Origin of the sequence: Streptomyces sp. CC224B (assembly GCF_030010595.1) — a bacterium.
Lineage (GTDB): Bacteria > Actinomycetota > Actinomycetes > Streptomycetales > Streptomycetaceae > Streptomyces > Streptomyces longispororuber.
In genome coordinates, this window is record NZ_JASCXL010000058.1 from 1 (window position 1) to 56316 (window position 56316).

General features: G+C 70.4%; 53 protein-coding genes, 2 tRNA genes and 1 riboswitch (1 of these 56 only partly in view). Of the genes, 15 read left to right on the forward strand and 40 right to left on the reverse strand.

Going from position 1 to position 56316, the window contains the following annotated elements; translation table 11 throughout:
* Nucleotides 1-40: 40 nt before the first annotated feature.
* The 3 genes from QK440_RS22780 (at nt 41) to QK440_RS22790 (ending at nt 2784) form a co-directional block, all read left to right on the forward strand.
* A complete protein-coding gene (locus QK440_RS22780; protein WP_282795033.1) occupies nt 41-1468 on the forward strand; it encodes a cytosine permease in 1428 nt (475 codons plus the stop codon).
* Nucleotides 1469-1563: 95 nt separating this feature from the next.
* Entirely contained in the window at nt 1564-2259 is a 696-nt protein-coding gene (locus QK440_RS22785) for a carbonic anhydrase (protein WP_282795034.1), read from the forward strand.
* A gap of 90 nt (nt 2260-2349) precedes the next feature.
* Nucleotides 2350-2784, forward strand: a complete 435-nt coding sequence (locus tag QK440_RS22790) for a hypothetical protein (RefSeq protein ID WP_282795035.1) — start codon at nt 2350-2352, stop codon at nt 2782-2784.
* A gap of 456 nt (nt 2785-3240) precedes the next feature.
* Here the strand turns inward: QK440_RS22790 and QK440_RS22795 are convergent, their stop codons facing one another.
* Nucleotides 3241-4632, reverse strand: a complete 1392-nt coding sequence (locus QK440_RS22795) for a cystathionine beta-synthase (protein WP_282795036.1) — start codon at nt 4630-4632, stop codon at nt 3241-3243.
* Between the two features lie 253 nt (nt 4633-4885).
* Between QK440_RS22795 and QK440_RS22800 the strand changes: the two genes are divergently transcribed.
* The 3 genes from QK440_RS22800 (at nt 4886) to QK440_RS22810 (ending at nt 8458) form a co-directional block, all read left to right on the forward strand.
* Nucleotides 4886-5899 (forward strand): SGNH/GDSL hydrolase family protein, encoded by a 1014-nt coding sequence (locus QK440_RS22800; protein ID WP_282795037.1) that lies wholly within the window; start codon nt 4886-4888, stop codon nt 5897-5899.
* Nucleotides 5900-6205: 306 nt separating this feature from the next.
* Nucleotides 6206-7426, forward strand: a complete 1221-nt coding sequence (locus QK440_RS22805) for an acetyl-CoA C-acetyltransferase (protein WP_282795038.1) — start codon at nt 6206-6208, stop codon at nt 7424-7426.
* Between the two features lie 225 nt (nt 7427-7651).
* On the forward strand, nt 7652-8458 hold the full coding sequence (locus QK440_RS22810) for a hypothetical protein (protein WP_282795085.1): 807 nt from the start codon (nt 7652-7654) through the stop codon (nt 8456-8458).
* A gap of 100 nt (nt 8459-8558) precedes the next feature.
* On the opposite strand, the gene QK440_RS22815 is transcribed toward QK440_RS22810, so the two are convergent.
* Nucleotides 8559-8870, reverse strand: coding sequence for a hypothetical protein (locus tag QK440_RS22815; RefSeq protein ID WP_282795039.1), 312 nt, complete (start codon nt 8868-8870; stop codon nt 8559-8561).
* Between the two features lie 101 nt (nt 8871-8971).
* On the opposite strand from QK440_RS22815, the gene QK440_RS22820 reads away from it, so the two are divergent.
* Complete coding sequence (locus QK440_RS22820; RefSeq protein WP_190136754.1) at nt 8972-9202, forward strand: DUF4287 domain-containing protein; 231 nt, start codon at nt 8972-8974, stop codon at nt 9200-9202.
* 102 nt (nt 9203-9304) lie between these two features.
* Here QK440_RS22820 and QK440_RS22825 read toward each other — a convergent pair whose 3' ends face one another.
* The 9 genes from QK440_RS22825 to QK440_RS22865 all read right to left on the reverse strand — a co-directional run bounded on the left by QK440_RS22825 (nt 9305) and on the right by QK440_RS22865 (nt 16430).
* Nucleotides 9305-10222: a Bax inhibitor-1/YccA family protein gene (locus QK440_RS22825; protein WP_282795040.1), complete on the reverse strand. Its 918-nt coding sequence runs from the start codon at nt 10220-10222 to the stop codon at nt 9305-9307.
* Nucleotides 10223-10436: 214 nt separating this feature from the next.
* A complete protein-coding gene (locus tag QK440_RS22830) occupies nt 10437-11618 on the reverse strand; it encodes a 4-hydroxybenzoate 3-monooxygenase (protein WP_282795041.1) in 1182 nt (393 codons plus the stop codon).
* 227 nt (nt 11619-11845) lie between these two features.
* On the reverse strand, nt 11846-12442 hold the full coding sequence (locus QK440_RS22835; RefSeq protein WP_282795042.1) for a hypothetical protein: 597 nt from the start codon (nt 12440-12442) through the stop codon (nt 11846-11848).
* A gap of 4 nt (nt 12443-12446) precedes the next feature.
* Complete coding sequence (locus tag QK440_RS22840) at nt 12447-12677, reverse strand: MazG-like family protein (RefSeq protein ID WP_349239311.1); 231 nt, start codon at nt 12675-12677, stop codon at nt 12447-12449.
* 85 nt (nt 12678-12762) lie between these two features.
* Nucleotides 12763-12975 carry a hypothetical protein gene (locus QK440_RS22845; protein ID WP_282795044.1) on the reverse strand — a complete coding sequence of 71 codons (213 nt, stop codon included), beginning with the start codon at nt 12973-12975 and terminating at the stop codon, nt 12763-12765.
* Nucleotides 12976-13093: 118 nt separating this feature from the next.
* Nucleotides 13094-13459, reverse strand: coding sequence for a hypothetical protein (locus QK440_RS22850; RefSeq protein WP_282795045.1), 366 nt, complete (start codon nt 13457-13459; stop codon nt 13094-13096).
* Between the two features lie 243 nt (nt 13460-13702).
* Nucleotides 13703-14587, reverse strand: coding sequence for a dTMP kinase (tmk, locus tag QK440_RS22855; protein WP_282795046.1), 885 nt, complete (start codon nt 14585-14587; stop codon nt 13703-13705).
* On the reverse strand, nt 14578-15189 hold the full coding sequence (locus QK440_RS22860; RefSeq protein WP_349239313.1) for a radical SAM protein: 612 nt from the start codon (nt 15187-15189) through the stop codon (nt 14578-14580). Before QK440_RS22860 ends, tmk begins: the two co-directional genes overlap by 10 nt.
* 686 nt (nt 15190-15875) lie before the next feature.
* Complete coding sequence (locus tag QK440_RS22865; RefSeq protein ID WP_282795047.1) at nt 15876-16430, reverse strand: hypothetical protein; 555 nt, start codon at nt 16428-16430, stop codon at nt 15876-15878.
* A 1284-nt stretch (nt 16431-17714) separates the two neighbouring features.
* On the opposite strand from QK440_RS22865, the gene QK440_RS22870 reads away from it, so the two are divergent.
* Complete coding sequence (locus QK440_RS22870; protein ID WP_282795048.1) at nt 17715-20285, forward strand: hypothetical protein; 2571 nt, start codon at nt 17715-17717, stop codon at nt 20283-20285.
* Between the two features lie 81 nt (nt 20286-20366).
* Entirely contained in the window at nt 20367-20933 is a 567-nt protein-coding gene (locus QK440_RS22875) for an SMI1/KNR4 family protein (RefSeq protein WP_282795049.1), read from the forward strand.
* Between the two features lie 623 nt (nt 20934-21556).
* Here the strand turns inward: QK440_RS22875 and QK440_RS22880 are convergent.
* The 6 genes from QK440_RS22880 to QK440_RS22905 all read right to left on the reverse strand — a co-directional run bounded on the left by QK440_RS22880 (nt 21557) and on the right by QK440_RS22905 (nt 23973).
* Nucleotides 21557-21631: transfer RNA gene (locus QK440_RS22880), tRNA-Leu, on the reverse strand.
* A gap of 281 nt (nt 21632-21912) precedes the next feature.
* The gene (locus tag QK440_RS22885) at nt 21913-22344 is read right to left on the reverse strand and encodes a hypothetical protein (RefSeq protein WP_282795050.1); all 432 of its coding nucleotides are present in this window, start codon (nt 22342-22344) and stop codon (nt 21913-21915) included.
* A 4-nt stretch (nt 22345-22348) separates the two neighbouring features.
* A complete protein-coding gene (locus tag QK440_RS22890; protein ID WP_282795051.1) occupies nt 22349-22576 on the reverse strand; it encodes a holin in 228 nt (75 codons plus the stop codon).
* A 4-nt stretch (nt 22577-22580) separates the two neighbouring features.
* On the reverse strand, nt 22581-23081 hold the full coding sequence (locus QK440_RS22895; protein ID WP_282795052.1) for a hypothetical protein: 501 nt from the start codon (nt 23079-23081) through the stop codon (nt 22581-22583).
* The gene (locus QK440_RS22900) at nt 23078-23677 is read right to left on the reverse strand and encodes an N-acetylmuramoyl-L-alanine amidase (RefSeq protein WP_282795053.1); all 600 of its coding nucleotides are present in this window, start codon (nt 23675-23677) and stop codon (nt 23078-23080) included. The genes QK440_RS22895 and QK440_RS22900 overlap by 4 nt, the downstream gene beginning before the upstream one ends.
* Complete coding sequence (locus QK440_RS22905) at nt 23677-23973, reverse strand: hypothetical protein (protein ID WP_282795054.1); 297 nt, start codon at nt 23971-23973, stop codon at nt 23677-23679. The genes QK440_RS22900 and QK440_RS22905 overlap by 1 nt, the downstream gene beginning before the upstream one ends.
* A gap of 202 nt (nt 23974-24175) precedes the next feature.
* Between QK440_RS22905 and QK440_RS22910 the strand changes: the two genes are divergently transcribed.
* Both QK440_RS22910 and QK440_RS41450 read left to right on the forward strand, forming a co-directional pair.
* Nucleotides 24176-24472: a hypothetical protein gene (locus QK440_RS22910; protein ID WP_282795055.1), complete on the forward strand. Its 297-nt coding sequence runs from the start codon at nt 24176-24178 to the stop codon at nt 24470-24472.
* 66 nt (nt 24473-24538) lie between these two features.
* The gene (locus QK440_RS41450) at nt 24539-24886 is read left to right on the forward strand and encodes a DUF6233 domain-containing protein (RefSeq protein WP_349239312.1); all 348 of its coding nucleotides are present in this window, start codon (nt 24539-24541) and stop codon (nt 24884-24886) included.
* Here QK440_RS41450 and QK440_RS22920 read toward each other — a convergent pair.
* The 6 genes from QK440_RS22920 to QK440_RS22945 form a co-directional block, all read right to left on the reverse strand.
* The gene (locus QK440_RS22920) at nt 24801-25157 is read right to left on the reverse strand and encodes a hypothetical protein (protein ID WP_282795087.1); all 357 of its coding nucleotides are present in this window, start codon (nt 25155-25157) and stop codon (nt 24801-24803) included. The two genes, QK440_RS41450 and QK440_RS22920, sit on opposite strands and share 86 nt — an antisense overlap.
* A 418-nt stretch (nt 25158-25575) precedes the next feature.
* On the reverse strand, nt 25576-26130 hold the full coding sequence (locus QK440_RS22925; protein ID WP_282795056.1) for a hypothetical protein: 555 nt from the start codon (nt 26128-26130) through the stop codon (nt 25576-25578).
* A 215-nt stretch (nt 26131-26345) separates the two neighbouring features.
* On the reverse strand, nt 26346-26801 hold the full coding sequence (locus QK440_RS22930; protein ID WP_282795057.1) for a lactococcin 972 family bacteriocin: 456 nt from the start codon (nt 26799-26801) through the stop codon (nt 26346-26348).
* A 1829-nt stretch (nt 26802-28630) separates the two neighbouring features.
* Nucleotides 28631-29548 carry a hypothetical protein gene (locus tag QK440_RS22935; protein ID WP_282795058.1) on the reverse strand — a complete coding sequence of 306 codons (918 nt, stop codon included), beginning with the start codon at nt 29546-29548 and terminating at the stop codon, nt 28631-28633.
* On the reverse strand, nt 29502-29723 hold the full coding sequence (locus QK440_RS22940; RefSeq protein ID WP_282795059.1) for a hypothetical protein: 222 nt from the start codon (nt 29721-29723) through the stop codon (nt 29502-29504). Before QK440_RS22940 ends, QK440_RS22935 begins: the two co-directional genes overlap by 47 nt.
* Nucleotides 29724-29827: 104 nt before the next feature.
* Nucleotides 29828-29910 (reverse strand) — tRNA-Leu (locus tag QK440_RS22945).
* A gap of 473 nt (nt 29911-30383) precedes the next feature.
* On the opposite strand from QK440_RS22945, the gene QK440_RS22950 reads away from it, so the two are divergent.
* Together QK440_RS22950 and QK440_RS22955 are read left to right on the forward strand one after the other, a co-directional pair.
* Complete coding sequence (locus QK440_RS22950) at nt 30384-31154, forward strand: ABC transporter ATP-binding protein (protein ID WP_282795060.1); 771 nt, start codon at nt 30384-30386, stop codon at nt 31152-31154.
* A 56-nt stretch (nt 31155-31210) separates the two neighbouring features.
* Nucleotides 31211-33730 (forward strand): ABC transporter permease, encoded by a 2520-nt coding sequence (locus QK440_RS22955; RefSeq protein ID WP_282795061.1) that lies wholly within the window; start codon nt 31211-31213, stop codon nt 33728-33730.
* Between the two features lie 136 nt (nt 33731-33866).
* Here the strand turns inward: QK440_RS22955 and QK440_RS22960 are convergent, their stop codons facing one another.
* From QK440_RS22960 to QK440_RS23025, 14 genes are all read right to left on the reverse strand, one after another.
* On the reverse strand, nt 33867-35165 hold the full coding sequence (locus QK440_RS22960) for a cyclopropane-fatty-acyl-phospholipid synthase family protein (protein WP_282795062.1): 1299 nt from the start codon (nt 35163-35165) through the stop codon (nt 33867-33869).
* 201 nt (nt 35166-35366) lie between these two features.
* Nucleotides 35367-36752: an NAD(P)/FAD-dependent oxidoreductase gene (locus QK440_RS22965; protein WP_282795063.1), complete on the reverse strand. Its 1386-nt coding sequence runs from the start codon at nt 36750-36752 to the stop codon at nt 35367-35369.
* 397 nt (nt 36753-37149) lie between these two features.
* Complete coding sequence (locus tag QK440_RS22970) at nt 37150-38091, reverse strand: Ppx/GppA phosphatase family protein (RefSeq protein ID WP_282795064.1); 942 nt, start codon at nt 38089-38091, stop codon at nt 37150-37152.
* A 225-nt stretch (nt 38092-38316) separates the two neighbouring features.
* The gene (locus QK440_RS22975) at nt 38317-38838 is read right to left on the reverse strand and encodes a DUF501 domain-containing protein (protein ID WP_282795065.1); all 522 of its coding nucleotides are present in this window, start codon (nt 38836-38838) and stop codon (nt 38317-38319) included.
* A 191-nt stretch (nt 38839-39029) separates the two neighbouring features.
* On the reverse strand, nt 39030-39503 hold the full coding sequence (locus QK440_RS22980) for a septum formation initiator family protein (RefSeq protein ID WP_282795066.1): 474 nt from the start codon (nt 39501-39503) through the stop codon (nt 39030-39032).
* Between the two features lie 110 nt (nt 39504-39613).
* Nucleotides 39614-40894: a phosphopyruvate hydratase gene (eno, locus tag QK440_RS22985; protein ID WP_282795067.1), complete on the reverse strand. Its 1281-nt coding sequence runs from the start codon at nt 40892-40894 to the stop codon at nt 39614-39616.
* Nucleotides 40895-41173: 279 nt separating this feature from the next.
* Nucleotides 41174-41941: a transglycosylase family protein gene (locus QK440_RS22990; protein WP_282795068.1), complete on the reverse strand. Its 768-nt coding sequence runs from the start codon at nt 41939-41941 to the stop codon at nt 41174-41176.
* 3 nt (nt 41942-41944) lie between these two features.
* A riboswitch (cyclic di-AMP (ydaO/yuaA leader) is annotated at nt 41945-42141 on the reverse strand.
* A 183-nt stretch (nt 42142-42324) separates the two neighbouring features.
* Complete coding sequence (locus QK440_RS22995) at nt 42325-43473, reverse strand: transglycosylase family protein (protein ID WP_282795069.1); 1149 nt, start codon at nt 43471-43473, stop codon at nt 42325-42327.
* A gap of 129 nt (nt 43474-43602) precedes the next feature.
* Nucleotides 43603-44901 carry a cytochrome P450 gene (locus QK440_RS23000; RefSeq protein ID WP_282795070.1) on the reverse strand — a complete coding sequence of 433 codons (1299 nt, stop codon included), beginning with the start codon at nt 44899-44901 and terminating at the stop codon, nt 43603-43605.
* Between the two features lie 86 nt (nt 44902-44987).
* Nucleotides 44988-46004 carry a nucleoside triphosphate pyrophosphohydrolase gene (locus QK440_RS23005; protein ID WP_282795071.1) on the reverse strand — a complete coding sequence of 339 codons (1017 nt, stop codon included), beginning with the start codon at nt 46002-46004 and terminating at the stop codon, nt 44988-44990.
* A gap of 310 nt (nt 46005-46314) precedes the next feature.
* Entirely contained in the window at nt 46315-46947 is a 633-nt protein-coding gene (locus QK440_RS23010; protein ID WP_282795072.1) for a SurA N-terminal domain-containing protein, read from the reverse strand.
* A 170-nt stretch (nt 46948-47117) separates the two neighbouring features.
* Complete coding sequence (locus tag QK440_RS23015; RefSeq protein ID WP_282795073.1) at nt 47118-48647, reverse strand: serine/threonine-protein kinase; 1530 nt, start codon at nt 48645-48647, stop codon at nt 47118-47120.
* Nucleotides 48644-49318, reverse strand: a complete 675-nt coding sequence (locus QK440_RS23020) for a hypothetical protein (RefSeq protein WP_282795074.1) — start codon at nt 49316-49318, stop codon at nt 48644-48646. The genes QK440_RS23015 and QK440_RS23020 overlap by 4 nt, the downstream gene beginning before the upstream one ends.
* A gap of 136 nt (nt 49319-49454) precedes the next feature.
* Complete coding sequence (locus QK440_RS23025; RefSeq protein WP_282795075.1) at nt 49455-51929, reverse strand: N-6 DNA methylase; 2475 nt, start codon at nt 51927-51929, stop codon at nt 49455-49457.
* Nucleotides 51930-52263: 334 nt separating this feature from the next.
* On the opposite strand from QK440_RS23025, the gene QK440_RS23030 reads away from it, so the two are divergent.
* A complete protein-coding gene (locus tag QK440_RS23030; protein WP_282795076.1) occupies nt 52264-53052 on the forward strand; it encodes a hypothetical protein in 789 nt (262 codons plus the stop codon).
* Between the two features lie 63 nt (nt 53053-53115).
* Here QK440_RS23030 and QK440_RS23035 read toward each other — a convergent pair whose 3' ends face one another.
* On the reverse strand, nt 53116-53859 hold the full coding sequence (locus QK440_RS23035; protein WP_282795077.1) for a GNAT family N-acetyltransferase: 744 nt from the start codon (nt 53857-53859) through the stop codon (nt 53116-53118).
* Between the two features lie 141 nt (nt 53860-54000).
* The gene (locus tag QK440_RS23040; protein WP_282795078.1) at nt 54001-54762 is read right to left on the reverse strand and encodes an HNH endonuclease family protein; all 762 of its coding nucleotides are present in this window, start codon (nt 54760-54762) and stop codon (nt 54001-54003) included.
* Between the two features lie 247 nt (nt 54763-55009).
* On the opposite strand from QK440_RS23040, the gene QK440_RS23045 reads away from it, so the two are divergent.
* Complete coding sequence (locus tag QK440_RS23045) at nt 55010-55147, forward strand: hypothetical protein (protein WP_282795079.1); 138 nt, start codon at nt 55010-55012, stop codon at nt 55145-55147.
* 48 nt (nt 55148-55195) lie between these two features.
* Here QK440_RS23045 and mfd read toward each other — a convergent pair whose 3' ends face one another.
* A protein-coding gene (gene mfd, locus QK440_RS23050; RefSeq protein ID WP_282795080.1) for a transcription-repair coupling factor crosses the window boundary here: on the reverse strand, nt 55196-56316 show its 3' portion. Its footprint extends 2419 nt past the window's final position; 1121 of the gene's 3540 nt are visible here — the last part of the coding sequence; the start codon falls outside the window, past its right edge; the stop codon is at nt 55196-55198.

The window sequence follows — 56316 nt, forward strand, 5'->3', positions numbered from 1 at the left end:
CGCGACCGGGCACCCGCCCGTGAGGAGCGCAGCGCAGGCCATGGCAGAGTCTCTCGTGGAGCGCCGCTCCATCGACGTCGTACCGGACGCGGAGCGGCACGGCACCGCCTTCAGCCAGTTCACCCTCTGGCTCGGCGCGAACCTCCAGATCACGGCGGTCGTCACGGGCGCCCTCGCGGTCGTCTTCGGCGGCGACGTGGTGTGGTCGGTCGTCGGCCTGCTGCTCGGCAACGTCCTCGGCGGCGCCGTCATGGCCCTGCACTCGGCGCAGGGCCCGAAGCTGGGCCTGCCGCAGATGATCCAGTCCCGGGCGCAGTTCGGGGTGCGCGGCGCCGCCGTGCCGCTCCTCCTGGTGATCCTGATGTACGTCGGCTTCTTCGCCAGCGGCAGCGTGCTCGCCGGGCAGGCCACGGCCGAGCTGACGCACACGGGCGACACGACGGGCATCATCCTGTTCGCGGTGGTCACGGCGGTGACGGCGGCCGTCGGCTACCGCGTGATCCACGCCCTCGGCCGGGTGGCGAGCGTGATCTGCGCGCTCGCCTTCGTCTACCTCGGCGCCCGCCTCCTGGACCGCGTGGAGCTGTCCGCGCTGCTGTCCGACGCGCACTTCGACCTGCCCGTCTTCCTGCTCGCCGTCTCCCTGTCGGCGTCGTGGCAGCTCGCCTTCGGCCCGTACGTCGCGGACTACTCGCGCTACCTGCCGCGCGCCACCTCGGGCCGCGCCACCTTCTGGTGGACGCTGTCCGGCTCAGCCCTCGGCTCGCAGTGGTCGATGACGTTCGGCGTGCTGGTGGCGGCGAGCGCGGGCGACGCGTTCATGGACCGCCAGGTCGCGTACGTGGTCGAGCTGGGCGGCACCGGCCTGGTGGCGTCGTTCCTGTACTTCGTCATCGCGCTCGGCAAGCTGACCATCAACGTGCTCAACACCTACGGCGGCTTCATGTCGATGGTGACCGGTGTCGGCGGCTTCCGCACCCAGAAAGCGCTGTCACCGCGCGGCCGGGCCGCGTACATCGCTCTCATCATGGTCGCGGGCACGACGGTGGCCCTGCTCGGCAAGGACAGCTTCCTGACGTCCTTCAAGGACTTCCTGCTGTTCCTGCTGACGTTCTTCACCCCGTGGTCGGCGATCAACCTGGTCGACTACTACCTGATCTCCAAGGAGCGGTACGACATCCCGGCCCTGTTCGACCCGCACGGCCGGTACGGGGCGTGGCGCTGGGACGCGCTCACGGTGTACGGGATCGGGCTCGCGGCCCAACTGCCCTTTCTGGTCACCCACTTCTACACCGGGCCGTTGGTGGACCGGCTGGGCGGCGCGGACATCTCCTGGATCGTGGGGCTCGCCGTCCCGGCGCTCCTGTACTGGCTGCTCGCCCGGCGCGCCCCCGCGGGCACCCCGCCGCAGCCCCCGCCCGGCCGGGTGGCCGCGTCACGGACCGGTATGGAGGGGCCCAAGAACTGACGCGCACTTACCCAAGGCTGCACCAAGGGAAGTTGGCGACAGGAACGGTGCACCTACCGTGAACCACCCTTTTCCGCCGCACCTGAGGACGTACCATGCCCGCCACCTCCCGCCGCCCCGTCCACCGCCGCACCGCCCTGACCGCCACCGCCGCCACGGCGCTCGCCTCCGCCACGGGTGCCGCCTCGGCCGCACCGGGCCGGGCCGGGGCCGTGCGCCGCCCCAGGACCGCGCAGGAGGCCCTGGAGACCCTCATGGAGGGCAACCGCCGCTGGGCCGAGATCCACTCCCGGCACCCGCACGAGGACCGCGGGCGCCGCCGCTCACTCACCCACGAGCAGCACCCCTTCGCGACGGTCCTGAGCTGCGTCGACTCGCGCGTGCCGCCGGAGCTGCTCTTCGACCAGGGCCTCGGCGACCTGCTCTGCGTGCGCACCGCCGGCGAGGTGCTCGACGAGGCGGTCCTCGGCTCCCTCCAGTTCGGCGTCGAGGAGCTGGAGACACCGCTGATACTCGTCCTCGGCCACGAGCGCTGCGGGGCGGTGGGGGCCGCGATACAGCAGCTCCGCACGGGCAGACCCGTCACCGGTCACCTCGCCCGGCTCGTCGAGTCCATCGGCCCCGCCGCCTGGGCCTGCCGCGACCTGCCCGGCGACTGGGTCGAGCACACGGTCGCCGCGCACGCCCGCCGCATGCGCGACACCCTGCGCGCGGACAGCGCCTTCCGCCCGGCCACCGTCCTCGCCGCCCGCTTCGACCTCGACACCGGGCGGGTACGGATCCTGCGCTAGGGAGCTCCGCGGCTTCCGGGGGTCTGCCCCGTGCGGAAAGGGGGGTTAGCCCCACTGACCGGGCGGGGCCGGACGCGTACCGTGACCGGTATGGAAGCCACCCGTGACGCCGAACTCAAGAAGGAACTCGACGCCGCCCTGCACGCGCGCAAGGACCTCGGCGAAGAGTACGAGTCCGCGCTCGTCGACTCCTTCCTCGAAAAGGTCGAGAAGCGGCTCGACAGCACGATCGACCGGCAGATGCGCCGTCACCTGGCCGAGCAGCAGATGATCATGGCCCGCAACGCGAGGAACCCCGCCAGCGGGGTCGACTCCTGGGGCGAGCGCTTCGGCTTCGGCATCGTCTCGCTCATCCTCGCGATCCCGCTCTCGGCGATCGGCGTGGTGAACGCGGGGCTCTCCGGGCTGTTCGTCACGTGGTTCGGCATCGTCGGCGTCAACGCGGTGCACGCCGCGCGGGGCACGGGGCTCCTCGCCCTCGCCCGCCGCCGCGACCGCGACCGCGGCCCCGACTGGACGGACTGAGCCCGACCCCGTCCTAGCGGGTCGCGGCCGCGGTCCCGCCCCGGCGGCGGGTCCGCCGTCCGACGAGCCCGGGTGGCACGGTTTCAGCCCGTCCGGCGCTTGAGGACGAGCGCGCCGGCGCGATGAGCGGGCGGGTGGGCGGGGGAAGAGCCCGACGACGGCCCGGGGCAGCCCAGGAGTGAGCCCGCGCGGAGCGCGGGGACCGCCGCACCCCCGGCCGCGCGGCCGGGGGACGGGACGACGGCGGTCCCCGCGAGGGACGGGCGCCAGGTCAGGGCCGGCGCTCACGTCCGGGCGTCACGAGAGGTCCGGGAGCCGCTCCGGAAGCCCTGACGCCGACACCCCCTACGATGCCGGAGCCGTGTTAAGCGGGTGCTGCGCGAACGTGTCGCCCTCGTACCGGTTCCGCGAAGTCACGGCCTCGGCCGCGGCGCGCCCGACCCCGAGAGGACGAGGTCAGCTTCCCTGCTGCCCCGCCAGGAAGGCCAGCAGGTCCTGGCGGCTGACCACGCCCGTGGGCTTGCCCTCGACCAGGACGATCGCCGCGTCCGCGTCGCCGAGCACCGACATCAGGTCCCCGACGGGCTCGCCGGAGCCGACCTGCGGCAGCGGGTCGGACATGTGCTTCTCCAGCGGGTCGTGCAACGACGCCCGCTGCGTGAACAGCGCGTCGAGCAGCTCCCGCTCCACCACCGAGCCGATGACCTCCGCGGCCATGACGTCGGGGTGTCCCGCGCCCGGCTTCACGATGGGCATCTGCGAGACCCCGTACTCGCGCAGCACCTCGATCGCCTCGCCGACGGTCTCCTCCGGGTGCATGTGGACGAGCGAGGGCAGCTCGCCGCCCTCCTTGCGGCGCAGCACGTCGCCGACGCGCGGCTGGTCGCCGGCCTGCTCCAGGAAGCCGTAGTCGTTCATCCACTCGTCGCTGAAGATCTTGCTCATGTAGCCGCGGCCGCTGTCGGGCAGCAGCACCACCACGACGTCGTCCGGGCCGAGGCCCTCGGCGACGCGCAGGGCGGCGACGACCGCCATGCCGCAGGAGCCGCCGACGAGCAGCCCCTCCTCCTTGGCCAGGCGGCGGGTCATCTGGAAGGAGTCCTTGTCGGAGACGGCGACGATGTCGTCCGTCACGTTCCGGTCGTAGGCGCTCGGCCAGAAGTCCTCACCGACGCCCTCGACGAGGTACGGCCGCCCGGACCCGCCGGAGTACACCGAGCCCTCCGGGTCGGCGCCGATGATCTTCACCTTGCCGCCCGAGACCTCCTTCAGGTACCCGCCCGTGCCGGAGATCGTGCCGCCCGTGCCGATGCCCGTGACGAAGTGGGTGATCTTCCCCTCCGTCTGCTCCCACAGCTCCGGGCCGGTGGAGTGGTAGTGGGACAGCGGGTTGTTGGGGTTGGAGTACTGGTCCGGCTTCCAGGCGTCCGGGATCTCCCGCACGAGCCGGTCGGAGACGTTGTAGTACGAGTCCGGGTGCTCGGGGTCGACGGCGGTCGGGCAGACCACCACCTCGGCACCGTACGCGCGCAGCACGTTGATCTTGTCGGTGCTCACCTTGTCCGGGCACACGAAGACGCACTTGTAGCCCTTCTGCTGGGCCACGATGGCGAGACCGACACCGGTGTTGCCGCTGGTCGGCTCGACGATCGTGCCGCCGGGGCGCAGCTCGCCACTGGCCTCGGCCGCCTCGATCATGCGCAGGGCGATGCGGTCCTTCACGGAGCCGCCCGGATTGAAGTACTCGACCTTGGCGAGAACGGTGGCCCGCAGGCCCTCCGTCACGTTGTTGAGCCTGACCAGCGGGGTGTTGCCGACGAGGCTGATCATCGAGTCGTGGAATCGCACCGTTGTCTCCGTGTATCCGGCCGGGTATCCGGGTCGCGGCGTCGCGTGGGTTCGACCGCCGCACGAGGGGTCTTGGTCATGCTTGCTTCGGTAGACGTCAGCCTACGGGGCCATCTGCCCGCTTCACCTCTCCGCGCGATTGGCCGACCGGCTCCACGGGGCAAGGACTGGTTGTACGGGCCGCACGGCACGGCCCGTACGGGACGCACGGCACGGCTCCACAACGAACGACCTGGCAGGGGTGACCGCGGGGATGTCGAGGGCGAGGGTGGCGCGGCGCATCGCCGCGGGCGCGGCGTACGGCGGCGGAGGCATCGGGCTGCTCGGCGCGGCCACGATCGGGCTCGTCCTCGCGGAGGTGCAGCTTGCCAAGCGTTCCGTGGGCAACGGCGGGTACGGGGATCCGCCGCGGGCCGACGGGCGGTACGGGGCGCCGTTCGCGGCCCGTGCCGGGTCCGCTGAGCCGCTGCGGTTCGCGGTGCTCGGGGACTCCACGGCCGCCGGGCTCGGGGTGCACCGGGCGCGGCAGACACCCGCCGCGCTGCTCGCCGCCGGGCTCGCCGCGGTGGCCGAGCGGCCGGTGGACCTGCGGGTGGTGGCGAAGGCCGGGGCGCAGTCCGACGACCTGGACCGGCAGGTCACGCTGGTCCTGTCGGACGAGACAGGCGGGGTGCCCGACGTGTGCGTGGTGATGATCGGGGCCAACGACGTGACGCACCGGATGCCGCCCACGCGGTCGGTGCGGCTGCTGTCCACGGCGGTGCGCAGACTGCGCACCGCGGGCGCCGAGGTGGTCGTTGGCACGTGTCCGGACCTGGGCACGATCGAGCCCGTGTACCAGCCGCTGCGGTGGCTGGCCCGCCGGGTCTCGCGGCAGCTGGCCGCGGCGCAGACGATCGGCGTGGTGGAGCAGGGCGGGCGCACGGTGTCGCTGGGCGACCTGCTGGGCCCGGAGTTCGCGGCGAACCCCCGCGAGTTGTTCGGTCCCGACAACTACCACCCCTCGGCGGAGGGGTACGCCACGGCGGCCATGGCGCTCCTGCCCACCCTGTGCGCGGCGCTCGGTCTGTGGCCGGAGGAGGAGCGGCCCGACGTGTCGCGGCGCGAGGGGTTCCTGCCGGTGGCACGGGCGGCGGCCCAGGCCGCGGCCGAGGGCGGCACCGAGGTCACGGGCGCGGCGCCCGGCGGCCACCGGGGCCCCTTCGCCCTCCTCAAGCGCCGGCGCCGCCGCCGCATCCAGACCCCGGCCCCGACCCCGATCGCCTGAAGCGTCTGGCGCCCCCCGCTGTGGGTGGTCGTCCCCCGGGGCGATGGGGGACACCTCCTGCGCGAAAGCAGCCAACCCGCACCGGCGAAGCCGTTGGTCATGGGCGGGCGGGTGGGCACCCCCGCCGCGGCAGCGGCGGCACCACCCGCCCGCCGCAAGCCGAACCCCGCGGCCGAACCCCGCTCCGCCCGCGCCCAGAGCGACCCGCGTCACAGCCCCCAAGCCGTGACCCTGACGCTACGGGCCGGTAACTTCCCAGTAGGCCCTGCCCGTTACCAGCCCTGTCCGTCTCCCCTGGAGCCCCAGATGCCCGAAGCCGTGATCGTCTCCGCAGCCCGCTCCCCCATCGGCCGTGCCGGCAAGGGGTCCCTCAAGGAGCTGCGCCCCGACGACCTGACCGCCACGATCGTCCAGGCCGCGCTGGACAAGATCCCGGCCCTCGACCCCCGGGACATCGACGACCTGATGCTCGGCTGCGGTCTGCCCGGCGGCGAGCAGGGGCACAACCTCGGCCGGATCGTGGCCGTGCAGATGGGCATGGACCACCTGCCGGGCTGCACCATCACCCGGTACTGCTCCTCGTCCCTGCAGACGTCCCGCATGGCCCTGCACGCCATCAAGGCGGGCGAGGGCGACGTGTTCGTCTCGGCGGGCGTGGAGATGGTCTCGCGGTTCCAGAAGGGCTCCAGCGACGGGCTGCCGGACACCCACAACCCGCTGTTCGCCGAGGCCGAGGCCCGCACCGCCGCCCGCGCCCAGGAGACCGGCACCGACTGGCACGACCCGCGCGAGGACGGGCTGCTCCCGGACGCGTACATCGCGATGGGCCAGACCGCCGAGAACCTGGCCCGGCTCAAGGGCATCACCCGCGAGGAGATGGACGAGTTCGGCGTACGGTCCCAGAACCTCGCCGAGGAGGCCCTCAAGAACGGCTTCTGGGAGCGGGAGATCACCCCGGTCACCCTCCCCGACGGCACGGTCGTCAGCAAGGACGACGGGCCCCGCGCGGGCGTCACCATGGAGGGCGTCGCGGGCCTCAAGCCGGTCTTCCGCCCCGACGGCCTGGTCACCGCGGGCAACTGCTGTCCGCTCAACGACGGCGCCGCCGCGCTCGTCATCATGTCCGACACCAAGGCGCGCGAGCTCGGCCTGACCCCGCTGGCCCGGATCGTGTCGACCGGCGTCTCCGCGCTCTCCCCGGAGATCATGGGGTACGGCCCCGTGGAGGCCAGCAAGCAGGCCCTGAAGCGCGCCGGGCTCACCATCGGCGACATCGACCTGGTCGAGATCAACGAGGCCTTCGCCGCCCAGGTCATCCCCTCCTACCGGGACCTGGACATCCCGCTGGAGAAGCTGAACGTCAACGGCGGCGCGATCGCCGTCGGCCACCCCTTCGGCATGACCGGCGCCCGCATCACCGGCACGCTGATCAACAGCCTCCAGTTCCACGACAAGCAGTTCGGCCTGGAGACGATGTGCGTCGGCGGCGGCCAGGGCATGGCGATGGTCATCGAACGTCTCAGCTAATACTGCACGCACCTCCATCCTTTCGTGACCCAATCTCCCCCAGGATGTGACCTATCTCCTGGGGGAGATGCATATGCCCAGGTCAGGCGAGTCCGTAAGGAAGCGCCGGGCCCAAAGTCCTGTCCCTTTCATGACGTATTGCACTGACACCGCGATCGTGCAGGCTTCAAGCTGATGTAGGAAGTCGGGGGTCGACTTGAAACCGGGAGTACGTCAGTGAGCGCCATGCACATCGCCTTGCTGCTCTCCGCGGCCGCTGCCACGGCCGTGGGCGCCGCGTCCCTGCGCACCGTGCGGGGACTGCGGCAGCAGATCACCGAGCTGCGCGCCGAGCTCGCCGAGAGCCGCGGCGCCACGGCCGCCGGCCAGGCCACCGTGCCGGCCGCCCGCACCTCGGTGGACACCGACGAGATACGCGCGGCGGTCGCCGACGCCCTCGCCGAGGAGCGGGAGCGGGAGCTGGCCGAGGCGCGCGCGTTCTGGGCCGCGCAGGAGGCCCGCGACATCGCGGACGCCCCCTCGCTCCTGGGCGGGCTGCCCGAGAGCGTCGCGGACGAGCTGTTCCTGCCGCGCCAGGCCGACCTGGCGGGTCTGGAACCGGACAGCCTGGAGCCGGTCGTCGAGCCCTTCGCCGACCCCGAGGAGTTCGCGGGCGACTCCCCCGAGCTGGCCGCGGCCCGCCGCCGCCACCCCTCGCACCCCGACTTCGTACCGGTGCAGTCCCCCGCGTACACCGACCACGAGCGCACGGTGGCCTGCCTGGAGGAGCTCGCCGACGCCCGCACGGCCCTGGCCGACGTCCGCCCGGGCCCGCTCGGCACGCTCGACGTCTACGTCTTCGCCGACGGCACCACGCTGTGCATGACGCCGGGCCACCGCGAGACCGCGGAGCTGCTCGCCGCCGCCCTGCGCGACGGCCAGGCACCGGTGCTGCTCGGCGGCTCGGGCGTCTCCGGCGCGTACGCCCTGACGTTCGCCTGCGGTACGGAGAACGTCTACATCCTCGCGGACCGCGTCATCGCCTCCGTCTGAGCCCCGGCCGGCCACCACCGGCCCCGGCCGCGTCCCGGCCGAGCCCCGGCCGCCTCCCGCGCGGCGGGCCCGAGCCCGCCCGGCCTCCGGCGGGCCCGACTCACACCCCGGCCCGCGTCAGCGACTCCTCCACCAGCCGTACCGCCTCCGCCAGCTCCCGCTCGTCGCGCAGGACGACCGCCAGGTCCCGCCCCGCCACGGTGATCTGGTCGGCGGCCGCGAACATCCCGGCGTCCGGCATCACCCGGGGCTCGGCCCCCGGCGCCTCGGCGAGCTGGGCCCGCACCGCCAACTCGCGGGCCAGGGCCAGCGCTTCCGCGGCGGCCCCGCGCTGGAGCCGGGACTGGGGCGCGGCCCGCAGCCGGTCGGCGAAACGGTCCACGGCGGCGATCAAGGGTGTCGTATCGAGCACGCCCCGACCCTATGTGCCGAGCCGGGACTGTTGCCAATAACGGAACGCTCAGGCACGGTGGCGTGAAGGACGGACCACATCGAACGCGTCCGGAGGCGCCGATGTCCCAAGTCTTCTCCGAAGAGACCCACCGGAATCTGCTGGCTCGCATCCCCCACTGCACCGGTCGTGAAGTCTCCGACTGGCTGCGCACCGTCGACGAGGGCCCCTCCCTCTTCCGTTTCGAGGAGAAGGTGAGCTGGCTCCGCGGCGAGCACGACCTGGCGTACGGCCACGCCAAGGCGATCATCCACGAGTACGACCTCAGGCGCGCCGCGCGCAAACTGGGCTGACCCCCGACCCCCGCATCTCCCCCGACCTCCACGACGACAGACGAAGGGCCCGCGGAAGTCGCTTCCGCGGGCCCTTCGGTCGTACCGGGGTGGTGCCGTACGTCAGTCGTTCCCCTGCAGGATGGCGATCAGGCGCAGGAACTCCAGGTAGATCCAGACCAGCGTCATCGTGAGGCCGAAGGCGGCGAGCCAGGCCTCCTCACGCGGGGCGCCGTACGCGATGCCGTCCTCGACCTGCTTGAAGTCCAGGGCCAGGAAGCACGCGCCGAGCAGCACGCCGATGATGCCGAACATGATGCCGAGGCCGCCGCTGCGGAAGCCCAGGCCGTCACCGCCGCCGAAGACGGCGAACAGCAGGTTGACCGCCATCAGCAGGACGAAGCCGAGGGTCGCGGCCATCACGAAGCCGTAGAACCGGCGGTTGACGCGGATCCAGCCCGCCTTGTACGCCACCAGGACGGCGAGGAACACGGCCATCGTGCCCAGCACGGCCTGCATGGCCGCGCCGTTCGCGATGCGGTTGTCGACGACGCTGGAGACGACGCCGAGGAAGACGCCCTCCAGGGCCGCGTACCCCAGGATCAGCGCCGGGGACGCCGTGCGCTTGAAGGCCTGGACGAAGCCCAGGAGCATCGCGACGAGGGCGGCGCCGATCGCGATGCCGTACGACTTGCCGATGTTCGCGTCGTCGACGGGGAGCAGCGCCCAGGCGAGCGCCGCCGTGACGACGAGGACGCCGAGCGTGGTGGCCGTGCGCATGACGACGTCGTCCATCGTCATACGGCCGGTGGTCACCGGGGCCTGGGGCGGGGCGCCCTGGAGGTCCTGCTGGGCGTACGGGTTGGTGGGGGCCTGCTGGCCCGCGTAGGGGTTGCCCTGGGCGTAGGGACTGCCCTGGGCGTACGGGTTCGCCTGCGTACCGACAGCGGGGCCCCCGGCCTGCGGCTGCGCGTTGAAGCCCGCATAGCCGTTGTCGCGGCTGAACCCCCGTCGCGAGAAGACCGGGTTGCTGCTCCTCATCTCACTCCTCCATGGCCACCGAGCGTGGCTTTGGTTCAAGAGTAATGCGTAGGCAAAAGGATGTGCCTAGTGCCTGGGGAGGATCTTTCCCGCCGGACGGCGGGGGACCCCTGCTCTTGAGTGCGCTGTCGTGTGCCTTGTGCCCGGTAAACGCTTGAGGACGCCGCCGCTGTTCCCGTCCCGTCCGCGATCCTCCCTCCGGGTGACGCGGCGGTCACGACAGGCCGTCGAAGGGCTCTCCGGTGTAGGCCTCGGCGAGGTCGGCGCGGGCCGCGCGGCTGGTGGCGACGCGGTCGAGCTGGGCGAGCTGGAGGCGGTCGTCGAAGGGGGTGGCGTCCGGGGGGCGGTGCAGCAGGGCGGTGAGCGCGTTGGAGAACCGTTCCGCCTGCCAGACGCGGCGCAGGCGGTCCGCGGAGTACGCGTCCAGGGGCGCGTGGTCGCCGCGCTCGGCGGCGACGAGGGCGCGGGCCAGGGCGACGGCGTCGCCGACGGCGAGGTTGAGGCCCTTGGCGCCGGTGGGCGGCACGATGTGCGCGGCGTCCCCGGCGAGGAGGAGCCGCCCGTGGCGCAGGGGCTCGTGCACGAAGGAGCGCAGGGGGGTGACGGACTTCGCGGTCAGCGGCCCGCGCGTGAGGCGCCAGGCGTCGTCGGTCTCCAGGCGGCGCTCCAGCTCGTCCCAGACGTCCGCGTCGCTCCAGGCGGCGGGGTCGGTGCCCGCGGGGACCTGGAGGTAGAGCCGGGAGACCGTGGGCGAGCGGAGGCTGAGCAGGGCGAAGCCGCGGTCGTGGCGGGCGTAGACCAGCTCGTCGTGGGAGGGCGGCGCGTCGGCGAGGACGCCGAGCCAGGCGTAGGGGTAGGAGCGCTCGTAGGTGCGGGCCACCGCGGACGGGAAGGCGGCCCGGGACACGCCCCGGAAGCCGTCGCACCCGGCGACGTACGCGCACTCCAGGACCCGTTCGCGGCCGTGGTGGCGGTAGCGGACGCGGGGGCGGTCGGTGCCGGCGTCCTCCACGGCGAGGGCCTCGGCCCCGAAGAGCAGGGGGCCGCCCTCGCTCCGCTGGAGAGCGATGAGGTCCTTGCACACCTCGGTCTGTGCGTACACCGTCACGGTGCGTCCGCCGGTGAGGGTGGGGAAGTCGACGCGGTGCCTGCGGCGGGCGAAGCGCAGCTCGATGCCGTCGTGGCGCAGGCCCTCGCGGTCCATGCGCTCCCCCGCGCCCACCGCGCGCAGGGCGTCGGCGGTGCCCTGCTCCAGGATTCCGGCGCGCTGGCGGGTCTCCACGTAGGCGCGGTCGCGGCTCTCCAGGACGACGCTGTCGATGCCGGCGGTGTGCAGCAGGCGGGCCAGCATCAGCCCTGCCGGGCCGGCCCCGATGATTCCGACCTGGGTGCGCATGCTGGGAGTCTTGGGGGGCGGGTGGGGCGTGTCAACGGGTGGTGCCCTTGCGAGGGGCGCCCCAGGCCCGCCCCTTTCCCGTAACCAGGGGCTGCCGCCCCTGGACCCCGCTTGTCGGCGCTCCGCGCCTCGTCCTCAAACGCCGGACGGGCTGGAGCTTCCCGCCGGGCCGCACCGGAACGTCACAGCCGCGGGGGCGCCGCCCATTGCCGTCAAGCGCCTGCGAGCTAGCCCACCGCGACCGCCGACGGCCAGGACAGCACCTCCACGCCACCGCTGCTGCTGGGCCGTACGAAGACGCGGTCGTCCGCGACGAAGTCGAGCCCGTACCCAGCGGCCAAGGCGAGGGCGACCGACGTCTTCCCCGCGCCCTTCTTGCCGAGTGCCAGGATCACGCGATCACCATGCGCGGCCGCGGAGGCGTGCATAAGCCACCAGTTGTGGCGCAGCAACTGGCCGCGCACCGAGTCGCGCACCAGACGGGCAGTCGCCATGGCCACGTCCTCCTGGCGGGAGCCGGTTACGTCTGCCTCTCCCTGGTACGTCTGGAGGGGGCGCGTGAGAAGCATCTTCTCCCCCGCGTGCGAGGTGCTCGTGTGGGGAGCCCGTTTGACGCAGCGCGCGATGAAGTCGTACTCCCCTGCATCGACCGTACCGATGATGACCGGGCCTGAACCGATGTCTTCCTGTGACGCCAGCGCGTTCACGTTCCACCAAGGCGCGAAGTACCTACGGCACCAGCCGGTGACGAAGTCATGATCGGACACGACGGTCATGGTCGCGCCTGCGACTTCCACGCGTACCGCGTGCGTGGTCGTGGTCATCTCCTCACCTCTCCGGTAGGGCGCGCGCGACGAGGTGGTTGAGGCGGTCGGCGAGCAGCTTGCCCGGGTCGCCGTCGGCGGCCGTCGTCGCCAGCGCGACCACCGTGGTCACGATGACGTCGGCGAGTTCCTTGTTCACGTCCTCCCACGTGTGCGAGTGGCCTTTTCGCGGGTTGGCGCCGGTCGCGCTGTGATATGCCTCGGCGACTTCCCCCAGCTCCTCGCTGATCTTCAAGATGCGCGTCCAGCCAGCCAGCCGCGCAGCCGCTCCACCTGCTCCCACACGTGGCCACTCATCAGTTCCTCGGTCTCTTGTGCGGTCAGAACAGGAACAGGGCCAGCAGGACGGCCAGCAGCACGGGCAGCACGCTGTATCCGCCGATGATCCAAGCGAGCCTGGGGTGCTGGCAGCGGAGGGCCCGCCATGCCTCCCAGCCGGTGCGGCCGTCCACCCGCGCGTGCACACCGAGCACCGTGATGCTCAGCGAGACGGACTGGATGGGGGCGCCGCCGCGGTATGGCTCCGACTCCATGGGCTCCTCCAGAGTCAGAACAGGGCCGACGCCTCGGCGTCGGCCCTGTCCAGGGTGGTAGTGGGCAGCGGAGCGACCGGGCACAGCGCAAGGGATACGGTGAGCGCCGAGTGGTCGGTCACACTTCGGTGGCGTCGCGTGAGGGCACGTACAGGCCGAGGATCTCCAGCGGCCCCTCGGTGGTGCCGACGGTGACGGACACGCAGCGGTGCGGCAGGTAATCGAGGGAGACAGCGCCGGGCTCGGTGGCCAGACGGGAGACGACCATCACGCCGTGCTCGCCCCGGCCGGGCCGGGGGTAGGTGACGCTGCAGCCAGCCGACTCGAAGCGCGTGGCCAGCAGCTCGCACCCGGCGCTGTCGGCGGTCTCGGTGAGGACGAGAACAGGCTCGGGCCGGGCCTCCAGGTAAGAGAGCTGACGCTCGGCGCGCTCGCGGCCGGGGTTGTTCAGGTTGAACGTCAGCACGTCCAGGGTGGGGGTCATGCGTGGCACCTCGTCCATGGTTCCTCGCCGCGATGACGGAGCGGGCGACGTTCTGAGCGCAGGCCGTCGAGGCGTCGAGCTGCACCACGGGGACGCCGGCGGCCATGAGGAACCAGCGGCCTCCAGGTACGCGGCGCATTCCGCCGCGGTGCCGCCCGGTTCGCGTTCGTAGCGGCTGTGCGGGCCCCGCTGTGCGAGCCGCCTAGTGAATCGTCCGCGCGGACGTTGAGGATGACGGCAAGGTCAGGCCGGTCGGCGTGGTGGTTCAACTCCCACACCTGATCGCGCGAGACGCCGTCCCAGGCTTTGCAGCACGAGCGAGGAGGCGACGTAGCGATCACAGACCACCAGGGCGCCGCGGGCAAGGGCTGGCCGTACCTCGTGCTCGACGTGCTGGTACCGGTCGGCGGCGATGAGGCACGCCATGCTCATCCCCCGGTACCTGTCGGTGCCGTCGCGCGCGATCCTGCCGATCTCGCTGTCGCTGGGTTCCCGCGTCGCGTGCACCGGGACGCCCTCGGCGCGCAGCAGCTCGACGACGGCTGCAGCGACGGTCGACTTCCCGACTCCGCCGGGGCCGTCGATGGTGACGAACATTCCGCTCATGACGCACCGACCACAGGCAGCATGCGGGACTGACGCGGCACTACGGGGCACTGCTCGGTGTCCACCACACCGATCCGCTCGCCAGCGGCGACGACGGCCGCCGGGCAGCCCTTGCCGCACGAGGCGTTGAGGGAGCAGCCGTCGCAGGTGTGGTTGTCGCCGACCTTCCAACGCTCGTGGAAAACGGTAGGCGTCCAGCCGCGCCGCGATGTCGTCGTGCTCCCACACGTTGCCGACGATGAAGTCCGTGTCCGGGTGCTGGCTGACGCGCGTGCGCGCGGCGAACACCAGATACGGGCAGACCGTGACCTCGCCCTTGGTGAAAAAGTAGATGATCGTGCCCGCTCCGCACCCGCTCAGCGGCTTGTCGTCGTTGGGGAACCGGATGTGGACCACGTCCAGGTCGGCGGCGAACGGCAGCGTCAGCCTGGCGATGTTGCGCACGTGGTCGTCCGGCCGCCGCAGCTTCTGCGCGCCCGGGGCGGCGCCGCACCCCATCTCGCCCAGCGGGTTCAGCAGCACATACGCGGCGCCCTGCTCCTTGGCGAATCGGCAGAGCTCGGCGTACTCCTCGTCCTGGGCAAAGTTGTTTGGGGTGCACAGCAAGCCTTGGCGGCCCGCTTCACGTTCTCCACGGTCTCGGCGAACGCTGCGGGGCGCCCGCGGAACACGCCGTGGCTGTCGGCCGAGAAGCCATCCAGGGACACGTTCAGGTGGGCCTCCAGCTTGGCGAGCATGGTGATCTGCTCGTCCAACAGCACGACGGCGTTCGTGCACACGCCCACGGACATGCCTGCCTCGCGGAAGGAAGCAGCGATGGGCAGCAGGCCCGGGTGCATGGTCGGCTCGCCGCCCGTCAGCGTGACGCGGCTGACGCGCGCGGCCAGGAGTTGCGGGATTAGGCGGTCCCGTACGGCGTCCCAGTCCATGTAGGCGCCGCGTGTGGTCGCCGAGACGAAGCAGTGCCTGCACTTCTCGTTGCACGGCTCGCAGATCTGAATGAGGGCTTTGCGGTGCGGAGGGTCGACCGAGGTCCGGAAGTAGCACGAGGCGGCCTGGGCCTGGTTGGGGGGACGAGCGGTCGAGCGGTCACGGGTACCTCCTGGTGAGGGATGGAACGGCAGAGCGCCCCGACTTCACGGGCCGTCGGGACCCTCTTGGTGGGACCCGCCCGCTCCCGTTGCTGTGTGTGATGAGCAGCAGGCAGGAGCGGGCGGGCGTTGTGACCCCGGTCGCGGGAGAGGCAGACGTCCAGCCGTGGCAGATTTGGCAGGTGCCGGGTCGCGGCTCCATGAGCGAGCCAGCGAGACGGATGCGGCGACCGCGAGGACTATCAGGATGTAGAGGGTCTGGGCACGACGAGTGCTGAACACCTGAGGCACGCGCGGCGTGGGAGGCGAGGGGACCGCGATATCGGCCCATACGCGCTTGCCCCACGACAGTGGCTCGACGCCCCAGTCCTGCGCCAGCGCGTCGACAAGGGCGAGGCCTCGGCCGCACTCCCATTCGATCACCGGCGATGATCTTCTGCGGCAGTTCGCGGCCGAGGTCGATGACAGCGACCTGCACCTGGCCGGCAGACACGCGGAGGGTCATCCGGAACGACTCGCGTCGCGCGTGCTTCCCCGCGTTGGTGACCAGTTCGGAGGTGACGGTCTCCACCACGTCGATCAGCCCCGGCAAGTTCCACTCGACCACAGCGGCGCGTACGACACAGCGGGCAGCAGGAACGGACGCGGGCTCACGGCTGAATGTGGCGCTGACGGCCTCCATGCCGTCGGAGGTCACGATCCGCTTGCCCGGCAGCACGTCACCCATCGGTCCGCGTTGCCGCGCGGAAGCGGGCGAAATCCGTCATCTGCCGCACTGCGTCCAGCAGGCACAGCGTCACGGGGACATCCGGCGCGACGAGCCAGTACGTCCGCTCGACCCTTGTCGCGTCGAGGCGGGGCACGCCGAGGTGGTGGTGCTTGCCGAGGTACCACGTGTCCGGCGTGTCCCAGTCGCCCGCAGAGGCCTCCACGAGGCAGTAGACATGCTTGGTCACCTCGTCGATGAACGTGGCACCGCCGAACAAGGCCTCGTTCAGGTAGGCGGCGATGCGCTGCCGGTCGTCCGTCCCCGCTGCGCCTTCGACGAGTGCCACGGGGATACGGACCGCGTCGAACGTCTGGCCGCAGCGCAGCACCGCGACGCTGCCGCATGCCCACTGCCTGTGCGCCTGTCGTTCGCTGCCTGCTGACGTTAAGAGCCACTGCTGGATGGCGGCCCGGCGTTCCCGGCCGGTGATGGCGCGGCCGGCTGGCACGGGATCAAGTCGGTCGAGGGCCGTTGCTCTGGTCTCCTGCGTGGTGGTCTTGGACATCTTCACGCCTCGGTCGGAGGGAGTTTGGAGCGGACCCGGCCCCCCGGGGGGGGCGGGGGCGGAGCCCGCTGTGCCCACAAAGGGGCAGCGATCCCAGTGCACTGCACGGCCAGGGCCGTCTCCAGGCCATGCAGCGGCCATTCAACTACAACCGCACCGCCGAGTACGACCACCTCCTCGCCCTGTGGGCGGAGGCGACTCAAGGCGACTTCGAGCGGGCTGCATGAAGAAGTGACGAAGCCCCTGCCGCCGGGCTGGCTGGGGTGGGGCTTCGTGTCCAGAACTCCGTGAGTGGCACGCTCAACCGATGGACGCTCCGAACATACCGCCGACATCCGGCGAGTCGAGAGCGACAGGCCGAGGCTTCCGCGAGCCCAGCCGGACGTGCCGCTTCACGAGCTACTCGCGGACAACGGACCCTCCGCTGCGGCCCGCCCGGCCCGCGACAGCATCGCGTAGTCGTGCGCCCAGTCCTGGCAAGAGATCGAAACGCCAGCGTCGGCCGCTGCACCTGCTATTGGCGAACACAATGTCCTGCTGTGGCACCTGGCGGCTGTGTCACCTCTCAATGTGCCTGCGAGCACATCCACAGGCACATAAGCGACTTCGCAAGGGCTGTTACTCATGCGTGACAAGCGCAACGACCCATGGCTGACTCGCATGAAGTCGCGCCTTGAGCCACTCGCCCACCAGCGCACTCCTGCGCTCGAACTCACCCCAGCACGATTGCGGCTGTGGTCCCGACACGCGCCTGTCAAGCGATGCCACAGAGCGGGCGCGTCCGGATTGAACCACTGATTTCACCTGCAACTCAACCTTCATATTTCAAGTCAACTGAAGCCCCTGATCACCTTTGTCGATATCCGGCAGCGAGGCTGTGACCAGCGGCTACGAGCATGGCCATCATGTGTCAGGCTGGCTGGAAGTGGATGTTTCGTGAGAGATGTGCAGAAGTCATGTTCACTTCAGTGCTTCGCGTGCGTAAAGTTGATGTCTGAGTCAGACACCTGAGTGCCGACCGGGAGCACCTGCCACGGAGGCCTTGGGGTCTCGGCACCCGGCGGCTCATCTGAGATCGCGGCCTCGACTTCCATGAGATAAGGCATGGCCCTCGCATGCGTCTCGCCCTAAATAGGGCCCGACGCCTTACAGCCGACTTTCCGTGAGCCCCCTGGGGAGATCAAAGGCAGCACAAGAAGACGGGAGACCGTCCGCCTCGCGCTGCGCCCACTCCCGACAGCTCTCGAATAGGCAGGGATCTGATGTTCCTCAAAGGAGGTAAGGATGAAAAAATCCATCGTCTTATGTCTCGCTCTAACCTTCGCAGTGCTCATGTCGACACTAAGCTGGTCGCAGGAGCAGCCACCAGGCCCTCAGAGTGTCGCCTCATCTGAAGCTAGAGGCGACCAGGAGCGGAGTTCCAAAGCCGAAAGGAAAGAGAAAAGCGAGAAGCCTCTCACGCCGACAAGAAACCACGAGAAGAAAAAGAGAGGAGCGAGACAGGAATCGACTGACGAGGCCCAGGAACGCACCGATTTCGTTGCTAAGATGAGAGCCAGGAAAGCAGAGGGGACGGGTTCGCGAGCGGCTGCCCGGTGTTGGCACGATACGCCAGGGGCAAATGAGCCGGACGGGGTCGTCCTCGATCACATGAACTGGTGTAAGACTCAAAAATTCACCTTCGTATCGCAGCAATGCAGGAGCATGAACCCGCCTATTGACTGCAAGCCTATCGGCGCATACGAGTTCAAGGTGCTTTTCACTGGGGAAGGGCACCAGGGAGGTAGCCTGTCGGACCGAAAGCATCAGATCACCGTAAACCTTCAGGAGCCGAAGGTTGCGTGGGGTGCTCCACGCAGCACGGATAGGATGACGATCTCCGGCGTGTGCCCGTCGTCTGAAAACCCGCGGCTGGCGGGCCGTGCCTCGGCGCCGAAATGTACAACCAGCGGCGCCCTGACGCAGACGCTCGCTCAATGGATGGACCCTCAACTCAGCACGGCCTGGATCACTTACACCTCACCCGAAGGGTCGGGCCATCCGGACGAGATGGCATGGCATGCGGCCGTGATCAAAATGTCGTCGGAAACGGACGAGGCCAATCTTTCGGGGCCCATCTTCCGGTGCGACTCCGCTACATACTTCGCTTGGCACTACGGATGCGTTTACCCTGATAGCAGCCGGCCCGACGTATTCACCCTTACCGTCGACGACGAGGTAAGAGATTCGGCAAATCTTATCTGGGCTGCGCAAAACAGGCCGAACGACACCTTTCCCATCTCTCCAGGCGGGAAAAAGATCCCGGGTTCGGTGGCAAGTGGCGACGCTTTGACTCGCACGAATCCAGCCAACTTGGAGGGCAACAGAAATGAATCGAAGAAGCAGTGTAAAATATTTTTCGGGGAACAGTACAGTAAGGGCGAAACCCTTGACTGCGACGAATACCCTTTCGCATCGACCCAGCAAGGATCGAAGACTGGGCGCGGTACTGGTGAGGAGAGTGCACATTACGCCGTCCTTCCTCTCGATAAGCACCAGAACCGCAAGGCAGGCGGCCGACTGGAGAAGTTTTACAACGACCAACGGATAGCGCGGGATGAGGATCCCTTCTTCGTGAAGCTAGTAAATCCAAACGGAGACAACTACGGGGGGGCTCAGGCACGTACCGGCATGGTGGCTAAAGCCGAGTATCCAGTGTGCGCCAACAATGACGTCCCGGACGTACAAGCGGTGGAAAAGAAGGCATACCCGGAGGGTGCCCTTCTGCAGTATGCGAAGGATACGGATTCTGGCTGGACGGGTGGCGATTCGACTTACACGGTCGTCCTGCCCGACGGACGTCGGCTATATCTATTCTCCGACACATTTCTCGGCCCCCTCAATGCTGACGGAACCCGCCCCACCAAGGCAAAGTTCATCAACAGTTCGATTGTTGTCGAGAAAGGCGCTTCGCTCTCAACGATAACCGGCGGAACAAAGGCGAGGCCAAAGGCCCTTATGCCGCCTGCGGTAAAAGACAGGTGGTACTGGCTGGGGGACGGAATGGTCTCAAAGATCGGTGGGAAAAACTACCTGCAGATCATGTTCCAGGAATACCGAAACACTCACGACGGCACGGAAATGCCGTTTGCCTTTGCACGGAACGTGGTAGCCACTTTCGATCTCGATGACCTCAGCCAGCCGATCTGGATCGATCCGCTACCTTCGGACACTGGAGTCGCATGGGGATCTGCCCTTCTGCCGGCCTCCCGCAGCGGTGATGGTTACACGTACATCTACGGCGTAAGCAAGCACAAGGTAAACAAGAAAATGAGAATCGCCCGGGTTAAGGGCAGCGACTTGTCACAGGCTGACAAATGGCAATTCTTCAATGCCGGAGAGCTCGGAGGCGACAAGTGGATGCGAAGCGAGAAGGAGGGAAATGAATACCTTGAGGGTGTATCGAATGAATATAGCGTTACGCCCTGGAACAAGCAGTTCGTCCTGATCAGTCAAGACAGCACAGCAGCGTTCAGCGCTAAGATCCGTGCGTGGTCGGGGTGCACACCGTACGGACCGTTCGGCTACCGGGAAGGCGCGGACGAGGTTTACCGCACAACGGAAGGTGGGCCGCCCCCCTGGGGCAGTTACGGGGACGGAAGAGTGTTCACCTATAACGCGCACGCTCACCCATCCCTGCAGAATGGTGATCGCTGGACGATCTCCTATAACGTCAACACGTTCGATAGCGAAGTATCTACAACGGGGTCGCACTACCGTGACCCAAGTATCTACAAACCGCGGTTTGTCTCATTCCGTCTGGTTCCAGCTAGAGGCATCTCACGCGCCAGTAAGCAGTTCAAGCTCGTAGAGTAAGCATGCCCCGCGTGGCGGTACTCCGATACGATGTCGGAGTACCGCCTCAACGTAGAATGTCGCATTCTTTCGGAGGTAAGCATGTCGAACAGTGACATTTCGCACTCCTGGTGGCGCATTAAGAACTGGCTGCGGGACCGGGGGCGGGACCGGGAGCTGGCTCCTGGTGCCACCCCTGATGAAATTTCCCTCACAGAGGAACGACTGGGGTTCCCCATTCCGCCGATGCTCACTGCGTCGCTTCGCTGTCACAACGGGAGCGGAAGCTTTGCATGTCCGCCACGCTTCGAGATGCTCAGCTGCAGCGGAATCGTGAGTGCATGGGAAAGCAAGACGGAAGTTTGGCCTAAGGATTCTTCTTCTCCATTCAGTCCGCATTTCGTTCCTTTCGCTAGTGACGGGTCGGGGGGGATTCTGTACCTCATCGCTGGAGAGGCAAGTGATACACGAATCCATGAGCACAGTCGCGAAGGTGAGGAGATAAGTCCAACCTCACACCCGATGTGGGACTCTCTTTCCGCATACCTTTATCACACGGCGGAAGCACTGGAGACTGGGGAAGCGCTGGACGGATATCAACGCCCGGATGAGGACAGCACATTCCTGCTCTGGGAAGATGCCGACTATGATGAAGATGACGAGGAGTGACGGCCCCTGCCTCGACGAAAGCTCACAAGTTGCACCCTTTATTGGTCTGCAAGAGGGAGTGACGCTGTCGCGGCGGCCTTTAGCGCCAGACGAAGGGGCGACTCAGTAGCATTAGCTGACAGCTACCGGCGGGCGTACGTTCGTCAATCGGAGCCAGGACTTCGTGGCGTTCTTGGCTAAGGTGCTGTCTCTGCCACTGCTGAGCAGTGGCAGAGACAGCATCAGGCGACTCCACCGGTACGGCGGCCGCCGACTACGGCTGGACCTTCACCTTGACGCACCGCCACGCCCGTGGCCTTTTTGGGCACGCGCTGTCCGGCCTCCACACGAAGAGCCTGCGGCGCATGGCCTGGGACAGGACCGGGGCGGATCACGAACACGAGGCCAGTCCTGACACACCCTCGATCACCTCTGCCCTCGCTCACCAGCGAGCGCCGCAGAACAAGGAGCCGAACAGCTCCTGACCCTCGCCGTTCCAGGGCAACTGGCCCGCATGAGGCGGTAGCCGCCAGTTCGGATTGATGTCGAGGTCGGTGAAGTGTCGGCAGTTGCATACAGCCGCCTCGTAAAATGAGACGGGGCGCCACCAACAGGACAGCCCTCCTCGTCGGAGGCAGGCTGAGTGCCCGGGGCGGGATTCGAACCCACACTTCAGCCGCTTTTAAGGCGGTCGCGTCTGCCTGTTGCGCCACCCGGGCCAGTAATCAGAGATGGGCAGCGACACCACTACGGATCGACGGCGTCCAGTCACCTCGTCGCCTGGGCGGGCGGGATGGGTACAGGCTCCGCGTCTCGGCCTGCAGCTCGATCATGTCCCCCTCCCTGGCGATCGTCGCGGGCCCGCCTGGAGCTGCGGCGGACCGACGTCACAGCCTCTCGCAGGAGAGGTCCTTACACAGTAGGGAAATCGGTCAACGACTGTGGTGGAAAGGGCTGAAAAAGAGGGGCGCCCACCCCAGCGCACAGGGTGGGCGTCCGCTCATGAGCCGGGAAGCTTGTTCGGCGGCTTCGGCTGCGGTGGTAGGGCAGGCGGGGCAGCCGGCGGCTCGGTGCGCTCGGCCTCCGGATCGCACGGTTCCATCACGCCGGGACACAGCCGCTCCAGCCGCTCGTTCGCGCGGTCCACAGCATCACGCAGGCTCGCCCCCGAAATGGGCTTCACCTCATGCTGTACCGACCGGAGGGCGCCCTCCAGATTGCTCAGGCGCTCCATGACGCCTGGCCTCGCAGGCACCCCGGGCCCTCGCTCCTCGCCGTACCAGTCATCAAGGAACTGCCCTGTTCTACCGGTCAGGCGGGAGAAGCCACGCACGACCCGCCATATCGCCGCGCCGAGGCCAGCGAGCAGCGAGAGCGCTCCGCCCCAGACCAGAACCGCACCGAGGCCGGGCACCCCAGTGGACATGTCCATTCCTTCACTCCTCGCCCAGGTCTGGCCGCAGGGGGTGGCTGGCCTTCCATCCGGCCGCGTAGGTGAGCAGGCCGGGGACCAGGGCCAGGACGAGCGGGCTGATGCCGTCCGGCATCGGCTCCAGCACCCGCGCGTTGTCCTGCACGGCGGCCATGACGCCGAGGAGCCCCGACGAGGCCAGGTAGGCCACCGCAGTTGCCCATCGGACCTTGCGCTCGATCGGTCGCTTCACTGGGTCAACCCTCCTTCCAGACGAGCGCCTTGAGCACGGCGCTCACGACCTCGATGTCCGTGGCGGACTGGTTGCGCAGCCAAACCCGCATGGTCCGGCCGGTGCCCAGCCGGTTCATCAGGGGGAGCACCCGGTACGTGCTGCCCGGTGTGGCGAGCACCTCGTCGATCGGATGGTCCTGAACGCGCTTGGAGTCCGTGTACTCGCTCTGGCGGACCTGCACGACCTCGCCCTCCGGGAGGCCCTCGAAGCGCAGCGCGAGGGTGCCGCTGAACCGGGCCGGTCCGGCGACGAATACGGCGGAGTTCGCGGCGTGGGCACCGGCCTCGTCATTCCACTCCTGCGTGAACTGCACTTCCGTCCATTCGCCTGCGCCGAGCAGGACTCCGCGGGACGGGCCGAGGTTGACGTACGCGGGGCCCCTGCTGTCGGCCTCCTGGGCCGGAGGGCTCCAGCTCGCCGCGTGCGCCAGGCGCTGGTGGACGTCGGCTCGGAGCTGCGTCATGGTGGACGTGAACCGGCCGCGAGGCCCGTAGCCCTCGACCGGGCCCCGCGGGTCGGGCTTGCCCTCGACCGAGGTCTCAAGGTGCCCGGCCACGCTCCAGGGCCCCACCCGTGGTGGCGGCAGATCGCGGCGTTGTACCGGACCCACGTGTCGTACTGCTCGCGCGTGTACTCGTCGCGGCCGTCACCGAGGTTCTCCGTCTCGATGCCGTAGAGGCCGTCGTTGCCGTCGACCGTGCCCGTGCTCTTGTCCGGCCGTGGGATCGGCTGCTCGGCGACGATCGCGTCCCACGCGTTGCGGGCGGCCAGGCCGGCATGGTTCGCGCGGCCAGCGGCCACGAGGACCAGGACGCCGGACTTGGGCGGGTAGGCGTGCGCGAGGGGCGGCGGGACGTCCGGGCCCTGCCCGTGGAAAGCGATCGCGTTCAGGGAGTTGACGGCCGCGGTGTGGTGGTTGAGCGATCCGCGGACCGGGCCGAACCGCTTCCCGGTCGCGGCATCACGGCCGCGCGTCGTCCAGCCCCCGAGTTCGCTGATCGGGACGCCCTCAGCGCGCAGCGCGGCCCGCCACTCGGCCGGGGTCATCGGCGGAGCCATCAGGCCTCGCACTCGTCGAGGTGGTGAAAGGTACCGCCCGGGTGAGGGAAGCCACCGTCGGCCGGGGGGAGCCATTCGCAGCCGCCGTCGGCGAGCGGATAATGGAACACCCCGTTCGGGTTCTGCACGTTCAGCCCGACGCGGCCGACGTAGGTCGGATCAACTTCGGTGACGATGGCAGCCCGGCAGACCGAGGGGAAAGCCTGGCTGCCGTCTGGCCGCACTGGTGTGCCGTGACTGACGTAGCGGACGGTGAGGCCGACGCGGGCGGCCGTCTGGGAGGCGGGCAGCGGCATGGGTGCGCTCCTGCAGTGGAGGACTGATGCCCGGCCCAGAACCAGCGGCGTTGTTCGATTTTAACTTTCCCCCTGCTCCTGCCGGTGCGCCTTCAGCTGACCCGAGACAGGGGATCTTGCTCGTTTGCCAAGTGATCTTGACGGTCGGTAGGTTTCTGCCACTTGTTCTTGACCGGTAGGTCTCGACTGGGTGGGGGAGACCGTGGCTGTTCCCGCGTTGGTGTACGGCGACGTCGTCTTGTCGGACTTCGAACTGGGCTTTGTCGAGGGTGGGCAGCATCGTCGGCTGCCGTTGGGTCAAGGCTGGAACCGTCGGTTCGAGATGGCCGATCCGGTCCGGGAGTTCCGCTGGGCCAAGGGTGGGGAGAGCTTCGCTGGCTTGTACTACTCGACCACGATGGGTGCCCACGTGGGTTATCAGCCAAGCCCGCGCCTCGATGCCGTCCCGGTCCCTCGGGTTTCACTAGACGGCTACCGGTCAAAGCCCAGTGGCAATTGATCAAGATCGTTTGACAGAGGGCAGTCCATAGGTACAGGTTAGATCAAGCCACTCGTAGACTCGAACATGTGTCCGATCTACCGCCTGACGTGCCTCGCCTTCGCGTCATCGTCACCTTCCTCCGCTATCTGCTCACCGAAGCGGAGGACGCCCTCCAGCGAGCCGCGCGACGCCGAACGGCAACGGGGCCTGGCCGCGCGTCCGCCACAGCCGAACTGGGCGTTCGAGGGGCGCCGCGGGCTGCTGCCGATCTACGTGCACAAGGGTGGCTGCCACATGGCGGGCAAGCACCGCTGGGGAGTCATCATGGCCGAAGCGCGCCGCGCCCTCATCGAAGGCATCGCGGCATGCCCGCATTGCCAACCCGACAAGCACCTCGGCCTGGACAGCACCCCGGGAGATCAAACCTCCTGATGGACGATGTGTCTCCGAGGTAGGTAACGAAGGCATCCGCCGGTTCGTCACCGTGGTGTGCCTGAGCCTGCACCCAGCGCACGGCAGCCACGAGCTGACGACGGGACGCAGCCTTGTCCTGTGTGGCATCGCGCAGGACCGGGTCTTCCGTGGCGATGGCCTCGACGTCCGCGAGCGAGGCAAGGTGCTCCCAGACGTTGATCATCTGGGCGGCAGAGAACCCGGAGCGTGGCGGGTGGGCGGCGATGAACGCGGTGATGTCGTCGGCCATCCCCTCATTGTGGCAGCGCCTCCGTAGTCACGCGTGGCTGCCAGCCAAACCCGGCCCGGCGTTCGCCAGGCGGCGCGCGGACACAACCATCACCTCGGCTGCCCACAGGCACACCTGTTCCCTCGCCCGTAAGTCTGGCGCGCGTAGGGGGCGTTGCCTGAGCCCCTGCGATCCGCTTCCGGATCAGGCAGAGGTTCAGGTCGTGATCATTCTCAATGCGTCATCATCAGGTCCCTCGAACTTAGGGACAGCTGCGCGGACTTGCTACGGGCTCTGCGAGCAGTCGGCGAACGCGTCGCCATTCCTGAGATGATGGCGGAGGAACACCTCGCACAGCGGGTGACCTTGCACCAGCAGCCCCACGCTGCGGCAGGTGCAATGCTAAGTGCCTCGGTTTATCAGGCAATTCGCGGACGTTTCACTGCTGCTCCGAATTCTGCGCGGCTTCGGGCGAACCGCGCCTCGCTCGTCGCCACGCCCTGGCCGTGTGCCAGGCAAGAGCTACTGCGGCCGCTCCCGCAACAACGCGGATCCCATTCAAGGTCACTTGACCGACGAGATCATGCGAGTCGATCTCTGTGCCCAGCCGGTCAGATGTCTCATAAAACGCAATCAGCGGAATTACTAGACGAAACGGAAGTCCAGCAGGGCCAGAGATCCGAGCCAAATTACCCGCAAACCCTACGGGTGCACCCAAGATTAAAGCTGCAACGCCCCAAAAGACGATTTTGGTAACAAGCTCATCTGTAGAACCCTGAGATACGACACGCGCGCCGTCCGGGACAGCCGGGTCCAGGAACTTCGAAAGGTAGTACACGACCGCACCGGCAGTCAGCGCTGAAGAGGACAGCAGTGTCGCCTCAAGTCTCGACCGCCTGAGATACCCAACCATAAAGGCGAAGCACGCCCACGACCACCCCTCAGAAAAGACGATGGCCACAGCCCGGCAGGCCGGATCGGCGAAATCGTCCATAAATGGCCCAATTGCGCCAAGTGTTGCGCCTGCTATGAGGACTGCGACTGCCGACACCACGCGAGCCCACGGAAAATATACGATGTCTCTAGCCTATCTAAGGTCGATTTCTTGAGTAGTAAGCAACGCCGGAGGGCTCCTGCGCACCAGCACAGAAGCCCCGCGGCAGCTTAAGCTCCCTCAGTACACCGCCGTAGGCACTGACGGGCGCAGACCTAGTACTTAGACCAGTACGTCACGCACGTGTGCCTCCCAGGCCCCGTCACGGAAGCGTTGGACGTCTCGTTGGCCTTCACGACGTCCTTGCTCGTCATGCCGCCGAGCTGGGCAGTCGAGCCGTGCTTCTTCTTGAGATGGTAGTAGTTGGAATAGCAACGCTTACCACTGGTGAGAGCCATCCAGCCATAACTCCACTTGCCGCCACCGACCTCGACTATTTTCTTCGTCGCAGGGCCGCCGGTGGAGTCGTCCATCGCGATCTCTACCACACCCCACTCTTCGGGGTCACCCAGCTCCGCCGGCGGCTCGGTGCCATCCCCGCGCTTGTGAATGACAAGAGTGCTGGCGCTATCGGTTTGCGGGCTGTTCGCATTGGCCGGCGCGGTGAGGACGCCGCCAGCCAGGGCTGCGCCCGCAACGGCAATAACCACCGCTTTACTAGAAACCTTCATGAGATACCCCTCCCATATCCCCCCCGCTTGGGGGTCGCAAAGATCTTGCATGGGGCAACTTCCGCAAGCAAAAGGAACTCGTAGTAGATGACTGAAAAGCGCCTATGCGCAGTATGCCCATGTCTATGGGCATACTGCATGATCACGAGAGCTGCGTAACCGTGCGCTTCATCCCTGATGTCCTGCTGTGCGCTGATTACCCAAGAGGTTCGTCGCCTGTCGCTTGCGCCGCACGGGTGGCTCATTTCTAACTGTTCGAGCGGATGGACTTACCCACGCACCACGCCGGGCGGCAGGGCAAAGCGGATACAAGCACCAAACTGCTCGACTTACAGAGGAGCGGAAGTTCGGCCGGACCCGGCCCGGCGCTCGCCGGGAGGCGCGCGGACATGACCATCGCCTCGGTTGTCCACAGGCACACCTGTTCCCTCGACCTGGGTCGTACGGTGTCCCCTGCCGAACAACCGGGGGCGCGCATGAGGGTGGACCTGGCCAGGCCTGCCGACAGGGCACGGACCGCGATGGCGGACGACGTGCACGTGGAGGCGCTGAAGATCAATCGAGGACATCGCTGCGGACCTAGAGGCTGCGCCGGGGCACGGGTGGACAGCGGATGGCCTGCTGCGGGGGCGGTGCTGGATCGTCTACGTGGCTGGCGGCGGGCTGCTCATCGTCCTGGCCGCCGGGCAGGCGGGGTGACGGCCCCTCGGAGCCCAGACTTATGCACGCTCTGTGCGGAAGTCTTGGGGCCCCGCACACAAACGTGCGACCGCGCTGGCCGATGAGGCATCAGTCACGTCGCTGCCCGAGACGACGACCTCAGCAACTCAAGGGGAGTCACGTCTAGTTGCGTCCTGCCGGACGCTGTAACGTCTGTCGCATGTTCTCGATAAGCGCATAGCGTGCCGCGCGTAGTTCCCGGCGAGCCAGGGCACATTCCGCATCTTCACGAAGCCGACCCTGCTGCACTGCGTCACGGTACTTTGCCACTTTGTGAGCCGCCTCCTTCGCCAGGAGCACTACCGAAGCAGGCACGATGAGTTCAAGCTCGTACTGCCTGGCGTACATACCCCGCGCGCCGACCACTTCGCGTACAGCATCTGCACGCTCCTGTTTTGACAGGTCGGGACGGCGGCTGATCTGTGTAATGACACCCCGTGCCTGAGCCAAAGCCTCAAGGAGCTGCGCGTAGCAGAGCCGTAAGGCTTCGCGGTCCCGTTCATGCACATCCCTGTGCCACCGCATACGGTCTGCCACTAGGGCGCTTACCAAGGTGATGACAGCGCCTACCGCGGCCGCCACAATCACTGCCCACTGCATACATACTGTGTTCTACCCGCGAAGGTCATCTCACCCGGAGACACAGAGAGACGGTGCAAAACCGACGAGGGGTGCGCACGCGACGCACCCCTCGTCGGATCAGAACAGCAGGGGCTGCTGAGCGCAGCCCTAACGTTGCGCACTGCCTACCTCACGTCGTACAGAAGCGGATAGGCCGCCTGCGCCCCCTGCCCGAATCACCGGCCTGCGACGATGTCACTGACCGCCGTACTTTCATGCTGACTCTCATGGGAGAGCGTTGACACCCCGTAGAACGCGATGACGCCTACGGCGTACCCGGCCAGCAGCAGCCAGCCGGTGCGCTTCCAACGTGCACTGTTCATGTTGCCCAAGTACCTCATACTCTTCCAGGACCTCGTGGCCGAAGGTCGGGCAGCCGCAGCCGCTCCAGGAGTCCAGCGGCGACCCGATGGACTACAGGTACGCCATCAAGCGGCTGTGGTTCATCACTTCGACGCCGCCGTACGACATGAACCAGTCGGTCGCCATCAGCCAGTCACTCCTGCCGCGAGCACGAACCGGTTGAGGACCCGCTGGGCGGTGACGCGCGAGTCCCCCACTTCCCGGATCCCCCAATGGTGGTTGTGGATTACGTCGCCGCCGCGCTCGCCGAGCGCGGCTGGGTCGAGGCCGGACTGCCGCAGGCGCTGGCTGCGGGTCAGCGGCACAACGGTGCCGCCGCCGAGGGCCGGGGTGGCGCCGGCCAGGCCTGTGAGGTGGGACGAGACGCCGCGCACGAGGGACTGCGCCGCTCGCCGGGATGCGGCTTCCAGGGCAGTGATCCGGCCGAGCAGGCCGCGCTCGAGACCAAGGCCGGTCATCTCGCCGAGTCGGCGCATAACCAGCGATGGGGACTTGATGCGCAGCGCCCGCCGGCGCTTGAGGCTGTCCTTCGTCGACCGCGACAGCACCGTGGCGATCTCGGACCCGGCCTGCGGGCCGAGACCGATGATCTGCGCGAGCAGATCCTTGAACAGGCCTCGCCTGGCCAGATTGTTGATCTGCGCCGTGAACCGCCGCACTTGGTCGACGGCGTTTTGCAGCCCGGCCGCCAGGCCTTTGATGGTGACCGGGGGGTCGTCCTGGGTGAGATTCTGCAGCGAGAAGGCGTCCCGGGCTGCCTTGCTGGTGTCGGCGGCGGACTTCTGGGCGTATGCGATCCGCTGCACCAGTTTGTCCCGCTGGGCGGCCAGGCCCTGGAGCCTCTTGTTCCCGGACCGGAGCATCGCCACGAGGCGGTCGTCGACGCGGGTCTTACGGCTTCTGAAGGCGTCGGTGATCTGCTTCGCGAGTCGCTCGGTGGTCTCCTTAATCTGTGCCGCGGTGCCCGCCAGGCCCTTGATGAAGCCCCGGCCGGTGTCACGGCCGATCTGCGCGAACACCTTGGACGGCGAGCTGATGCCCATCCTGCCCGGCCTCATTGACGGCCGCACAGAACAGATCAGCTGCCTCGCGCCCCCCGTCGGTCGGGTCGAACCGTTCCCCCTGCGGCTCTCCGCTGCGGGATCCCCCCAGGCGCCAGATCACCCGATGGCTGGTGACCACGCCGTGCTTGTTCTTCATCGCCTTCACGTACGCCATGACGGCAAGCTAGGAGAGCCGTGCATCAGCCGTGCATCAGCGACACGGACGAGTGACGGTGGGACTCGGCCCTTTCAGCAGGTCAGCCCACAAGGGCGGGCAGGTGCCCGGAACCGGACTTGAACCGGTACGCCCACGAGGGGCAGCGAGGTTTAAGCTCGCCGTGTCTGCATTCCACCATCCGGGCAGGCCATGGGCTCCGCATCAAGGATTCGACCCTATCGGGAGGCATCCCCCGAATAGCGGAACGGCAGCCCGACGTTGTCTTATTTTATTGACGTCTGAGGGTGCATCAGCACCTGGTACGCGCCGGTGGTACTTGCCGTAGGCCTCGTCGGCCAGGGCCCGCGTACGGGAGGGAATTGACGGAATTTAGCCGTCTCCGCACCCGCCCCTCCGCAAGCGTTCTCTGTCCGCCCGGGACCGTGCCGCACGCCGTCGTGCGCCGTGCGCGCGCTCGACCGCGACCGGACCGTGCATCAAGCGCTTCCCCCGATCGTGTCTCAGGGGAGGCCGTCATCCCCAGGTATGACATGACTGCGGCGAGTCCGACCCGAGTCGCCCCCAGGAACGGGAGCAGCGGCTGACTCCCCGCCTCCTTTCCGGCAAGACGATGGAGTACGTCCCCCCGATCCGTCGTCCCGACAGGAGCACCACCCCGTGACCACCACTTCCTTCGCCACTCACGCCACCGCCGTGGCCGCGCGCGCCACGGATCTGTCCAAGGTCTACGGCCAGGGCGAGACCCAGGTGGTCGCACTGGACCAGGTGTCCGTGGACTTCGGGCAGGGCCAGTTCACCGCGATCATGGGCCCCTCGGGCTCCGGCAAGTCGACGCTGATGCACTGCGTGGCCGGCCTGGACAGCTTCAGCTCCGGGTCGGTGCGCATCGGCGAGACCGAGCTGTCGACGCTCAAGGACAAGCAGCTCACCAAGCTCCGCCGCGACAAGATCGGCTTCATCTTCCAGGCGTTCAACCTGCTGCCCACCCTGACCGCCCTGGAGAACATCACGCTCCCCATGGACATCGCGGGCCGCAAGGTCGACAAGCAGTGGCTGGAGCAGGTCATCTCCATGGTGGGCCTGGCCGGACGGCTCTCGCACCGGCCCACCGAGCTCTCCGGCGGCCAGCAGCAGCGCGTCGCCGTGGCCCGCGCCCTTGCCTCACAGCCGGAGATCATCTTCGGTGACGAGCCGACCGGCAACCTCGACTCGCGCTCCGGCGCCGAGGTCCTCGGCTTCCTGCGCAACTCGGTGCGGGAGCTCGGCCAGACCGTCGTCATGGTCACCCACGACCCGGTCGCCGCGTCGTACGCGGACCGCGTGATCTTCCTGGCGGACGGGCGGATCGTCGACGAGATGTTCCAGCCCAGCGCCGAGCGCGTACTGGACCGGATGAAGGACTTCGACGCCAAGGGGCGGACCAGCTAGGCGCCGCTCCACCCCTGCCTCTGCCCCGGCCCCGCCCCTCACCAGGACTCACACCCATGTTCCGTACTGCCCTGCGCAATGTGCTCGCGCACAAGGCCCGGCTGCTGATGACCGTGCTCGCCGTCATGCTCGGCGTCGCGTTCGTCTCCGGCACCCTGGTCTTCACCGACACCTTCGGCTCCGCCTACAAGAACAAGTCGGCGAAGAGCTTCGACCACGTCTCGGTCGCCATCCGCCAGGACGGCGGCGGCTCCGACGACGGCAGCCAGGACGGCAAGCAGCCGCCCCGCCTGACCGACCGGCTGCTCGCGAAGGCCGAGGGCCTGCCCGGCGCCGCTTCCGCGATCGGCACGTACTCCGGCTTCACCGCGCTCGCCGACAAGGACGGCAAGCTCGTCGGCGGCGACTGGGGCACCACCGGCGCCAACTACTACCCGGGCAAGGGCGGCAAGGACCCGCGCTACGACTTCACCGAGGGCGCCGCCCCGAAGTCCGCCGGCCAGATCGCGCTCGACAGCAGCACCGCCGACCGCACCGGCTACCGGGTCGGCGACACCGTCCGCTACTCCACCGACGGCCCGGTGCGCACCGCGAAGGTCTCCGGCGTCTTCGACACCGACGACGGCAGCGTCGTCGCGGGCGGCAGCCTCGTCATCTTCGACAACCGCACCGCACGCGAGGTCCTCAACAAGACCGAGTACGACGAGATCGACGTGAAGGCCGCCGCGGGCACCTCCGAGGGCGCGCTCGAGGGCGCCGTCGAGAAGATCCTGCCCAAGGACACCGAGGCGGAGACCGGGGCCTCCCTCAAGGCCGAGCAGGACCGGATGATCGAGCAGAACACCAGCTCCATGAGCCAGGTGCTGCTGATCTTCGCCGGGATCGCGCTGTTCGTCGGCATCTTCATCATCGCCAACACCTTCACCATGCTGGTCGCCCAGCGCACCAAGGAGCTGGCCCTGATGCGGGCCGTCGGCGCCTCGCGCCGCCAGGTCACGCGCTCGGTGCTCATCGAGGCGTTCCTCGTCGGCCTGATCGCCGCCGTCGCGGGCTTCGCGCTCGGCATCGGCGTGGCCGTGGGCCTGGAGTCCCTGATGAACGCGGGCGGTGCCACGCTGCCCGACGGGCCCCTGGTCATCGCCCCGGCCACGGTCGCCACCGCGCTGGTCATCGGCGTCGTCGTGACCATGCTGGCCGCCTGGCTGCCGGGCCGCCGCGCCGCGAAGATCCCGCCGGTCGCCGCGATGAACAGCGTGCACGCGGCGCCGACCGCCCGCGGTCTCCTGGTGCGCAACACGATCGGGTCGCTCGTCGTCGCGCTCGGCGTGGTCATGCTCTTCATGAAGGACAACTACGTGAAGGCGGGCGGCTCCGGGGTCATCCTCGTCGGCGTCATCGTCCTCACGCCGCTGCTCGCCCGCCCGTTCATCGCCGCCGCCGGGCCGCTGCTCAAGCCGTTCGGCGTCACCGGCAAGCTGTCGCGTCTCAACTCGCTGCGCAACCCGCGCCGTACGGCGTCCACGGCCTCGGCCCTGATGATCGGCCTGACCCTGGTCACCGCGATGACGGTCGTCGCCACCTCCATGGGCAGCGCCATCAACAAGATGGCCGCCGACTCCATGCGGGCCGACTACATCGTCTCCATGGCGAACTACCAGCCGCTGACACCCAAGGTCCGCACCCAGCTCGACAAGCTGCCCGAGGTGGCCGCGTCCACCCCGCTGCGCACCACGTCCGGCGAGGCCGACGGCTCGTACACCCGGATCACCGGTGTCGACGCGGCATCCTTCGACAAGCTCATCAGCCTCGACTACACCAGCGGCTCGGCCGCCGCGCTGAAGGCAGGCGGCGTCCTCGTCGACAAGCCGCTCGCCGACAAGAAGAACCTGAAGGCGGGCGACACCGTCCCGGTGGAGTTCGACGACGACAGGACGGCCCGGCTGAAGGTCGGCGGCGTCTACGAGCCCAACGAGATGGTCGACGGCCTGTTCGCCCCCACCTCCGTGGTCGACCCGCACCTGAACAAGGTCAGCGACCAGCAGCTCCTGCTGAAGATGAAGGGCGGCGCGTCCGACGCCGCCGAGGACAGGATCGTCAAGGCCCTCGGCGACAACCCCGCCATCAAGATCCAGGACAAGGACGCCCTCAGCGACGAGATCGGCGGCGCCATCAACATGATGCTGAACATGCTGTACGGGTTGCTCGCCATGGCCATCCTGGTCGCGGTCCTCGGCGTGATCAACACCCTCGCGATGTCCGTCTTCGAGCGCAAGCACGAGATCGGCATGCTCCGCGCGATCGGCCTCGACCGCGCGAAGATCAAGCAGATGGTGCGCCTGGAGTCCGTCGTGATCTCCCTGTTCGGCGCGGTGCTCGGGGTCGGCCTCGGCCTGTTCCTCGGGTGGGTCGCGGGCGACAGCATCGCCGGCACCGTGAAGACGTACACGATGGAGATCCCCGCCGGGCGGATCCTGCTCTTCCTCGCCGTCGCGGCGGTGGTGGGCGTGCTCGCCGCGGTGTGGCCCGCGCGGAGCGCGGCACGGCTCAATCCCTTGCAGGCCATCAAGTCCGACTAGGCCTGGCCCCTGGGCCCTGGGCGGGTTCCTCCGCCCAGGGCCCTTCGTCCATGGGGCTGCGCCCCTCTCCCCCCCCCGTTGCCGCTTCGCGGCTCGTCCTCAAACGCCGGACGGGCTGAACCGTTCGTCCGCCGCGCTAGTCGGTCCACTCGCGCGCCCGCAGGGGCAGGCCGGAGGGGCCGTCGTCCGGGGTGCGGACGGCCAGGACCTGGTTGACGCCGATGCGGTTGCGTTCGAAGGCCAGGGCGGAGGCGGCCATGTAGAGGCGCCAGATGCGGGCCCTGCCGGGGGAGGTGAGGCGGACGCCCTCGGGCCAGTGGGCCTCCAGGTTGGCGACCCAGTGGCGCAGGGTGTGGGCGTAGTGCTCGCGGAGGGCCTCCACGTCGCGGACCTCGAAACCGGCGCGCTCCAGGAGGGAGACCGTCGTACCGAGCGGGGCGAGCTCGCCGTCGGGGAAGACGTACGCGTCGATGAACTCGTCCACGGAGTACGCCGACTCGTCGCGCAGCGGGCGGCGCGCGATCTGGTGGTTGAGCAGCCGCCCGCCCGGCTTGAGCAGCCGGTACAGGTCGCTCGCGTACTCCAGGTACCGCTCGGCGCCGACGTGCTCGGCCATGCCGATGGAGGAGATCGCGTCGTAGGGGCCGTCGCGGACGTCGCGGTAGTCCTGGACGCGGATCTCGATCCGGTCGGTCAGGCCCTCCTCGGCGATCCGCTTGCGGGCGTACGCGGCCTGCTCGCGGGAGAGCGTGACGCCGACGACGTGGACGCCGTGCTCGCGGGCGGCGTGCACGGCCATCGAGCCCCAGCCGCAGCCGACGTCGAGGAGGCGCATGCCGGGCCGCAGGCCGAGCTTGCGGCAGACCAGTTCGAGCTTGTCGCGCTGGGCGTCCTCCAGGGTGGCCTCGGGCGAGGCCCAGTAGGCGCAGGAGTAGACCATGGACGGGCCGAGCACCAGGGCGTAGAAGTCGTTGCCGACGTCGTAGTGGTGGCTGACGGCCTGTCTGTCGCTGCCCTTGGTGTGCCGGTGCAGCCTGCCGTGTCTGCGCATCTCCTCGCGCGGCACGGGCGGCGGCACGAACGGCGCGGCGAGTGCCAGCAGCGAGCGGGCGGCGGCGCGCACCTTCGGGTCGCGCAGCGAGTCCACGAGCCCCGGGGCGTCCTCGCCGCGCTCCCAGATGAACTCGGCGAGCAGGTCGAGCACCCGGTACAGGTCGCCCTCGACGTCGAGGTCGCCCGCCACCCAGGCCCGCGCGAGGCCGAGCTCCCCGGGCTTCCACAGCAGGCGGCGCAGCGCGCGCCGGTGGCGTACGACGAGTACGGGCGTCCCGGGCGGGCCCGCCTCCGAACCGTCCCAGGCGCGGACACGCACCGGGAGCGGTGCTCCCAGTACCTGCTCGGCGATGTCCTTCAGCCGCGAAGCGGCGTCCTGCATGGCACACACCTCCGCAATGGGGTATCCCCGGAACGGTCCGTCTCCACGTCAACACCATCAGGATGGCGGCGCAGTCCCGTCGCGGCGTCACGGATCGGCAAAATACGTGCATGCCACACCTAGAACGGCCGAAAAAGCCCGAAGGGCCCCCGCTCCACGGATAGCGGGGGCCCTTCGGGCTGTTGCTGCGGGCGGCCGGACCTAGGAGGCCTTGGCCTTCTCCGCCGGGGCGGAGGCGGCGGCGGGCTTGGGCGCCGGCTTGGCGGCCTCGTAGAACTCCTCGCGGGGAGACTCGATGGCGCCGAGCGACACGACCTCGCGCTTGAGGAACATGCCGAGCGTCCAGTCCGCGAACACGCGGATCTTGCGGTTGAAGGTGGGCATCGCCATGCCGTGGTACGCGCGGTGCATGTACCAGGCGAGGCGGCCCTTGAGCTTGATCTTCATCTTGCCCATGACGATCATCGCGACGCCCTTGTGCAGGCCGAGGCCCGCGACCGCGCCCTTGTTGGCGTGGCTGTACTCCTTCTGCGGGAAGCCCCGCATGCCGGAGATCACGTTGTCGCCGAGGACCTTGGCCTGGCGCAGCGCGTGCTGGGCGTTCGGCGGGCACCAGGCGTTCTCGTTGCCGTTCTTGCGGCCGACGAGGTCCGGGACCTGGGCGTTGTCGCCCGCGGCCCAGATGTAGTCGGTGCCCTGGACCTGGAGGGTCGCGGCGGTGTCGACGTGGCCGCGGGGGCCGAGCGGCAGGCCGAAGCGGGTGAGCGCCGGGTTCGGCTTCACGCCGGCGGTCCACACGATGGTGCTGGAGTCGACCTCAAGGCCGTTCTTCAGCACGACGTGGCCGTCGACGCAGGAGTCCATGGAGGTGGAGAGGTAGACCTCGACGCCGCGGCTCTCCAGGTGCTCCTTGCCGTACTGGCCGAGCTTCGGGCCGACCTCGGGCAGGATCTTGTCGGCGGCGTCGACGAGGATGAAGCGCATGTCGTCGCGCGACACGTTCTTGTAGTACTTCGCCGCGTCGCGGGCCATGTCCTCGACCTCGCCGATGGTCTCCGCGCCGGCGAAGCCGCCGCCCACGAAGACGAAGGTCAGCGCCTTGCGGCGGACCTCCTCGTCGGTCGTCGAGTCGGCCTTGTCGAGCTGCTCGAGGACGTGGTTGCGCAGGCCGATGGCCTCCTCGATGCCCTTCATGCCGATGCCCTGCTCGGCGAGGCCGGGGATCGGGAAGGTGCGGGAGACCGCGCCCATCGCGATGACCAGGTAGTCGAAGGGCAGCTCGTACGCCTCGCCGACGAGCGGCGCGATCGTGGCGACCTTGCGGTCCTGGTCGATGGTCGTGACCCGACCGGTCAGTACCTCGGCCTTGGGCAGCACGCGTCGCAGCGGGACGACGACGTGCCGCGGCGAGATGCTGCCGGCGGCGGCTTCGGGGAGGAAGGGCTGGTAGGTCATGTACGACCGGGGGTCGACGACCGTGACGGTCGCCTCGCCGTAACGCATCTTCTTGAGAATGCGTCGAGCTGCGTACAGGCCTACGTACCCACCGCCTACTACGAGGATCCTGGGACGCTCCGTGGTGCTCATGCCATCGAGTATCCACCCCTCGCGCGGGGGTCGCTCGTGCGCCCCTTCACAAGGTTCGATGGGGCCTCTGCTACACTTCGCCGCTCACGTGACGGAGGTCATGACACTCCGGGGGAACCAGAGACTACCCCGATTCGTTGTCAAGCCCCCGTGAACAGCCACTCCTGGCCACGGACCCCGGTGAACCACTTCCCGGGCCGCACCCCCGCACCGCCTGCGAAGCGATCAGAGCGTCAGCCGCGCGCCTTCAAAATCCCGCTGCCGGGCCCGGAACTCCTGAGAACCGCACTCAACAGGGCCGTTTTCCTTGTGAAGAACTTCACGAAGTTTTCCGACAAGCCGTCACCTCCACGCCCCGAAAGCCACCCGGAGCCCGCTCAAACGTCGTCGTGCCTGCTCAGGCGATGCTCCAGCCGATGCCGTCGAGGATGTCGTGCTCGCTCACGACGACCTCGCGGGCGCCGGTCCTGTCCATGATCGCCAGCAGGACGAGGGCGCCCGCGACGATCACGTCGACGCGGCCCGGGTGCATCACCGGGATCGCGGCGCGCTCGGCGTGCGTGGCACCCGCGAGCCGCTCGGCGATCTCCTTGACCTGGTCGTACGGGACGCGCGCGTGGTGGATCGCGGCGGAGTCGTAGGCGTCGAGGCCGAGCGCGATCCCGGCGACCGTGGTGACCGAGCCGGCGAGCCCCACGAGGGTGGCGGCCTCGCGCAGCGGCACCGCCTCCTCGGCAAGGTCGAGGGCCGCCTCGATGTCCGCGCGGACGGCGGCGAGCTGCCCGGCCGCCGGCGGGTCGGCGACGACGCCGTCCCGCACGAAGTGCCGCTCGGTCATGCGGACGCAGCCGACGTCCACCGAGCGGGCCGCGCGTACGCGGTCGTCGCCGACGACGAACTCGGTGGAGCCGCCGCCGATGTCCACGACGAGGTAGGGCGTGGCCAGGTCCGTACGGCCCGTCAGCTCCTTGGTGGCGCCCGTGAAGGAGAACTCCGCCTCCTGGTCGCCGCTGATCACCTCCGGCTCGACGCCGAGGATGTCCAGGACGCCGCGGACGAAGTCCTCGCGGTTCTCGGCGTCGCGGGAGGCGGAGGTGGCCACGAAGCGGGTGCGCTCCGCGCCGAGTTCCTTGATGACGGCGGCGTACTCGCGGCAGGCCGCGAAGGTCCGCTCCAGCGCCTGCGGCGCGAGGCGGCCGGTCCTGTCGACGTCCTGGCCGAGGCGGACGATCCGCATACGGCGGTCGAGGTCCGCGAGCCGGCCCGTGGCGGGGTCGGCGTCCGCCACGAGGAGGCGGATGGAGTTCGTGCCGCAGTCGATGGCGGCCACGCGGGTCACGGTGTGGTGCTCCTTGTCGTTGACGGTGCCTCGGTGCGACCGCCCTGGCGGGCGGGGTCCCCCACACGCCCTCCGGGCACGGCCACCGGACCCCGCCCACGGTAGCGGCGCCGCCCTGGGCCACGCACCGCCGCCCGCCGGGCCCCTGAGGCACGCTTCAGGGCGCCGGGGCCCGGCGGGCGAAGCCGGGGTGTCACGGGAGGGCGGGGGGAAGGCAGGGCCTGCTCAGCCGGCGGTGTCCGACACGCAGGGGCCCTTGTTCCACCACTCCGGCAGCATCGCGAGGGCCTCGTCCCCGAGCGGGTTCACCCCGGGCCCCGCGGCCAGGGAGTGCGCGACCAGCACGTGCAGGCACTTGACCCGGTCCGGCATGCCCCCCGCCGAGGGGAACCCCTCCAGCACCTCGATGGCGTCGCGCCGCGCGAGGTAGTCCTCGTGCGCGGCCCGGTAGGCCGCAGCCAGCTCCGGATCGGAGGCGAGCCGCTCCGTCATCTCCTTCATGACGCCGTTGGCCTCGAGCGTGCCGATCGCGGAGGCCGCGCGCGGGCAGGTCAGGTAGTACGTCGTCGGGAACGGCGTACCGTCCTCCAGGCGCGGCGCCGTCTCCACCACGTCCGGGTTGCCGCAGGGGCAGCGGTGCGCGATGGCCCGCAGGCCGCGCGGGGGGCGGCCCAACTGCTCCTGGAAGGCGGCGATGTCGGCGTCCGTGGGCGCGGTGGGCTCGGTCTGGGGCGGGGGCGTTTCCATGCCTGTCTTCCGGTCGGTGAGGTCGGTGCTGTCGGTGAGGTGGGTTCGGTTGGTTCGCGGGGCGGTCGGTTCGCGGGGCGGTCGGTTCGCGGGGGGCGGGCTCGCGCGGGCGGCGCCGTCCCCGGCCTCGTCGGTGCGCAGGCCCCGCCGCGGCCCGGGCGGCGCCACCGGTGCCGGGCACGGCGACGCGCCTAGCCGGACTTGTCGGCCTTGTCGACGCTGTCCCACACGTTCGAGTACCAGGGGCGGGCGGCCCCGTTCTCCTCGGGCCGGTGCCGCTGGGCGGCGCGCGGGTCGATCACCGTGAAGCCGGTCTCGCCGGGCATCACGTAGTGCAGCCGCTCCCGGATGCGCTGCTCCGCGTACGCGTCGTCCTGCCAGCGGGCCTTCTCGTCCCGCAGCCGCTCCACGTTCTCGCGGTGCTCGGCCTGCCTGCGCCGCTGGTCGGCGATCTCGCCGCGCTGCGAGACGTACTGCCGCATCGGGTACGCGAGCGCCACGACCAGCGAGCAGACCACGAGCACGAGCAGCGCGGCCCGGCCGGTGAGCCGGGAGCGCCGGGCCTGGCGCTTGGTCTGGGAGCGGTAGACGCGCTCGGCGGTCTGCTCGCCGAGCAGCCGCAGCCTCGTCGCGGTGGAGAACCGGTCCCGGTTCTTCACGGCCATGTCCCGCCTCCCCTGTACGTGCGTACGTCCCCGCACACGGTACGGGACCGAGTACGGGGACGTACGGACGACTGGCTAGCGCTTCATCCGAGGAGGCTCCGGGAAGGCCGTCAGCCCTTGAAGCGCGGGAAGGCGCTGCGGCCGGCGTAGACCGCGGCGTCGTCGAGGATCTCCTCGATGCGCAGGAGCTGGTTGTACTTGGCGACACGGTCCGAGCGGGCCGGGGCGCCGGTCTTGATCTGGCCGCAGTTCACGGCGACGGCGAGGTCGGCGATGGTGACGTCCTCGGTCTCGCCGGAGCGGTGCGACATCATGCACTTGAAGCCGTTGCGCTGGGCCAGCTCGACGGCGTCCAGGGTCTCGGTGAGCGAGCCGATCTGGTTGACCTTGACGAGCAGCGCGTTGGCGGCGTTCTCGTCGATGCCGCGCTGGAGGCGCTCGGGGTTGGTGACGAAGAGGTCGTCGCCGACGATCTGGACCTTGTCGCCCAGCTTCTCGGTGATGACCTTCCAGCCGTCCCAGTCGTCCTCGTACAGCGGGTCCTCGATGGAGACCAGCGGGTACGCGGAGACGAGCTCGGCGTAGTACTCGGTCATCTCGGCGGCGGAGCGGGTCTTGCCCTCGAACTCGTAGGCGCCGTCCTTGTAGAACTCGGACGCGGCGACGTCGAGCGCGAGCGCGATCTGCTCGCCGGGGGTGTAGCCGGCCTCCTGGATGGCCTCGACGATGAGGTCGAGGGCGGCGCGGTTGGACTCCAGGTTCGGGGCGAAGCCGCCCTCGTCGCCGAGGCCGGTGGACAGGCCCTTGTTCTTCAGGACCTTCTTCAGCGTGTGGTAGACCTCGGCGCCCCAGCGCAGGGCCTCGGAGAAGGACTCCGCGCCGATCGGGGCGATCATGAACTCCTGGATGTCGACGTTGGAGTCCGCGTGGGACCCGCCGTTCAGGATGTTCATCATCGGCACCGGGAGCAGGTGCGCGTTCGGGCCGCCCAGGTAGCGGAAGAGCGGCAGGTCCGAGGCCTCGGAGGCGGCGTGGGCCACGGCGAGGGAGACGCCGAGGATGGCGTTGGCGCCGAGGGAGCCCTTGTTGTCGGTGGCGTCCAGGTCGAACATGGCCTGGTCGATCAGGCGCTGCTCGGTGGCGTCGTAGCCGACGAGCTCCGGGCCGATCTGCTCGATGACGGCGAGGACGGCCTTCTCGACGCCCTTGCCGCCGTAGCGGTTGGCGTCTCCGTCACGGAGTTCGATGGCCTCGAAGGCGCCGGTGGAGGCGCCGGACGGGACGGCCGCACGGCCGGTGGACCCGTCGTCGAGGCCGACCTCGACCTCGACCGTGGGGTTGCCTCGGGAGTCCAGGATTTCCCGGGCTACGACGACGTCGATGGACGGCACGAGCATCTCCTTCTGGGATGTGACGCGGGGTACGCGGGGGTACTGGGGCCGCGCTGGCCCCTGCGACACGAGCCTAACCGGCTCCAGGGCATCGGCCAGCCGACCGCCCGGCCCCCGGACAGAACCGGAGGCCCATAGTTCCCTCACGGAACAAACTACCGGACAAAAAGGTACCGCCCCGGTGCGACGGGGGTCGCGCACCGGGACGGCAGCCCGTGGGGACGGGGTGGTGGCCCCTCACCGGGGCCGGGGCGGCCGGTGGCCGCCCGGGGCTGGGCCTCAGCCGAGGTGGAGCTGCTGGCCCGGGTAGATGACGTCGGCGTCGTCGACGATGTCGTCGTTGAGCTGGTACAGCTTCTGCCAGCCGCCCTTGACGCCGCGCTCCTGAGCGATCTTGGAGAGGGTGTCGCCGGTCTCGACCTTGTACTCGCCGTCGCCCTTCTTCACGACCTTGCCGGTCGGGGTCTTGACGGTCTTCTTGGTCTCGACCTGCGGGGCGGCCTGCTGCGTCTGGTGCTGCGGCTGCGCCTGCGGCTTGGGCTGGGCCTGCTGCTGCGGCTGGACCTGCGGCTTGGCCTGCTGCTGCGGCTGCGCCTGCTGCTGGGGCCGCTGCTGCTGCGGCTGCTGCTGCTGGGAGCCGCCGGAGGAGCCGCCGCCGTTGTACGCGGCGCCGGACAGGCCCACGCCGCACTTCGGCCAGGCGCCCTTGCCCTGGCCCGCGAGGACCTTCTGGGCGACGGCGATCTGCTGGGACTTGCTGGCCTTGTCGGCGGTGGGCGCGTAGGCCGTGCCGCCGTAGGCCGCCCAGGTGGAGGCGGAGAACTGGAGGCCGCCGTAGTAGCCGTTGCCGGTGTTGATCGACCAGTTGCCGCCGGACTCGCACTGGGCGACGCGGTCCCACTCGGAGGCGGTGGCGGCGCCGGCGGTGCCCGCGGTCACCAGCGGTGCGGCGACGGCGGCGCCGGCCACACCGGCGACGGTGACGGCACGGGTGGCCTTGTCGAGCTTGGTGGCGCGGCGGTGCTTGCCCTTGCCGGAAAACAGCATGATTGATCCCCTCACCGACGCCTGCGAGGTGAGCTGTCGGGTTCGGGCGGGTGAGTGCCCGGTCCCTGCGGCCTAGCGCAGCGACTACACCCCTAGCCGTTTCCGTGCGTCCGGACCGCCGCGCTGCTGCGCGGCCGTCCAACGTCCGGGCCCGGCGCTTACCTTGGGTCCCCCGCTCCTGCCTTCGGCGCTTGACGCGACGACTGTTCCCGTCCGGCGGTTGGCAGGATTCGGCGTACCGACCGGCGGGGCCCGCTGTGGCGAGCGCTCACGACCGTAGGCAGGCGATCAGCCGAATTTCAAAGACGATCAGGGCTTCTGAGACCCATCTCTCACTTGCCCCTCACCATCTTCAAACCGGACATTCATCGCGAAGTGACCGCTCAACTGCCCTGGTCCGCGCCCGACTTCTCCTTGGTTCCGGCTTTCGTCTTCTCGTCCAGTTCAAGCCGCTGACCGGGGAGGATGAGGTCCGGGTCGGAGCCGACGGTCTTCTTGTTCTCCGCGTAGAGACTCGTCCAGCCGCCGTCAAGGCCGTGGTTGTCCGCGATGGCGGAGAGGTTGTCCCCCGAGCGGACCGTGTACGTCTGCGCGCCGGACCCGGCACCGGGCTTCTGCCGCGCCTCGCCGCGCGAGGCGTGCCGGCCCGCGCCGGCGTCCTCGCCGCCGGAGGGGAGGTCGTCCCCGGCGCGCTCGCCGCGGTGGCGGCCGGAGGAGCGGTCGGCGTCCTCGCCGCCGGGGGCGCCGGGCGCCTCGGAGCCGCCGGAGGAGCCATCGGCCGGGCCACCGGTCGAGCCACCGGAGGAGCCGGAAGCGTCCGTTCCGTCCGGCGAAGTGGCGTCGCCCCCGGCGGATTTGCCGTCGCCGCCCGTACGGTCGGCCGACCCCTCGGGTGCCGTCTTGTCGGAGTCGTCGGTTTTGCGGTGCTTGCCGCCGCCCGAGCGGTCCGATGTGTCCTGGTCGGGCGTTTCGCCCGCATCGTGATTCTTGTCTCGCGTGTCGCCGTCGGCACCGGACGGCTTGCCGTCGGCGTCGTCGGCGCCCTTGCCCTTGCCGCGGCCCGCGTCCGTGCCGGAGGCGCCGTCGTCGCCCGAGGAGCCGTCAGAACCCTTGGAGGGCGGGGCGGAGGGCAGGCCCGGGTCGACGTCGGCGGCCTCGCCGCCCTTGGTGAGGCCCGCGGCCGGGGCGCAGTTCGGCCAGGCGTCGGGGCCCTGGTCGCGGAGGACGTTCTCGGCGATGGCGATCTGCTGGGAGCGGCTGGCCTGGTCGGCGCTCGGTGCGTAGGACAGGCCGCCGTACTGCTCCCAGGTCTCCTGGGTGAGCTGGAGGCCGCCGTAGTAGCCGCTTCCCTTGGCGCTCCACGCGCCGCCGCTCTCGCAGTCCGCGACCTTGTCCCAGGTCTCGGCGTCGGCCGCGCTCGCGCTCGTGGCGCCGAGCAGCGGCAGGGCGATGGCGGAACCGGTGACGCCCACCGCGACGAGGATCGCCGGGGCCTGGCGGGGGCGGCGGTGACGGCCTTGGCCGGAGAGCATGCAGGTGCCTTTCGTGGACGACAGGACGGGCGCGGCACGGGTGCGCGGGGGCGCGGGTGCCGGGCCGTCGTGAAAGTAGCCGCAGTCGAACGTCAGTCACAAGTCGGTTCAGCGGAGATCACATAAAAGTCACATCGTTGACGGCCCGTCAGGACGAGTGACCCGCGGGGCCGGTGTGAAACGCACCGGCAGGGTCCGCAGGCCCCGCATGATGAGCCCGCCGCGCCACCGCAACTCCTCCGGCGCGGCGTCCAGTTGCAGGTCCGGCAGCCGTCGCAGCAGGGTGGCCAGCGCCGTCCGCCCCTCCAGCCGGGCGAGCGGCGCGCCGAGGCAGTAGTGGATGCCGTGGCCGTAGCCGAGGTGCTGGTTGTCCCGGCGGGCGAGGTCGAGGACGTCGGGCTCGGCGAAGCGCTCCGGGTCGCGGTCGGCGGCGGCGAGCACGACGAGCACGGGGTCGCCCGCCGCGATGTCCTGCCCGCCCATCCGCAGCGGCTCGGTGGCGAACCGCCAGGTGGCCAGCTCCACGGGCCCGTCGAAGCGGAGCAGCTCCTCGACGCCGGTGGCGAGCAGCCCGGTGTCGCCCGCGGCGAGGGAGTGCTGCAGCCGCTCGCGCTGGGCGGGGTGGGTGAGGAGCGCGTACGTGCCGTTGCCGATGAGGTTCACGGTGGTCTCGAAGCCGGCGAACAGCAGGATGAAGGCCATGGCGGCGGCCTCGTTCTCGGTGAGGTGCTCGCCGTGGTCGGAGGCGCGGATGAGCCCGGAGATCAGGTCGTCGTCGCCGCCGTCGCGGAGGGACTCGCGCTTCCTGTGGATGAGGTCGGCGAGGTAGCCGCGCATCTTCTTCACGGACCGCGCGACGCCGCCGCGGGGCCCGCCGCCGTGCCGGATCATCATCCCGGCCCAGTCCCGGAAGTCGTCCTGGTCCTCGCGGGGGACGCCGAGCATGTCGCAGATGGCGTAGATCGGCAGCGGGAACGCGAACTCGTGGATGAGGTCGGCCTCGCCCCTCTCCGCGAAGCCGTCGATGAGCCGGTCGGTCAGCTCCTGCACCCGCGGCGCGAACTCCGCCACGCGGCGCGGCGTGAACGCCTTCGCCACGAGCCGCCGCAGCCGGGTGTGGTCCGGCGGGTCGATGTTGAGCAGATGCGTCATCAGCTCGGCCTTGCGCTCGCCCGGGATGCCGGTCTTGCCCTTGGCGTGCGCGGGCTCGTCGTGGTGCGCCGGGTTCTTGCTCAGGCGCGGGTCGGCGAGCGCCTGCCGCGCGTCCGCGTACCGCGTGACCAGCCAGGCCTCCACGCCGCTGGGCAGGCGCCGCTTGGTGACCGGGGCGTGCCGGCGCAGCCAGGCGTAGGCGGGGTACGGGTCGCTCGCGAACTCCCAGGTGAAGAGTTCGGGCTGGGGAGTGGGGGGCGGGGGCTGGTCGTGCATGCGCCCGACGGTATCCGGCGGGGCCCTCGCGGGGCCTTCTGGGGCTTCGCCCCTCTCCCCCTCTGTCGGTGCTTCGCGCCTCGTCCTCAAGCGCCGGACGGGCTCGGGCGTCCTCGCTCGGCCGCCACGATCGCATCCCGGTACGCGCGGGCCGCCGCCCTCAGGGCCGCCTCGGGGTCGGTGCCCTCCGCTTCCGCCCGTACGGCCATCGCCAGGAGGTCGTAGCCGACGCCCTCCCCTGCGGGGAGCGGGACGCTCAGCCCCTCCGTACGGACCCGGGACGCCAGCTTGGCCGCGAGCGCCAGGCCCGGCTGGCCGAGGGGGATGCCCTCGGTGAGGGAGTCGCGCTGTTTCTCCTCGGCCTTGGTGCGCCGCCAGTGCTCCTTGACCTCCTCGGGGGTGGACGCCGTGTCCTCGCCGAAGACGTGCGGGTGGCGGTGGATGAGCTTGTCGACGATCGTGGCCGCCACGTCGTCCACCGAGAACGGCTCCTGCTCGTCCTCCTCCGCGATGCGGGCGTGGAACACCACCTGGAGCAGGACGTCGCCCAGTTCCTCGCGCAGCTCGTCGCGGCCGCCGCCGTCGGGGTGCCCGGTGGTCTCGATGTTCTCGATCGCCTCGACCAGCTCGTACGCCTCCTCGATGGCGTACTTCGCCAGGCCCTTGTGGGTCTGCTGCGACGACCAGGGGCACTCGGCGCGGATGCGGTCCATGACCTGGACGAGGTCCAGGAGGCGGGCGCCGGGCAGGTCGTACGAACCGGGCAGCAGCTCCAGGTCCGGCATCGTGTGGCGGCCCGAGCCCGCGAGGCGGGCCAGACCGTCCGTCAGCGGGCGGTCGCCCTCGGCGGTGGCGACGACCAGCACGGTGCGGCCGCCCTCGCAGGCGCGCACCAGCTCCTCGGCGGTGGGGGCGGCCTGCTCGACGGTGACGCCGGCCTCGCGGAGGTAGGGGAGCTGGGGGTGGGCGGGGTCGGCGCACAGGACCTGGTCCGCGCTGTGCAGGGCCTGCCAGGCGGGCCAGGACAGTTGGCCGGGGGCCACGCGGTGGCTGGTGGTGAGCAGGACGAGGCGGCCTCCGGGGCCCGGCGGGGTTTCGTTCACGGGTCGAACGTAACCCACGGGTGGGGTGGGGCCGGTCCTCGCGGGTGCGCCCCAGGCCCACCCCTCCCCGAACCGTGGGCTGCCGCCCCCGGGCCCCCGCCCTTTCGTCTGGGGCTTCGCCCCTTTCCCCCTTCTTTGGCGCTCCGCGCCTCGTCCTCAAACGCCGGACGGGCTGAGATGCCCTCGACTCGCCGTCGTCGGACGTCCGTCAGCCGACGACGGCGGCCGGCGGACGGTTTCAGCCCGTCCGGCGTTTGAGGACGAGGCCGCCAGGCCGATGGGGGCGGGTGGGTGGGGCGGGCCCGGGGGGTCAGGCCTGCTTCAGCCAGGGGAGCTTCGCGTCGGCGCGCTTGTTCTTCGCCGCGTCCCACGTGCCGTAGCGCGGGTTCAGCTTGACGTCCAGTTCCTTGGACGACGTGCTCAGGGCCTTCCAGAAGGCCTCCTGGCCCGCCGGGGACTCCATGTCCGCGCCGAGCTTCGCCGCCAGCTTCCTGGCCTCGATCTCGGTCCGGATGCTCGCCTCGAGGTGCCGGGGCGCCACGTTGTACTGCTGGAGCCAGCCCGCCTCCAGGGCCTCGCGGCCGCCCGCCTGCTTCTCCATCTGACCGCGCGTGGTCTGGATCTCCTTGCGCGTGACCGTGACCCCGGCGTCCTTCGCCGCCCGGTGCAGCACGCGGTCGAGGACCATCGTGTGCAGCGTGTTGCGCGTCAGGCCGCCGGTCTTGGCGATGACCTGCTCGTACTGCCGCTCGTCGGGGACGGCGGCCCGCTGCGCGGAGCGGACCTCGTTCACCCGGTTCTCCAGTTGCGCGACGGTGATGCGGTCGTCGCCCACGACGGCCGCGGCGCCGGGGCGCGTTTCGCCGCCGCAGGCGGTCAGGAGGGGGGCCGCGGTGACGGCTGCGGCGGTGAGGAGGAGCGCGGTGCGACGACGGCGGTGCAAGTTGGCCTCCCGGTGGAGAGATTGTGCTTCGCTGCACAAAGTCTTGCGGTGATCGATGGTAGGCAGCGGGGGTCGTCTCGGCCACCCTTCTCCCGGTACTTCGTACGGGAGCTGCCCCACGCCCAACGATCCGCCGCGGGTCGGGGCACCCGCGCGGCGGCGGAACCGCCCTAACCGACGTGCCCCAGCCACTGCAGGGTCCGGCGGATCTCCGCCGGGAACGGGTGCCCGATCCCGTGCACCCGCTCGGCGTCCAGGACGAGCCGCGCCAGGATGTCGTGCGCGGCCGAGCGGTCGCCGAGGGCGAGCAGGAGCTGCCCGATGCGGCGGCGGATCTCCAGGGACTGGCGGATGTCGTCCGTGGCGTACTGGTTCTCGTAGTAAGGGAGCAGCGCGCGGCACTCGGCCAGGGCCGCCGCCGGTTCGCCCAGCTGCTCCAGGCACTGCGCGGCCTCGTAGCGGAACTGGAGCGACTGCGGGTCGGCGTGGCCGGACTCGGCGGCGCGCTCGTCGGCGAGGCGGCGCAGCTCGGGCAGCGCGCGGCGGTACTGGCCGTCGTCCATGAGCGTGGCCGCGTACTGCTTGCGCAGGGTGCGTACGACGGGTGAGTGCTCGCCGTGCTGGGCGGCGGCGGCCGGCAGGATCGCGCCGAGCACGTCCACGGCCTGGGTGATGCGGCCCTCGCCGAGCAGCCGCTTGACCTCGTCGACGGCGCGGGCGACGTCCTGCCCGTGGCCGGACCGGGGCGCCTGGGCCTGCGGGGTGGCCGCCGGGGTCGCCGCGCGGTCGGGCCAGGGCGCGTGCGGGCGCAGGAACGGGCGGGTCGGGTCGAGCGGACGGCCGGACGGCGCGGCGCGCGCGGGCAGCAGCGGCTCCAGTTGCGCGTACACGTCCTGGGCGCTGCCGGGCCGGTGCTGGGGGTCCTTGGCGAGCAGGCGCAGCACCAGGGCCTCCAGCGCCTCGGGGACCTCGGGCCGCAGGCGGCGTACCGGGAGCGGCGGCTCGTAGAGGTGGCGGTGCAGGACACCGAGCGCGGTGGAGCCGGAGAACGGCACGTCGCCGCTGAGGAGTTCGTGGAGCAGCACGCCGAGCGCGTACAGGTCCGTGTACGGGCCGACGGCGCCGCCCATGGCCTGCTCCGGCGCCATGTACGAGGGGCTGCCGATCGGGGAGCCGGTGTGGGTGAGGCGGGTGGTGTCGGTGTCCATCACCGAGGCGATGCCGAGGTCGAGGATGGTGAGGGTGCCGTCCTGGCGGACCATCACGTTCCGCGGCTTGAGGTCGCGGTGCACGATCGGCACCGCGTGCACCGCGGAGAGCACGGCGCAGAGCTGCGCGGCCACGGCGACCGCCCAGGGCCAGGGGTAGGGGGTGTGCTCGGCGAGGTGGTCGCCGAGGTCGGCGCCGTCGACGTACTGCATGACCAGGTAGAGGTCGTCGTCGTCGCTGCCCGCGTCGTGCACGGTGACCAGGCCGGGGTGGTCGACCTGCGCGGTGACCCGGCACTCGCGGACGAACCGGCGGCGCAGTTCGTCGGCCTCGGCGCCCGCGACCCTGTCCGGGCGGAGCAGCTTGACCGCGACGCGGCGGTCGAGGCGCTGGTCGTACGCCGTCCAGACCTGGCCCATGCCGCCCTGGCCGATGAGCGTCGACAGCTCGTAGCGCCCGGCGACGACGCGCCGGTCGGTCCCGCTGCTCACGGCCGGCCGCCGCCTTCCTGCTTGCGCAGGTAGTCGCTCAGCTCGTCCAGTTCGGCGCGGACCTGCTCGATGCGGACCGGCGCGGGGCGGACGGGCGGGGTGGGCACGGCGGGCGTGGGCGGCGCGGCGGGCGCGTGGTGCGGGCCGGGCGTGGCCGGGCCGGGCGCGGCCGGGGGCCGCGGGGCCGGAGTGGGCGCGGACGGGGTCTGCTGCGGGTAGCCGTACGCGGTGGGGTGGGGCTGCGGATGCGGCAGCGGGTGCTGCTGCGGGTGCGGCGCCGGGTAGCCGGTGTACTGCCGGCGGTACGGGTCCCGCGCCGCGGCCTCGGCGAGCTTGGCGAAGTGGCGGATCTCCATGGTCAGGTAGTAGGCGGTGACCGCCACGAAGCTGGCGATGAGGATCGTCATGCCCGCGTTGCCGGTCTTGGTGAACTCCTCGTCACCGGGGTCGATCCCGATGAGGACGACGGCCGTCACGTCGAGCGCGACGACCACCGCGAACAGGAACCAGTCCCGCGCCTTGCGGGTCACCAGCGCGAGCCGCAGCATCGCGGCCCACGCCAGGAAGCCGCACGTCAGGAAGGCGAGCACCACGAAGAGCACGCGCAGCGTCACCTGCGAGCCCGCGGAAGGGGCCGGTGGGGGCGGCGGCGCGTAGCCGTGGCCGTGCATGGCTGCTCCAGGTACCTGACGGGGCGGACAGTTGAGAGGACGAGCGTATAGGCCGACTCCGGTGGTCCCGCTCGGGTTGTACCGAACCGTTGTCGTCCTGGTCACGTGCCGCCCGGGCGGCGGGGCCGGGGCGGTGTCACTCCTGAGTCCGCTGGGGGTCCGGGGACACCGTGCCGTCCGTGAGGCCGTCGTACATGCCGCGCACCAGTTGCTCGCCGAGGCGGCCCGCGAGCCGCAGCGCGTCCTCGAAGGCGGCGAGCGCGCGGAACCGCTCGCCGTAGCCGCGCTGGGCGGCAGGCGGCAGGCGCGGCAGTTGGAGGCGGCGTACGTCGAGCCGGGCCGAGGTGGAGGCGTAGCTGCTGGCCTGGCGGTTGTTGGCGGTGCCGCGCAGGAACCCGGCGAGGAACCAGCAGTCGAGCGCGGCCGGGTCGGGCCGCAGCAGGGTCAGGCCGCGGCCGAGGGCGGCGCCCGCGGTGGCCTCGTCGACGACGCGGGCGGCCGCGCCGCCGGAGACGGGGACGACGACGTCGCCGGGCTCGGTGAGCACGGGCCGCTCGGCCTGGCCGGGCGGGGCGTCCTGGGGCGCGGCGGGGGCGGCCGTGGCGGCGGACGCGACCGGGGCGGCGGGGGGCGTGCCGGTGAACACGTCGTGGTCGGTGAGGACCGGCACCCCGGCCTCGGCGGCGCCGGCCCCGCCGGTGTGGATCACCAGGGCTCCGGCGCGCGCGAGTTCGCCGACGGTGGTGAGCGGCCAGCGCCCCGTGCCGGGGGTGCCGGACTCGGCGGGCGGCGGGGTGAGGTCGGTGGTCAGGCGCAGAGTGGCGCCGAGCCGGTCGCGGACCTCGCGCAGCTCGTCGGCGCCGCCGCCCGCGGCCCGGGGCGGCAGCCTGCGCGCGGGCGCCAGGTCGACCTCGTCGTCGAGCAGGTCGAGCACCGGCACCGACAGCGCGAACCCGGGGATCTCCGCGAGGGTGCCGTGCCGCTCGAAGCGGTGGTACACGTCCAGCACGGCGTCCTGCACCGGCGACCACGCCCGCGGGTCGCGGCCGTCGGTGTGCCTGCTGTCGGCGTGCCGGCCCTCGGTGCGGCGGCCCTCGGTGCGGCGGCCCTCGGTGCGGCGGCCCTCGCCGTACCGGCCGTCCGTGTACCGGCCGTCCGTGTGCCTCCCGTCGCCGGTGACCGCCTCGGCGGCCTCCACGAGCAGCGCCTCGGACGCGGGCGGCGCCCCGGGGCCCGGGCGGCGCAGGACCCACACGTGCAGCGGCAGGTTGTACGGCGGCGCCGCGCCCGGCGGCAGCGCGACCACCGCGCGCAGGGCGCCCCGGCGCAGCAGGTCGGCGCGGATCCGGCGGCCGGAGCGGCGCGAGGCCGCGGCGGGCGGCATCAGCAGCACGGCGGTACCGCCGTCGCGCAGCCGGGCCAGCGCGTGCTGCACCCAGGCCAGTTCGGACTCGGTGCGCGCGGGCAGGCCGTACTCCCAGCGGGGGTCGTACGCAAGTTCGTCGTGGCCCCAGTGGCGGTCGTTGAACGGCGGGTGGCACAGCACGGCGTCGGCGGCCAGGTCCGGGTGCGCGTCGGCGCGCAGCGTGTCGGCGGCCGCGGTGCGCACCTCGGCGTGGGGCTCGCCGCCGAGGGCCAGGCGCAGCGCGGTCAGCGCGGCCAGGTCGGGGCTGCTGTCCTGGCCGTACAGGCGCTGCCCGGGGCGCGGTGCCACGGCGCGCAGCAGGGCGCCGGTGCCGCAGGCGGGGTCGAGCACGGTCCGCGCGGGCCCGGCGAGCGCGGCCATGAGGTCGGCGGGGCCCTGCGGGGTGAGCGTGTACTGGCGCGGGTTGGCGTCGAGGTGGCGGCCGAGCAGGAACTCGTACGCCGTGTGCGCGCCGGTCTCGGCGGCCAGCTCGGCGGCCGAGCGCAGCAGCGGGACGGACGGCAGGAGTTCGGGTGTCGCGGGCACCCGAACGCCCCGGCCGCGCCGGTGCCTGCCGAACCGCGGCGTGAGCACGGCGTCCAGCGCGTCCGGGAGCAGCCGGGCCAGGTGCGCGTCGGACACAGCGCTCAGCCGCAGCCAGTCGGGGTGCCGGTCGTGCACGAGCAGCAGGGCGCAGCCGGTGTGCAGCAGGGCGGTGACGGGGCCCGCGGGGTGGCCCGCGAGCTGCTGCCAGACCCGTTCGCGCAGCGGCACCTCGGAGAGCTTGCCCTGGCCGCGCAGCCACCGCTCGACCTCGGCGAGCGCGAAGGAGGGGCTGGTGTCGGTGCCGCCGACGGGCTTGGGGAAGTCGGCGTGGCGGCGGCGCCAGTTGCTGACGGCGGCGCGGCCGACGCCGGCGAGGCGGGCGATCCCGGCGGCGGTCACCTCGGTGACCGCGGTGCCGCCCGCGCCGTCGGGTGCGCCGTGGGGTGCGTTGTGGGGTGCGCCGTGCGCGCCGCCCCTGGCGAGCGGAGGTGCGTCGGCCTTGGCACGAGCGGCCGCGTCGGGCGAGGCGGAACCCCCTGCGGCCTCCCGGGCACCGGCCCGCGCGGTGTCGCGGGCGGCCTGCGGGGCACCGGCCCCGATGCCGCCTTCCGCCCCGGTCTCCGCGACCCCCCTGGTGTCGCCCCTCGTGTCACCCCCCATGTCGACCTCCGTGTCGACCCCCGTGTCGACCCCCGTGTCGACCCCTGTGTCGTCCCCTGGCCGCGTCGGCCCGCTGGTGACCACTGGCCCGCCCCTCGTTGCTCGGTCCTCGTCCTGCGCGCGTCGGCCCTCGTGCGCGGGAGGCGTCGGTCACCGCTTCCCGCGAACGCGGTCTTCCCCTTGATCGCGCGCGTGCGCCGCCGAGCTTACCCACGACTGGGGCGGCAATGCAGTTCACGGGCGTGGACGCCACTTTCCTTGTGAACCGTGTTGACTCGGTTCACACGCTTCTGGTCTGATAGCCGCGCTCAACACGAACTCCCTGGGGGGACTCATGCACACGCACCGCACGGCCTTGACCGCGCTCTGCCTCGTCGCCACGGCGGCCGTCACGCTGACGGCCTGCGGCGACGACGGCGACGGCAACAAGGGCGGCAAGAAGGCGGGGCCCAAGGCGTCGGCGACCGCGAAGAAGGAGCCGTTCGCCGACCTGTCGGGGCCGCAGATCATCGACAGGGCCCTGAAGGCGACGACCGGCGCGTCCTCGCTCCGTATGAAGGGGTCCATGGCGAGCGACGGCGGCCCGGGCTCCATCGACCTCGCGCTCGACACCAAGGGGCAGTGCGTCGGCAGCATCGGCACACAGGGCGAGGGCTCGATCGACCTGATCGGCAAGGGCGACACCGTGTACATGCGGTACGACGCCGCGTTCCTGCGCTCAGAGATGAAGGGCGAGCCGAAGGCCGAGGTCGACGGGGCGATCGAGATGATGGCGGACCGCTGGGCGAAGACCACCACCAAGGGGTCCGAGAAGAAGGAGTTCGCCGAGTTCTGCGACCTGAAGACCGTGCTCGCGGACTTCGAGGACACCGGCTCGGTGGCACGCAAGGGCAAGCCGGCCACCGTCGACGGCGTCCCGGCGCTGACGCTGCACGAGACCGACGGCAAGGACAGGGCGACGCTCTACGTGGCCACCGAGGGCGAGCCGTACCTGCTGAAGACCGTCAACGAGCCCGGCGCGGGCAAGAAGCCGGACACGCTCGTCCTCACCGACTTCGACAAGCCCGTCAAGGCGACCCCGCCCAAGGGCGACGTCCTCGACCTGGACGAGCTCCAGGACTGACGCCACCGGAGACGTGCGCGAAACCGGGACCCGGCGCGACACCGGGGCCCGGGCCGGAGTCCGTCACAGGGCGTGCCGCACCCACACGTTGGGCTCCACGTACACCGCGTAGCCCCGCTCGGGCACGCAGTGCACCGGCACCAGCGCGCCCGGCACCTCGACGAGGCCCTCCCGGTCGAACGGCAGCCCCGTCCAGGCCCGCCACTGCGCGAGCGTGCCGGAGACGGTCATCGACACCGGGGCCACGCGTTCGATGACGCCGCCCTCCCGGACGTGGACGCGCAGCCACGGGTCGTACGGGAGCCCGTCGTCGCGGGTGCGGCGCGCGTACTCCTCGATCGGGGTGGCCGGCTCCTGGTGCTTGGCGTTCGGCCGGACCGGCGCGACGACCTGAGTGAAGCCGTGGGCGCGCGCGTTGTCCCGCAGGGCGCGGAGCATCAGGCCGGACAGGCCCCGCCCCTGTGCCCGCGGGGCGACCGCGACCTCGATGGCGCTGACCGTGTCCGGCTCCCGGCCGTGGCGCAGGTCGGAGAACGCCCACAGCATCACCTGGTCCCAGCCGCCGCCGGGCAGCTCGCCCCGCCCCTCGGCCGCCAGCGCGAACGGCACGCTGAACGCCCGCGCGACCACCTGCTCCCGCTCGTCCACCGCGACGAGCACATAGCCCGGGAAGTCCTTGGCTATGCGCCCCATCAGCGACCAGGCGACCGGGTCGTACTGGGTGAACTCCGCCCAGGAGTCGTCCATGGCCCACATGGGGTCGGCGAGGTCCGGCCGCTCGGCGAGGGAGGCTGTCGTGATGTCCACGGCAGGCACGCTAGCCGCGCGCGGACGGCACGGAAACCGAATAAACGCCCCTGCGCCGACACCCCGTTCCCGCAGGTCGGCGCGGTGCCGATCGGCCCGCGCCGCACCGCGGGCCGCCGCGTCCGGGCCCTGCCCGGCGGATCAGCGCGCGCGGAACCGGCCCGGCGCCTCGGTGGGGTTGCCGCCGCCGGGCAGCTTCTCGTCCGGACAGCGCGTCAGGACCCGGCGCATCGCGTCCCGTTCGGCGCCCGTCACCCACAGCCCGTACTTCTTCTTCACGGCCACCTGCCGGGCCACGTACGCGCACCGGAAGCCCTTGTTCGGCGGCAGCCAGGTGGCGGTGTCGCCGTCGCCCTTGCCGCGGTTGGGGCCGGCGTCGACGGCGAGGAGGTTCAGCGGGTCGTTGGCCAGGGCGATGCGCTTGCCCGCGTCCCAGCGCTGCGCGCCCTTCTGCCAGGCGTCGGAGAGGGCCACCACGTGGTCGATGTCGACGCGGCTGCGCCCGCGCGTGAACGTCACGTCCTTGCCGGTGTACGGATCGGGCGCGAGCCTGCCCGCGGTGACGACACAGCGGCCGTCGCGGAACTTCACGCCCGTCAGGTCCCGGCGGAGTATGTCGTCCCGGGTGCCGCAGCCGTTGGAGTCGGTGTCGGCCCAGGGGCTGCCGAACCGCGCGCGGTCGAAACCGGTCCTGGGAGCCCGGCCCTTGACGGTGAGGGTGTCCACGGCCGCGAGCGCGGCCCCGGCCCGGGCTCCGGAACCGGCGGCTCCGCCGTCGCGCCCGTCCTTGCCGCCGCCGTTCCCGCCGTCGTTCCCGCCGTCGCAGGCGGCCGCCCCGCCCAGAACGGCGACCAGTACGACAGCGCAGGCGGTAGTACGGCGCCTCGAGCCCCCGAGCCTCACGGAATGTCCCTCCCCTTGGTACGGCGGTACTGCCGCACGGCTGACCGGCCGCACGGCTGACCGGCCACCACCGTAGCCGGGCCCCGGTGGCCTCGGGAAACGCCGCCCCCCGCCCACCGTCGCGGCAGCCCCGGTTACCCCGGAGGTAATCGACCGCCCCTCCGCGCCCCGGCAGGGTGGAGAGCGTCAACGGGCCCCGGCGGCCCCGCGCGCGGGGCCCGCCCCACGCACGAGAAGGAGACCCGCCATGACCACGGAAGCCCTGACCACGGAAGCCCTCACCTCGCCCCGCGCCACCGCCGCGGACACCCCCCGCCCCACCGCCGAGTGCGCCGCCCGGATCAAGGACCCGGTGTGGTACCCGGTCGCGGATACGCCCGGGTGAGCGTGGACCCGTACCTCGTGAGCGGGCGGGACCCCGTACGGCCGCGGCTCACGACCCCGGCACCGATGTCAGGAACTCCCCCACCCAGGCCAGGAGTTCCCGCCCGACCAGCGGCTTGCCGCCGACCTTCGCGGTCTTGGGACGCGGTACGAGCACCTGGTGCGCGGCCGCCTTGATGACCGAGCCCGGGTAGAGCCGCTTCAGGCGCAGCTCCTGGGACTCGCGCAGCTCCACCGGCGCGAAGCGGATGTTGGTGCCCTGGAGGACGATCTCGCCGACGCCGCAGGCCCGGGACAGCATCCGCAGCCCCGCGACCAGCAGGAGGTTCTCCACCGGCTCGGGCAGCTTGCCGTAGCGGTCGGTGAGTTCCTCGCGCACGGACGCGATGTCCTCCTCGGAGTTGGCGGAGGCGATGGCCCGGTACGCCTGGAGGCGCAGCCGCTCGCCGGGCGCGTAGTCGTGCGGGACGTGCGCGTCGACCGGCAGCTCGATCTTCACCTCCAGCGGCGGCTCCTCCTCCACGCCGCCCTCCAGGGCGGCCCGGTAGTCCGCGACGGCCTCGCCGACCATCCGTACGTACAGGTCGAAGCCGACACCCGCGATGTGCCCGGACTGCTCGCCGCCCAGGAGGTTGCCCGCGCCGCGGATCTCCAGGTCCTTCATCGCCACGTACATGCCCGCGCCCATCTCCGTGTGCTGGGCGATGGTCGCGAGGCGTTCGTGCGCGGTCTCCGTGAGCGGCTTCTCCGGCGGGTACAGGAAGTAGGCGTAGCCGCGCTCGCGACCGCGGCCGACGCGGCCGCGCAACTGGTGGAGCTGGGAGAGGCCGAAGTTGTCGCCGCGCTCCACGATCAGCGTGTTGGCGTTGGAGATGTCGATGCCCGACTCGACGATCGTCGTCGACACGAGCACGTCGAACTTCTTCTCCCAGAAGTCCACGACGACCTGCTCCAGGGCCTGCTCGGACATCTGGCCGTGGGCGGTGGCGATGCGCGCCTCCGGCACGATGTCGCGCAGCCGGGCGGCGGCCCGGTCGATGGACTCCACCCGGTTGTGGATGTAGAAGACCTGGCCCTCGCGCAGCAGTTCCCGGCGGATGGCCGCGCCGATCTGCCGCTCCTCGTACGGCCCGACGAAGGTGAGCACCGGGTGGCGCTCCTCCGGCGGCG

Excerpts from the sequence above, each read along its gene's own strand:
- QK440_RS22780 (WP_282795033.1), top strand. The coding sequence starts at position 41 with ATGGCAGAGTCTCTCGTGGAGCGCCGCTCCATCGACGTCGTACCGGAC.
- QK440_RS22785 (WP_282795034.1), top strand. The coding sequence starts at position 1,564 with ATGCCCGCCACCTCCCGCCGCCCCGTCCACCGCCGCACCGCCCTGACC.
- QK440_RS22790 (WP_282795035.1), top strand. The coding sequence starts at position 2,350 with ATGGAAGCCACCCGTGACGCCGAACTCAAGAAGGAACTCGACGCCGCC.
- QK440_RS22800 (WP_282795037.1), top strand. The coding sequence starts at position 4,886 with ATGTCGAGGGCGAGGGTGGCGCGGCGCATCGCCGCGGGCGCGGCGTAC.
- QK440_RS22805 (WP_282795038.1), top strand. The coding sequence starts at position 6,206 with ATGCCCGAAGCCGTGATCGTCTCCGCAGCCCGCTCCCCCATCGGCCGT.
- QK440_RS22810 (WP_282795085.1), top strand. The coding sequence starts at position 7,652 with ATGCACATCGCCTTGCTGCTCTCCGCGGCCGCTGCCACGGCCGTGGGC.
- QK440_RS22820 (WP_190136754.1), top strand. The coding sequence starts at position 8,972 with ATGTCCCAAGTCTTCTCCGAAGAGACCCACCGGAATCTGCTGGCTCGC.
- QK440_RS22825 (WP_282795040.1), bottom strand. The coding sequence starts at position 10,222 with ATGAGGAGCAGCAACCCGGTCTTCTCGCGACGGGGGTTCAGCCGCGAC.
- QK440_RS22830 (WP_282795041.1), bottom strand. The coding sequence starts at position 11,618 with ATGCGCACCCAGGTCGGAATCATCGGGGCCGGCCCGGCAGGGCTGATG.
- QK440_RS22835 (WP_282795042.1), bottom strand. The coding sequence starts at position 12,442 with ATGACCACGACCACGCACGCGGTACGCGTGGAAGTCGCAGGCGCGACC.
- QK440_RS22845 (WP_282795044.1), bottom strand. The coding sequence starts at position 12,975 with ATGGAGTCGGAGCCATACCGCGGCGGCGCCCCCATCCAGTCCGTCTCG.
- QK440_RS22850 (WP_282795045.1), bottom strand. The coding sequence starts at position 13,459 with ATGACCCCCACCCTGGACGTGCTGACGTTCAACCTGAACAACCCCGGC.
- QK440_RS22865 (WP_282795047.1), bottom strand. The coding sequence starts at position 16,430 with ATGTCCAAGACCACCACGCAGGAGACCAGAGCAACGGCCCTCGACCGA.
- QK440_RS22870 (WP_282795048.1), top strand. The coding sequence starts at position 17,715 with ATGAAAAAATCCATCGTCTTATGTCTCGCTCTAACCTTCGCAGTGCTC.
- QK440_RS22875 (WP_282795049.1), top strand. The coding sequence starts at position 20,367 with ATGTCGAACAGTGACATTTCGCACTCCTGGTGGCGCATTAAGAACTGG.
- QK440_RS22885 (WP_282795050.1), bottom strand. The coding sequence starts at position 22,344 with ATGGACATGTCCACTGGGGTGCCCGGCCTCGGTGCGGTTCTGGTCTGG.
- QK440_RS22895 (WP_282795052.1), bottom strand. The coding sequence starts at position 23,081 with ATGACGCAGCTCCGAGCCGACGTCCACCAGCGCCTGGCGCACGCGGCG.
- QK440_RS22900 (WP_282795053.1), bottom strand. The coding sequence starts at position 23,677 with ATGGCTCCGCCGATGACCCCGGCCGAGTGGCGGGCCGCGCTGCGCGCT.
- QK440_RS22905 (WP_282795054.1), bottom strand. The coding sequence starts at position 23,973 with ATGCCGCTGCCCGCCTCCCAGACGGCCGCCCGCGTCGGCCTCACCGTC.
- QK440_RS41450 (WP_349239312.1), top strand. The coding sequence starts at position 24,539 with ATGTGTCCGATCTACCGCCTGACGTGCCTCGCCTTCGCGTCATCGTCA.
- QK440_RS22920 (WP_282795087.1), bottom strand. The coding sequence starts at position 25,157 with ATGGCCGACGACATCACCGCGTTCATCGCCGCCCACCCGCCACGCTCC.
- QK440_RS22925 (WP_282795056.1), bottom strand. The coding sequence starts at position 26,130 with ATGGACGATTTCGCCGATCCGGCCTGCCGGGCTGTGGCCATCGTCTTT.
- QK440_RS22930 (WP_282795057.1), bottom strand. The coding sequence starts at position 26,801 with ATGAAGGTTTCTAGTAAAGCGGTGGTTATTGCCGTTGCGGGCGCAGCC.
- QK440_RS22935 (WP_282795058.1), bottom strand. The coding sequence starts at position 29,548 with ATGGGCATCAGCTCGCCGTCCAAGGTGTTCGCGCAGATCGGCCGTGAC.
- QK440_RS22940 (WP_282795059.1), bottom strand. The coding sequence starts at position 29,723 with ATGGCGTACGTGAAGGCGATGAAGAACAAGCACGGCGTGGTCACCAGC.
- QK440_RS22955 (WP_282795061.1), top strand. The coding sequence starts at position 31,211 with ATGTTCCGTACTGCCCTGCGCAATGTGCTCGCGCACAAGGCCCGGCTG.
- QK440_RS22960 (WP_282795062.1), bottom strand. The coding sequence starts at position 35,165 with ATGCAGGACGCCGCTTCGCGGCTGAAGGACATCGCCGAGCAGGTACTG.
- QK440_RS22965 (WP_282795063.1), bottom strand. The coding sequence starts at position 36,752 with ATGAGCACCACGGAGCGTCCCAGGATCCTCGTAGTAGGCGGTGGGTAC.
- QK440_RS22975 (WP_282795065.1), bottom strand. The coding sequence starts at position 38,838 with ATGGAAACGCCCCCGCCCCAGACCGAGCCCACCGCGCCCACGGACGCC.
- QK440_RS22980 (WP_282795066.1), bottom strand. The coding sequence starts at position 39,503 with ATGGCCGTGAAGAACCGGGACCGGTTCTCCACCGCGACGAGGCTGCGG.
- QK440_RS22990 (WP_282795068.1), bottom strand. The coding sequence starts at position 41,941 with ATGCTGTTTTCCGGCAAGGGCAAGCACCGCCGCGCCACCAAGCTCGAC.
- QK440_RS22995 (WP_282795069.1), bottom strand. The coding sequence starts at position 43,473 with ATGCTCTCCGGCCAAGGCCGTCACCGCCGCCCCCGCCAGGCCCCGGCG.
- QK440_RS23000 (WP_282795070.1), bottom strand. The coding sequence starts at position 44,901 with ATGCACGACCAGCCCCCGCCCCCCACTCCCCAGCCCGAACTCTTCACC.
- QK440_RS23020 (WP_282795074.1), bottom strand. The coding sequence starts at position 49,318 with ATGCACGGCCACGGCTACGCGCCGCCGCCCCCACCGGCCCCTTCCGCG.
- QK440_RS23025 (WP_282795075.1), bottom strand. The coding sequence starts at position 51,929 with ATGGGGGGTGACACGAGGGGCGACACCAGGGGGGTCGCGGAGACCGGG.
- QK440_RS23030 (WP_282795076.1), top strand. The coding sequence starts at position 52,264 with ATGCACACGCACCGCACGGCCTTGACCGCGCTCTGCCTCGTCGCCACG.
- QK440_RS23045 (WP_282795079.1), top strand. The coding sequence starts at position 55,010 with ATGACCACGGAAGCCCTGACCACGGAAGCCCTCACCTCGCCCCGCGCC.